The sequence below is a fragment of the Pedobacter sp. MC2016-15 genome, from assembly GCF_026239695.1.
Classification (GTDB): domain Bacteria; phylum Bacteroidota; class Bacteroidia; order Sphingobacteriales; family Sphingobacteriaceae; genus Pedobacter.
Genome location: NZ_JAPIVS010000001.1, coordinates 519,043 through 576,713, shown reverse-complemented (window position 1 = coordinate 576,713; position 57,671 = coordinate 519,043). Strand labels below are relative to the sequence as shown.

The window sequence follows — 57,671 nt, the reverse complement described above, 5'->3', positions numbered from 1 at the left end:
ACATCATCGCTACAAAATTTGGCTGGGAGATCGACGACAACAACCAGCTTACCTGGGCCATCAATGGTAAAAAGGAATATGTGAAAAAATCGGTAGAACGATCTTTGAAAAACCTGAATACTGATTACATCGATCTGTATTATATGCACCGCCTCGATAAAAATACCCCTATTGAAGAAACGGTTGAGGCCATGGCTGAGCTGGTGAAAGAGGGAAAAGTCGGCTATATCGGCCTTTCTGAAGTTTCCTCGGAAACAGTGAAAAGAGCACATGCAATACATCCCATCAGCGCCGTTCAAAGTGAATACTCCCTGTTTGAGCGTACGGTAGAGGAAAGGGGCGTATTGCAGACACTCGATGAACTGGGGATAGGTTTTGTGGCTTATTCACCACTGGGACGCGGATTTTTATCAGGAAATATCCGGACGATAGATGATCTGCCGGAAGATGATTTCCGCCGCGCCATTCCACGTTTCCAGGAAGAGCATTTCTATAAAAACATTGAGCTCGTAAAAGCAATCGAAGCCATGGCTGCAGAAAAGAACGTAAGCTCCTCACAGCTGGCCCTGGCCTGGATCATCAGTCGCGGCATATTGCCTATTCCCGGTACCAAACGCAGGAAATACCTGGAACAGAATATGGCTGCCGCTGACATTCAACTCAGCGCAGATGAGCTGGCAAAAATCGACAGCATCGTACCGCTTGGAACGGATACCGGTAAAACATATGACGAGTTTGGGATGGGATTGATCGATTAATGCTTAAATTAGAACAATGAACGCCATAAAATCTATATCTGAATTTCACCGTTTGCTCTCGCTACCTTCCCCGAAACATCCGCTGGTCAGCGTCATCAACCTTTCGGAATCTATCTTCCTCGATGACGAGGTATGGAAAGGGTTTGTAAACAGGTTTTACTGTGTTGCCCTGAAGAGAGAAGCAACGGGTAAGATCAGGTATGGTCAGCAGCACTACGATTATGATAAGGGCGTTCTGAGTTTTACCGCTCCCAATCAGGTACAATACCTGGATGTCCACAACATGGAATGTGGTTCAGGTTACCTGTTGATCTTCCACCCGGATTTCCTGCTGAAGCATCCGCTGGCATCCGGCATCGGTAATTACGGGTATTTCTCCTATGCCGTAAATGAGGCGCTGCACCTCTCTGCCGAAGAAGAGGATGACCTGATTACGATCATGAAGAAGATCGACAAAGAATGCGCTCCGATTGATAAACATACACAGGAGATCATTTTATCACAGATAGAACTGCTGCTCAACTACTCTAACCGGTTTTATGAGCGGCAGTTTATTACCCGTAAAAACAATAATTATGAGCTGCTGGCGAAGTTTGAGCAGCTGGTGGATCAGTATTTTGAGAACAACGATGCGGCACAGCATGGTCTGTTAACCGTGCAGCATATCGCCGGACTGATGAACCTTTCACCCAATTACCTGAGTGATCTGCTGCGGGTGCATACCGGGCAGAATACACAGCAGCATATCCACGAAAAACTCATTGAGAAAGCCAAGGAGAAGCTGTCCGTAACCAGCCTGACAGTGAGCGAAATCGCCTTTGCGCTCGGTTTTGAGCACGCACAGTCCTTCAGCACATTATTCAGAAAAAAAACACAGATGTCGCCCTTAAAATTCCGCCAGATTTTTCTTGAGGCTTGATAGCCTCTAATTTTTAGTGTGTATCTGACAAACGTAATGGATGTTTTGGTTATCTTGGATAACTATAACGATAAACCCGCATGTGCGCAGATCAATTAAATCATAACTGGCTGGAGAGAGAAACCCTGCATAAAGTTGCTGCTGGCGACCAGCTGGCTTTTACTGAACTGTTTGAACAGTACCAGACTTTGGTTTATGATTTCGCATTACGCTTAACACGTTCCAGATCTCATGCAGAAGAGATTGTGCAGGATATTTTTATCAAAATCTGGCTGAACAGGGCAGAGATAGAGAACATCCAGAATTTCGGTGCCTATATCAACCGCATGGCCAGGAACCACAGCTATAGCGTACTGCGCAAAATCGCCGCCCAGGCGATCAGTCATCAGGATGTTCATGATCTGGATGTCGCGGGCTCGAGCGACTCCGAGCACAGGCTCTTGTATCGTGAATCGGCCAAAATGCTGCAAACAGCAGTAAATGTGTTACCCCCGCAGAGAAAGCTGGTTTATGAAATGTGCCACGAACAGGGTCTTAAATATGAAGAGGTTGCGGAGAAACTGAACATCTCCCGGGGCACGGTACACAAACATATGAAACTCGCACTCCAATCCATCAGGGCACATTTGCAGGAGATCAATGCTTCGGTTCTGATTTTTATCTTGCTCAACAAGAGGTAGTTGTTAAATAATTGAAATTATTTTTCAATTCCGTTACCCCTGATTTCTTTTTCATGCGTCAGGCGTTTAAAGAGAAATACCTTGATGATCACAGATTCCAGAATACAACTATTGTTTACATTGTACCTGAGTGGCTCAGCTACTCCGGAGGAAACAAATGAGTTTCTGCAGATCGTGAATGATCCTCAACATCAGGATATCCTGCATCAACTGATGGATAATTATCTGGAAGAGACCACATTTACAAGAGGGCTTGATGCAGACCAGAAAACAGGTATACTCAACCAGATATTCAACAATCCTGAATCTTCCTCAGCTCAGGAATCAGTCGCAGCACCAGTTCCTGTCATCGCACTCTGGAAAAAAATGCTTGGTGTTGCCGTAGTACTGATGGTGTTATCTGCTGCTGTTTACTTCATGAGAACCCTGCAGCAGGAAGCTCCGGTACGTTATACCACGTTCAAAGGCGAAATCAAACCCGGGGGAAATAAGGCAACTTTAATCCTTGCGGATGGGCGGAAAGTATCCCTGACGGATGCAGCAGATGGAAAAGTTGCAGAAGAGGGTAATGTACGTATCAGAAAATCTGCTGAGGGACGCATCGTATACGAAGTGATCAGCCAGGAGAATGAACTTCCCCAATACCATACGATTGCGACACCTGCCGGTGGGCAATATGAGGTGCTGCTGCCGGATGGAACGCATGTCTGGCTCAATGCCGCCTCTTCGTTAAAATATCCTGTATCCTTTGTAGCCCTGAAAGAGCGCAGGGTAGAGCTTAGCGGCGAAGCCTATTTTGAAGTTTCCAAAATAAGCCGTGCCGGTGCGCTATTGCCATTCGTGGTGCAGAGTGAGGGTCAGCAGGTGGAAGTACTGGGAACACATTTTAATATCAATACCTATAAAGAAGAAAAAGCTGCCGTTACCACATTGCTGGAAGGAAGCGTACGCGTGAGTCGCCCCGGAGCCTTTGCAGCAGTGCTTGCGCCGGGTGAACAAGCGATCGTAGATGAGCGGATCAGGCTGAGCAAAGCCGATACCAGTACTGCCGTAGCCTGGAAAAACGGGACTTTCAAATTTGACGATGCGGACATCCACACGGTGATGAACCAATTTTCGAGATGGTACGATCTGGATGTAGAATACCTGGGGAAAGCACCAGGCAACAAATTTAACGGTGAAGTTTACCGCAATATGGATGCCTCAAAAGCATTTAGTTTATTGAGACTGGCCAGGATTAAATTCAGGCTGGAAACACCATTGAACCAAAAGGGAAGAAAGAAAATCGTCATTACACAACAGTAAGGACAGGATCGACCAAAGCCCGCAATTAAATAACCAAATAATAACATTAAACCCAGTATGAACATGAGAAAACATCTACGATGTTGTAGCTGAGCCTACAAGGGACTTAAACAAGGCCGGACAATGCTTGGACCCATTGCCCGGCTAAAGATTTGAGCTAACCCCTTCCGGTTATGAACCGGAAATAAAAATCTGAATTTTCTGCATTAACCCAAACCCATTCAAAAGTATGAAAATAAATGCTTTTAACCCCGGTGTGTCTCAACTAAAGACAGGCCCTAAATTGCTATTGATCTTGAAACTTACAACTTTCATTCTCATGATAGCCCTTGTGCAGGCGAGTGCCTCTGTGGTGGCACAAAGAATAAACCTCAGGCAGCGCAATCAGCCGCTTTCTGTGGTGCTGAAGATGATCAAAAGCCAGACCGGCTATGTATTTCTCAGCAATGATTTTGATCCGGCGACAGAAATTATATCAGTTAACCTTAAAAATGCAACAATCGAGGAGGCTTTGAACTCCTGTCTTGAGCGGCTGAATGTTAACTTTAATATCGTTGATAAAACGATTCTGCTTTCAAAAAACATCGGTTCTCCCATAGCGTCCGCACAAATTGTGGTGCGTGGTATCGTAAAGGATGAACAGGGCATAGCCATTCCTGGTGCGAGTATACGCGTCAAGGGAACGCAGCTGGTGGCTGCCACAGATGTCAACGGAAGTTTCAGTATTAATGTACCTTCCCAGGGCTCGGTTCTCGTGATCACTTATGTGGGCTACCAGAGCAGCGAGATCATCGTGGGCACGCAGAAGACAATCGCTGTGCAGCTCAGGCCAGACGACAATGCACTGGAAGAGGTTGCCGTGGTAGGATTTGGCCAGCAGCGTAAAGTATCGCTGGTCGGCGCACAGTCGACCATCACCGGAACGGAACTTAAACAACCTGTAGCGAGTGTCACGCAGTCCCTGGCTGGAAGACTTGCAGGGGTTGTTGGCGTACAGCGCAGCGGGGAGCCGGGAAGGACAACGGCAGATATCTTTATCCGTGGTATCGCCACTTTTGGCGGTAACTCAAGCAGTCCGCTGGTGCTGGTAGATGGGGTGGAACGATCAATTGATAACATCGACCCGGAAGATATCGAATCCTTTACAGTCTTGAAAGATGCTTCCGGTACAGCAGTATACGGTGTCAGGGGGGCAAACGGGGTTATCATCGTTAAAACCAAAGTCGGTAAGGTAGGGAAACCTCAGATCCTTTTTGATTACAATGAAGGGGTGACCACCTTTACCAAGCGCCCTGAGCTGACTGACGGAATCACCTATATGAACTTGGCCAATGAAGCCAGTGCCGGTCGGGGCCTGCCTGCAGCCTATACGCAGGACTATATCAGCAAAACTGCTTCGGGGGCAGACCCGCTGTTGTATCCGAATGTAGACTGGGTAGATGCCTTGTTCAATAAATACAGTCATACCCGGAGGGCTAACCTGAATGCCTCAGGCGGTGTCGATAATGCGCAGTATTATGTCTCTCTTGCCTATTACAACGAAACAGGATATCTCAAAACGGATGATCTTTCACAATACAATTCAGACCTGAACTTTAAACGTTACAATTTTACCAGTAACCTGAACCTCAAGTTAACAGGGACCACAAAACTGGATTTAGGAATCCAGGGTTATGTGTCAACGGGCAATTATCCCTCCATCAACACGGCCGATATCTTCCGCTCAGCCCTGGATGCTTCGCCGGTAGCCTATCCGATCATGTATCCGGGAGGATTTGTTCCCGGACAATCCTCAAATGGTGGTTTCAGGAATCCCTATGCGGATTTAACCACCAGGGGCTACAGGACGGAGTTTGAGAGTTTACTCAATACCAATCTGAGGGTAACACAGGATCTGAAGTTTATAACCGAAGGACTTACTGCCACGGCAATGCTGGCCTTTGATACCAGAAACAGCAATGATGTGAACCGCTCTAAACGTCAGAGTACCTTTTTCCCGGTGAATGTTCCGGGTACCAATTCGCCGTACAAACCTGACGGATCACTGAACCTGCAGCAGACTTTTACGAGTACGCAGAACTATCTGGGATACGATCCTTCAAGGGATGGAAACCGCCAGTTTTATAATGAAGCGGCAGTGAATTACGACCGCAGTTTTGGCAAACACCGTGTCAGCGGACTGGCATTGGGCTATTCCATCGATCAGACCTATCCTTTTGCAGGAGATTTTACCTCTTCCATTCCATTTCGCCAGATCGGCCTTGCCGCACGTACCACATACTCGTATAATGACAGGTACTTTGCGGAGCTGAATATCGGCTATAACGGGGCGGAGTTGTTTGCGCCACAGAACAGGTATGGTACTTTCCCGGCCTTCGGTATTGGCTGGGTACCGTCAAATGAGGAGTTCTTTAAGCCACTCAGCAACGTGATAAACTTCTTAAAGTTCAGGTATTCTGACGGAAAAACCGGTATCGGCAGAATTGCCAATTCCAGCCTTGTCGGCCGTCGCTTTGCCTATCTTACGCTGGTGTCTGACGGCGCCACGGGATACCAGCTGGGCAAGAACTTCAATAACCCGGGAGGTATCCAGGTGAGTGATTACGGCGTGGATATCCGCTGGGCAGAATCACGGAAGCAGGATTTGGGAATGGAGATCAAAACGCTGAACAACAACCTGAGTGTGATCGTAGACCTGTTCAAAGAGAAGCGCACGGGTATCTTTCTGCAACGTCAGTCGATCCCCGGTTATGTGGGTCTGGTGTCGCAGCCTTATGGAAACCTGGGGATAGTGGACAACCGTGGTATAGATCTGACAGTAGATTACAATGCCAAACTCGGACAGGTAGATGTGGGCTTCCACGGAACTTTTACTTATACCAGGGATAAATTGATTGAGGACGACCTGCCTCCGCAGCCCTATCCATGGATGAACCATCGCGGAAATAACATCCTCGCCAGATATGGCTATCAGGCATTGGGTCTGTTTACGAGTCAGGCCGAGATTGACGCCAGTCCGGTTCCGGGATCAAAGGCGCTGGTAAAACCGGGGGATATCAAATATGCGGATCTGAACGGGGATGGGCTCATCAACTCGTTCGACCAGACCAGAATCGGAAGGGGAGATGTACCAAATAAAGTTTACGGATTTGGTATCAATGTAGGCTACAAGGGTTTTGGACTCAGCACCTTCTTCCAGGGAATCAGTGGTGCTGATATTGCGCTCGGCGGCTCTGCCATCCAGCCTTTTAACGGTAACGGCGGACTGAGCAATGCCTATGCGATTATATCTGACCGCTGGACACCGGAGAATCCGCGTCAGGATGCTTTTTATCCGCGTCTGGCTTTTGGTCAGGATCAGAACTTCAACAATGTACAGAACAGTTCATGGTGGATCAAAAAAGTGGATTTCATCAGGTTGAAGTCGGCACAGCTGAGTTATAACCTGCCCAAAGACTTATCTAAAAAACTGCATGTAGGCAATACGGCGATCTACCTGATCGGCTCCAATCTCTTTACCTGGAGCGGATTCAAACTATGGGATCCGGAGCTGAATACCAACAACAGCAACAATACCGCCGATGGTTCCCGTTATCCGATCAACGCTACGCTTTCACTGGGACTCAATGTTAAATTTTAATCTGAAGTTATGAAAAGATATATTTATGCTGCTTTAATACTTTGCCTGAGCATGGCAACCTCCTGTAAAAAAGGCTTCCTGGATCAGATTCCTGATGACAGGCTCACGCTGGACCAAACCTTTACTACGCGTGCTACCGCAGAGAAGTTTCTCAATAATGTATACGCCAGTGTCCCCGATGAATTTGGTCAGCGCAACCCTGCAGGGGAGTCCAATGCGGGCATGTGGACCGGAGGTGCTGATGAAGGGGAGTACCTCTGGAGTTTTGTGCAAAGTAACAGCATGAACCTGGGCAGCTGGGATGCGAACTCAGGTTTTGTGAGTGGCTACTGGAACAACTTCTACCGGTCAATCCGCTCCGCCAGTTTCTTTATCGCTAATATTGATAAGGTGAACCAGGATATTACCCCGGCAATCATTACGCAGTACAAGGCTGAAGCCAGGGCGCTGCGGGCGATGTATTACTTTTACCTGGTTCGCTTATATGGACCCGTGGTGTTACTGGGGGAAACCGTGATTGAGCCTGATGCACCGGCAGAGAGCTTCCGCTTACCGCGAAATACTTTTGAGGAATGTATCAATTACATCAGCACCGAGTTGCAGAATGCGGCGGGGGATCTGCCGGTGGTACCTGTGAATGATAACAATTACGGACGTATTACGAAAGGTGTAGCCATGGCTTTCAGGGCACAGGCGCTACTGTTAAATGCCAGTCCGCTTTACAATGGTAATGCCGACCTGGCGAATCTCAGGAATAAGGATGGTGTACAGCTGGTGAGTAGTACAGCGGATATCAGTAAGTGGAAGCGGGCGAGTGATGCCTACAGGGAATACCTGACCCAATTTGCCGGAACCTACAGCCTGTATAAAGAGACGAATGCAGATCCTGCGCTGGCGGCATACCTGTCCTGCCGCAACGTGTTTCTCGTGCAGTGGAACTCAGAGGTGATCTTTGCACGCCCGGGATCATCTGTAGGTCCGCGTCAGTACGAAATGACGCCGTACCACAGTGGTTCCAATTCAGACTCCCGCGCCTCAGGTGCACTGGGGGCTACGCAGGTACAGGTAGATGCCTTTTTTATGTCTAATGGCAAAAGTATTGATGATGCCACATCAGGTTATGTAAACGCGGGTTTTACCGACTACAAACCGGTTGGTGCACCGGAAGCCAGGAGTACCTATAACCAATGGGTAAACCGTGAGCCCCGCTTTTATGTGAATATCACTTATGATAACAGCATCTGGTTAAATGTGAACAATGGCCTGATCACTACGCGTTTGTACAATAGCGGTAACTCGGGTAAAAAGACTGGGGGTGGTGATTATTGTCCGACCGGTTATGTGGTGCGCAAAGCGATGGGACTGGGTAAATGGGATGAAAATAACCGCCCTGTGATCCTGTACCGCTTGGCTAATGTATACCTGGATTATGTGGAGGCGCTCAATGAATCTACTCCCGGCGATCCGGATATCCTGAGGTACCTGAACATGATCAGGGAAAGAGCGGGTATTCCACAATATGGATCAGCGACGCTTGCTGCGCCGGGCGACCAGGCTGCTATGCGTGCAGCGATCAGAAAAGAGCGCAGGGTAGAACTGTGTTTTGAAAATGTCCGCTATTTTGATACGCGTCGCTGGAAGATTGCAGAGCAGACAGACAACGGGCCAATCCTTGGTTTAAACATCGGCGCTGAGCTGCCCGACTTTTACAAGGTGGTACCTTTTGAGACACGGGTTTTCAATAAACGACATTATTTATTTCCAATTCCCTCAAAAGATGTAAATTCAGATAATTTGATGGTGCAAAATCCGGGATGGTAAACGATAGATGCTTATGAAACTCAAGTCTGCAATTTTTTTATTCCTCTACAGTACTGCTGCTTTTGCCCAGCAGAAAGATCTGGTCAGCTATGTAAACACCCTGCAGGGGACCAACTCCAGTCATGAACTGACCAGGGGCAATACCTATCCTACAATTGCCCTGCCTTTTGGCATGCATACCTGGAGCCCGCAAACGGGAAAGAATGGGGATGGCTGGAAATATCAGTACCAGAAAGAACATATCCGTGGTTTTCAGCAGGCGCATCAGTGCAGTTCATGGACCAGGGATTATGCGGTTTTTTCCTTTATGCCGATGACAGAGCGGCTGATTGTCAATGAGAATGAGCGTGAAGCCCGCTTCAGTCATGCTGATGAGGTAGCGAAACCTAACTACTATAAGGTTCGTTTTGCAAACGCGATCAGCACGGAGATCTCTCCTTCAGAACGGGGTGCGCATCTGCGGTTCAGCTATCCTGAGGGGAAGAAGAGTTTTCTGGTCCTCGATGGATATATTGGAATGAGCGGTGTACACATTTATCCTGAGGAACGTAAGATTACCGGCTATGTACATAACGGGGAAGGATTCAAAAAAGGCTTCAGGAACTTCTTTGTTGCGGTTTTTGATCAGCCTTTTAAATCCTATGGAACCTGGGAAAACAGAAAAAATACGGTTCAGGATTTAGCAGTGACGGCTGAGGGAGAGGGCAAGGGGGCATACCTGGAGTTTGCTGCCGGCGCAAAGGTGCAGGTAAAAGTTGCTTCATCTTATATCAGTGATGAGCAGGCGATGCTCAATCTCGATACGGAGCTGGGCAGGGATAAAACGCTGGAAGATACCAAAGCGAAAGCCGCCGGGGTATGGAACAAATCGCTCGGAAAAGTGCTGGTTGAAGGTGGGTCTGAAGCAGATAAAGCGACTTTCTACTCCTGCTTTTTCAGGGCCAGCCTGTTTTCAAGGAAGTTCTATGAGTTGGGCAAAGGGGGCAAACCTTATTATTTCAGCCCTTATGATGCCAAAATCCATGATGGATATATGTTCACCGATACTGGCTTCTGGGATACCTTCCGCGCCCAGTTCCCTTTGAATACCATTGTACAGCCGCAAATGCATGGCAGATATGTGCATGCCCTGCTGGATGCCTATCAGCAATGTAGCTGGCTGCCCTCCTGGTCGTTCCCCAGCGAGGCGGGCAGTATGATCGGCAACCATGCGATTTCCTTACTCGCGGATGCCTGGGCAAAGGGTATTCATACTTTTGATCCTGAGCTTGCGCTGAAAGCTTACCTGCATGAAGCAAAAAACAAAGGTCCCTGGGGTCCTGCCAATGGCCGTGATGGCTGGAAAGAATACGATGCCCTGGGTTATGTGCCTTATCCGAAATTTCGTGAAGCTACGGCAAAAACCCTGGAGTATGCCTATGATGATTTCTGCGGCTACCAGCTGGCGCAAATGACGGGGAAGCCACTCTATGCTGATACTTTTTCGCGTCCGATGTACAACTATAAAAATGTATATGATCCTTCAACACGTTTTATGCGTGGCAGGGATGCTGCCGGCAAATGGGCGCCGGATTTTGATCCCGCCGAGTGGGGCGGCCCCTTTACTGAAGGAAATGCATGGCACTGGCAGTGGTCGGTTTTTCAGGATATCAGAGGATTAATCCGCCTGATGGGTGGCGATGCCAACTTCACTGCAAAGCTGGATTCGGTGTTTTCTGAGCCCAACAGGGTGAACGTGGGGAGTTACAGGGGGATGATCCATGAGATGACAGAAATGGTGATGGCCAATATGGGGCAGTATGCCCATGGGAACCAGCCGACCCAGCACATGGCCTACCTGTATACTTATGCAGGACAAGCCTGGAAAACGCAGTTCCATACCCGTGAGATCATGAGCAGATTGTACAATGCTACGGAGAATGGCTACCCGGGGGATGAAGATCAGGGACAAACCAGTTCCTGGTATGTGCTGAGTGCCATGGGCATTTACAGCGTTACGCCTGGCACAGACCAGTACGTACTGGGAAGCCCGGTTTTCAGGAAGGTTACCATGAACCTGGAAAACGGAAAGAAGTTTATCATTAAGGCGCCCCTGAACAGCAGCAAAAATGTGTATATCAAAAGAGCAACGCTCAATGGAAAAGCGTTTACACACCATTATATTACACATGCTGACATCATGAAAGGAGGGACGCTGAATCTGCAGATGTCAGATCAGCCGGCCCTTAAGCGCGGTTTGGCTGAAGCGGATCAACCTTTTTCACTGACGGCGGCAAAGTAGCAGGTGTGTTCCTGCTACGCATTTAATACTTTTTCTTTACCCCAGGCAGCAATTTCATCCAGTATTGGCGAAAGACTCTGACCCAGTTCTGTAAGGGAATACTCTACACGCGGAGGGATTTCCTTAAATTGCTGCCTGCTGATCAGTCCGTCAGCTTCCAGTTCCTTTAACTGCTCCGTCAGTACTTTCCTGGAAATAGCGGGCATCCTTGCAGCGATTTCACCAAAGCGCCGGGTATGGTCGGAAAGGATATAGAGGATGATGGTTTTCCACCTTCCGCCGATCAGTGCGATGGTTGCCGTCACCGGACAAGGGTTATTATCAAATTTTTTCTCCATTAGTCACGTAAAGGTTACTACTATTTTCACTGTTACGAAAAGGTAACAAGTTACTTTTTGATATTATTATTAGTTTCTTTGAGTAACAAAGATAATTATTCATATTAAAACGAACAAAGATGATTTTAGTAACAGGCGCTACAGGCCATTTCGGACAACATACGATCAATACACTTTTAGCAAAGGGCATCGCAGCAAATGAGATTGCGGCTTTGGTAAGAGATGAAAACAAAGCTGCTGATCTTAAAGATAAAGGCATACAAATCAGGGTTGGTGATTACCACAATACGAGTTCTTTAAGCGCTGCCCTGCAGGGGATAGAGAAACTTCTGCTGGTATCTTCTTCAGATCTGAATGAGAGACTGACGCAGCACCAGAACGTGATCAATGCCGCCAAAGAGAATGGCGTAAAACATATTTTGTACACGAGCATCGATATCGAAAACTTCCGGGATTCTGCGATCCCATTGGTTAGCCAGATCCACAGCGATACAGCAGATTACCTCAGGGCTTCTGGTGTTGCCTATACTTTGCTGGACAATACACTTTACGCTGATCTGGTACCGATGTTTGCAGGTCAGAATGTTCTGGAAACAGGGATCTTCTTCCCGGCAGGTGAAGGTAAAACACCCTTTGTGGCGCGCTCAGAAATGGCTGAAGCTGCGGCAGTGGTGCTCACAACCAGCGGACATGAAAACCAGGAGTATGCAATTACTGCCGATACTGCCTATTCATTCGGCGACATTGCAGGCTTTATCTCATCTATTACCGGAAAGGATGTCAACTATTACAGTCCGGCAAAAGACGAGTACATTGCTCAGCTGGTAAAGGTTGGTGTACCTGAAGGTGATGCTGCCTTTTTCGCAGGATTCGGTGAGGCAATCAAAGAAGGACAGTTTGATACCAATCGCAGTGACCTGGCGAAGATACTCGGCAGAAAACCTCTGGGACTGGAGGAGTTCCTGAAAAGCATTTACGGTGCTTAACTGAAATATTTCTTACTTTGCTGCCATGGAACCATTACTGATTTCTAAGCAAGAGGTACGTAAAATGATCCTGCATGCCGCGGGACTGGCCAGCACTGCACAGTTTGGGCTTGGAGCAGAGGCGGTATACAGGATCATTGACCACCTGGGTTTTGTACAGCTGGATACCAACTATGTGGTAGAGCGGGCGCATCACCATGTGTTTGCCGCACGGGTGCCGGACTATCAGCCGCAATGGCTGGCAGACCTGACGGAGGAGGGAAAGATCTTTGAGTATTTCAGTTCTGATGCAGGTTTTATGCCTATGACTGATTTCCGCTTTTCACTGCCGGTAAAGGAAAGCTTTGCGGCAAAAGGTAAGGAGCTGTCGCCCGCAGAGATCAGGTTAAAAAAGGAGGTGCTCGACCGTATTGAACGTGAAGGGCCGCTGATGGTGGGCGACTTTGACAATGACAGGCTGGAGGCGAGCTCGGGCTGGTGGGACTGGCGGCCGGCAAAGGTTGCGCTGGAACGCCTGTACCTGGAAGGGGAACTGATGATCAGCCGTAGCCCGAAGTTTCAGAAGCTGTATGACCTGCCGCTGAACTTAATTCCCGTGGATACTGACCATAGCGTACCCTCGCCGGAGGAGTTCGCCGGGTATATCATCCGACGTACACTTGCTGCACTGGGCATTGCCTCAGTGAAGGAGATGGTCTGGCGTGCCTGCAGGGTAAAAGGAAATCTGCTGAAAAAGCAGCTGGAGCTGATGCTCGCTAAAGGAGAACTGCGCAGGGTGAATGTGGAAGGACTGAAAACGGAGTTTTACATGATGGCAGATCAGTCAGGGGATATCCAATTGTCAGGGGAAGCCTTTATTTTATCCCCGTTTGATATCCTCAATGTTTTCCGGCACCGTCTGAAGGACTTCTTCAACTTCGACTATCAGATTGAATGTTTCGTGCCGGCACCGAAAAGAAAGTATGGTTATTTTTCTCTGCCTGTGCTGCTGGGGGATGTTTTTGTGGCCAGGATGGACGCCAAGGCTGACAGGAAAAATAAGGTTCTGACCGTGCATAATCTTCATTTTGAAGAAATTGAACTCCGGGAGGAGCAGCTGGAAAAGATCATTGAGGCTTTAAAATCTTTTGTACAATTCAATGGTTGCCGCGATATCAAATTCTCACGTTCCAATCATCAGGAATACCTTAGCTTCATTAAAGAGTCCTTTGAATAAAGCCGGAGCGCTGCTGTTGCCGGAGAAAATTATTTCCGGGATATAAGAATTGACCAATGTTATTTCTATTTTTATATCACATAAAATCTAAGATAATGAAATCAAAAGTCAATTCAATTTTCGCGCTGATCGCTATTGTTGGTCTTTCAGCATTTACAGCTGCTGTTAAACCTGTTACCTATACAGTTGATGCAGCCAAATCTACCATTACCTGGGCAGCCAAAAAGGTTACAGGTGCACATAACGGAACAGTTTCCCTGAAATCAGGTACGCTGAGTGTAGATGGCAAAAGTGTTAAAGGTGGTTCTTTCGTAATTGATATGACGACCATCAAAGATGCAGACGGAAGCGCTAAACTGGAAGGTCACCTTAAAGCTGATGATTTCTTTGGTACTGAAAAGTTCCCTACATCAACATTTGTAATCACTAAAGTTGCAGGAGTGGGTTCCAAACTGCTGGTTACAGGTAACCTGACGCTTAAAGGTATCACTAAACCATTAACCTTCCCTGCGAGTGTTACGGTAAATGCTGACGGTACTGTTTCTGCACTTGCAGGAAAGATCATCGTTGACCGTACTAAATATGATATCAAATATGGTTCAAAATCATTCTTTGATACTATCGGTGATAAAGCTATCGATGATAACTTTGAGATCGGTGTAAAATTGGTTGCTGCTCAATAATATTTTCCTTTAATGGATAGAAGAGGCCTGCTCATTAGAGTGGGCCTTTTTTTTGAAACTGTAGGAAATTCCTACCAGCAGCATCAGAAATCCTACAAAGCCCAGCGCCGCAGGCAATGAAGTATGCTCCGCGATAAAACCCAGTGTTGCCGGACCTGCCAGCTGACCTGCATAACCAAGTGTGGATATCGCCGGGATAGCCACGGTAGAAGATACGTTTTTCAGACGCCCGCCTTCACTAAAAAACACCGGGACAATATTCGCCGCTCCGATACCCAGCAGGATAAACCCCAGTAATGAAGTGATCAGCCATGGTGTCAGCACAGCGATAAAAAGACCAGCGGCAGCAATCAGGCTTCCGTACACCACGACAGTTTTACCGTCCAGACGCGCTACCAGTTTATCTCCTAGTAACCTCATCACGGCCATGGCCACAGAGAAAGCCGCATAGCCCAATCCGGCGAGCGTCACGTCCACCTCCCTGTTTTCCTTCAGGAAAACCGCACTCCAGTCGAGCATAGCCCCCTCAGACAGAAAAACGATAAAACACATGATCCCAAGATAAAGGACGCTTCGCTTTAGCCATGGTGTTCCACTGGTTTTGGTCTCCCCGGATTGTGTCTCTGTCTGGAATTGCCGGATCAGTTCCTTTTCATGTCGGGCAGTAAGCAGCGAACGGTATTGCAGCAGGACGATCAAGAGGAGCAGCGCCGATAAGCTGACCGCGCCTACAACTGCTGATAAACCGATTTTGATCAGGAAGCCAAGACCGAGGGAACCAATGAGTCCGCCGGCACTGAAAAGGCCGTGCAGGGAAGACATGATGGGCTTGCCATGTAGATTTTGGATCTGTACACCCTGTGCATTCATCGCCACATCTATAGTCCCGATAGCAGCCCCAAAGATGAAGAGTACCAGGCCCAGTGACACTACCGTGCTCATGACCAGCAGCAGGGGAAGCGTCAGCGCCACTACAATTGCGGCAATCAGAATCACAATCCTGCTGCCAAACCTGTAGATCAGAAATCCTGTGACAGGCATCATCGCGATAGCACCGCCACCGAGTAAAAGCAGGATCAGCCCCAGGCTGGCATCGTTCAGTGCCAGTCGTTCCTTGGCAAAAGGTACCATCAGTGCCCAGCTGGAGATGCCAAGGCCACAGACAAAAAATATGGCCTGTGTAGCGCGGATCGGGATAAGGGTATTAAAAGGGGTGTCGGCTCTCATATCGGTAAATGTTTTGGTTTTACAGGTGATGTTTTTCCATCATGACCTTTCTGTATTGCTCCGGACTGAGCGCATTGTGTTTTTTAAAATGGCGTGAGAAGTACGAGAAGTCCTGAAATCCCAGCTCATCGGCAATCCGTCCTACGGGGATATGGCTCTGTACCAGCATTCGCTTGGCTTCGAGAATGATCCTCTCTTTGATAAATTCACTGGCAGTCTTGCCGGCGGCTTTCTTCACTGCCTCATTGAGGTAGTGCGGGGTGATGCAGAGCGCTGCAGCATAAAATGATACCTGGTGTTCTGTGCTGAAATGCCTTTCTACCAGCGCCCTGAATTTGTCGAACACCATCACATGCGCTCCAATGGCCGTAATTTGTGTCTGCTGGTCATAATACTTGCGCTGCAGGACTTCAAAGAAAACGTAGAGCAATGAACTGATGACCATCTTTGAAAAATCAGGCCTGGCAAACTCCTGGTACAGCAACTTCAGCACGGGTTCCAATGTCTCCTTGCTCTGTTCATCCAGCACTATCCCCGGGTTTCTGTAACTGTTGTGCAGGAAAGACAGTTTGCGGATGGCTTCCTTGTTGGTAAAATTCAGGATAAAAAAATCCTCGGAGAACATGATACTATCGCCCTGCACAGATCCGTACTCTTCAAAATGATGTGTTTGTCCGGGCGACATAAAGTAAATCGTATCGCGGCCCAATGCCAGCTCCTGGTTGTCTACAAAATGTCTTGTGCTTCCTTTCCTGATCCACAGCAGTTCATAAAAGCTGTGTTTATGCGGCCACAAGAAGGGTACAGGACGGTTTAACTGCTCAAAGGGAACAATCACGAACTGATTTTCTTTTGCATAAAAAGGCGAGAAATCCTTGATACTGTATACAGGAATCATATTTGGTAGCTAAGATAAGAAAAGTACCATTGAAGATAAGATTAATACTAACTGCGGATAAAGCGGAATACGATCTTTACCTTTTACAATCATACCAAAATAAATTTGTATGTCAACTGATCTTCTAAATTTTGATACAAGGTACCCCTCTATAGGCGACCTTAAGAAAAAGGCAAAAAAACGTATTCCCAAATTTGCATTTGATTACCTCGAAGGGGGATGCAATGAAGAAGTGAACCTTTCAAAAAATGAAAGGGACTTCCATGATGTGGAGCTGATGCCGCAGTACCTGCAGAATTACGCGGGTGTGGATACCAGTGCCGAGTTGTTCGGCCATCGTTATGATGCGCCTTTTGGGATCTCACCGATAGGTCTGCAGGGGCTGATGTGGCCCAACGCTTCCGAGATTCTCGCCAAAGCGGCTGTAAGACACAATGTACCTTTCATCCTCAGCACGGTAGGTACAAGCAGTATCGAAAGAATTGCGGAGGTCACTTCCAATAACTTCTGGTTCCAGCTGTATCATCCGGCAAAAACGGCAATGCGCGATGATATCCTGCAGCGCCTCAGAGATGTGGAATGCCCGGTGCTGGTGGTGCTGGTAGATGTTCCTTCCTTTGGTTTCCGCTATCGCGAAATTAAGGCGGGTTTATCCATGCCTCCAAAAATGAATATCAGAAATGTTTTTCAGTCGGCCATCAGACCATCCTGGTCATTCCAGACGCTTGCGAATGGCATCCCTGAGTTTGCTACGCTAAAAAAGTATATGGATAAGGGACTGGACATGGGGCAGCTGGGGCAGTTTATGAATGCTTCCTTTGATAAACGTGTAGACATGAACAAAGTGGCGGCGATCCGTGACCAGTGGAAAGGAAAACTGGTATTGAAGGGGATTGTGAGCGATCAGGATACGGAGAAGGCCATAGCCCTGGGCGCCGATGGAATTATCGTTTCCAACCATGGCGGAAGACAGATCGATGCAGGTGAATCTTCGATCAGATCGCTGGGTAATCTGTCGGGAAAATATAAAGACAAAATCACGGTGATGATGGATGGCGGAATCCGCACCGGACCGGATATTGCGAGGGCTATTGCAAGTGGTGCAGAGTTTACATTTATGGGCAGACCTTTCATGTATGGTGTTTCTGCACTAGGCAAGAGGGGTGGTGATCATACTATAGGTTTGTTTAAAACACAGTTTAAACAGGCCATGGAGCAGCTTTGCTGCGAGACGATTGCCAGTCTGCCAGGCACGCTGATCAAGTAATAAACAAGAAGGGCATTGCAAATTCTGCAATGCCCTTCTTGTTTATCTCAGATTTCCGGGGATGCTGATCCATTCATCATAATGGTACTGCCCCAGGATAGGCTGCTGATCCGGAACCAGTGTCTGATCATCAACAGGCGCGCCAAAATAACCGGCACTGCTATCTGAAACCACTGTACGCTGCTCTTTTTTTGAGCTGAAATACTTTCTTACAATTTCGTCTAGACCAATCTTTTCAGGCCCTGCCACTTCAACGATATCGTTTAAAGGTGCTGCGGTAACGAGATTAACCAATGCTGCTACGACATCTGCTGATGCCAGTGGCTGGAACAGGGCAGGTGATAAATACACTTCTTCACCGGCACCTCCCGATTGTGCAATGGCCGGTACAAACTCAAAAAACTGAGTGGCACGCAGCAGAGAATAGGGGATGCCCGACTCCCGGATGAGTTGCTCCTGTGCAAGCTTGGCCAGGAAGTACGGATTTGCCCCATCTCGGTCGATACCCACGATAGACAAAGCCACCACATGCGCAATTCCTGCAGCTTTGGCTGCAGCAATAATATTGCCTTCTGAAGTCGTAAAGAACTCCATTACTGCTTTCTCCTCAAATGAAGGAGAATTTGATACATCTACCACAGCATCTGCATCTTCAAATGCGGCTGCCAATCCTTCGCCGGTGATGGAATTTACTCCTGAGCTTGGAGATGCAGCAATCACTTCATGGCCGAGCTTGCTCAGGCTTTTTACTAGCTGACTACCGATGAGGCCGGTACCGCCGATTACAACAATTTTCATAATGTTTAAGTTAATGGGTTTGATGACGCGTTTTCAATTCACGTGCCGATAGTGTAATTAACTGTAATTCAGTATGATGTTGTCTTATACCCCATGTCTGTAATGCTCTATATCGCCAATATTCGCTGCAGACCGCGATATATCATGATGTCTAACGCTTATGGATAGCTGATGCCGGTTACCTGTTCTGCATAGGCCCAGAGTTTTGCCGCCTGCACTGCATCATTTGCAGCAGCGCTCATTTCTGCCTTTACACTGTATTCATTTATACCTTTGCCGGGCTCGTAATAATCCATACCCTTTACATCAGCAGCAGTTGCAGCATATAATGCTGGTATAGCTCCCTGCCATGCGGGTTTCAGCTGTCCGTACTTGTCGATGCCGGCCTGAAATTCTTCAGGGCTCATGTATCTCGCCAGGCGGCTTTCCGTCACCCCGGGATTGGCTCCGGAAGCCAGTATATCATCACCTGCACGCTGGGCACGACGCTGCAGTTCAGCGGTAAACTGGAGATTGGCCAATTTGCTGATGCCATATTCACGGGAAGCATCGTAGGAATGTTCAGCATGCAGGTTATCAAAGTCGACACCCGCTGCCCATGAATGTGCGCCGCTGCTATGGTTCATTACCCGCGCGACAGGACTGGCTTTCAGCAATGGATACAGATATCCCGTCAGCGCAAAATGCCCCAGGAAGTTGACGCCGAACTGTAATTCAAATCCATCTTCAGTTCTACTTTCAGGAGGTGTCATCACGCCGGCATTATTGATGAGCAAATGCAGCTGGTCATGTTCCTTTTTGAACTGTTCTGCAAATTCCCGGATCTGCTGAAGACTGGCAAGATCCAGTATACCTGCGCTAAGTGTTCCAGTGCCACCAGCATGGCTCATTTCTTTGATGGCGTCATTAACCCTCAGCGGGTCTCTTCCGGCAACGGTCACGGAAGCTCCCTTCTGATATAGCGCCAAGGCAATCTCATATCCGATTCCACTGTTTGGACCGGTCACCAAAGCAGTCTTACCACTCAGATCCGGTATGTTTTCTTTTGTCCATGTCATAGTATTGATTTCTTTGTACAAAGTTCCTCAAGTCTACCGGACAATTGATACCGAAATCAATCAGAAAAGTTTAAAAATCAATCAATATTGCTTCTGAATTTTGCAGGATTGATACCTTCCTGGCGTTTAAAGAAGGTGGAGAAATGATTGGATTCATCAAAACCCAGCGCAGCCGAGATCTCATTGATTGTCCAGCGGGTTCCTTTAAGCAGATTTTTTGCTTCCAGTAATAAACGCTGATTGATCAGTTGGGAGGTAGAGCTTCCGGTAACTTTATGTAATGCTTTGTTTAAATGATTTACGTGTACGAAAAGCTTCGCTGCAAAGGCTCCCGGTGAAGTCAGCATGATCTTTTGAGCGCTGTTATCAATGGGGAACTGACCTTCCATCAATTCTAAAAACTGATACGTGAGACGTTCATTGGCATTTGATCCTATCCGTTGCTCTCCATCTATGGCGGTGCTCTTTTGTCCCTGATGGAACACTTCGGTCAGCATATTACGTAGCAGTTCATACTTCTGGCGGTAGGAGCCGCGCAATTCTTCGCTCATTTCCATAAAGAGGCGTTCCAGTTTCAGTGACAGGGTTTCATTCAACGGGATCACACTCTTATCCGCTGACTGATAGACCGAAAAATCTTCGGGTTTAGTCAGCGGACTCAGGAAGCCGGCAGTGAAAACGCAGATATGTCCCCGCTGTTGCTTGCTGATTCTTTCCCATTTATAGGGGGTATTCGGATGCGTAAAGACCAGGGCAGGACCATTGATTTCAAAGCTTTGTCCGGGATAATGGATTTTGCTGTGCCCATTAACCAGGCTCACTTTATAATAGGAGCGGCGCAGGTATTCTGCTGCCTTACCTTGTTCAACCGGGAGATCTTCCACTTTGATCATATCAAAATGCCCTATCGGGATAATGTTATCATAGATTTCTCCCTGAAGAGAGCTATACAGCTCTTCTGTCCTCATCAAACCTTTCATGATACAAAAGTACTAAAATCAAGTCGTTTTGTCCAGCGCCATCTGCGAGCGGATTAAAGGTGATTTGGGTGCAAGGAAGTAGCCTGTTAAGCTGGCAAATATAATCGGCGTGATGTTATGAAAACCTGTCATTGCCCCCAGTAAGATGATAATACTCACTGGTGTACGTGTTACACTGGCATTTAATGCCGCCATGCAGCAGACCGTGATCAGCGTTAAGTTTTGTCCGGGGAACAGCTGGTAGATAATCAGGCCCAGTACGGTACCGGCAAATAGCAGAGGGATGATAAATCCACCGCGCCATCCGGAGGTAGCAGTGACCGCTATCGCTACCAGTTTCATCAGCAGTAAAAGGCAGAGGAACTGTATGCTGAAACTGCCCCTCAGCACTTCGGTCAACTGACCGTGACCAAAATAACGGGTAAGCGGAATATAAAAGGCGATGATCCCAAGAATGAATCCCCCAATAGTGAGTTTGTAGTAGATGGGAAGTTTAATTCTTCGGAATACCCATTTGAAATTCCTGACCAGCAGGATAAACAACCAGCCTGTAGCTGCACCTGCAAGGGAGTAAGCTACGGCATAAAAAATGTCGCCGAGTTTGGCGTCCTGTGCCTCGGGGAAGTTCCAGGTAGGACCTATCTCCAGGTGGGTGATGAGTACAAAAACGAGATAACTGGCACAGCTGGCTACGAGTGCAGGCATAAAAGCCTTGTAATATCGCGTGACATGTTTGTGATCCAGGATCTCCAGCGCAAACAAACTTCCGCCCAGAGGCGCCCCAAACAGAGCAGTAAAAGCTGAGGCCATCCCGGCAATAGTGATGGAACGGATATCTTCCCCTTTGTAGCCCAGTTTGCGTGCAATATATGTACCAGTTGATCCTACCACCTGCACCAGGGGTGCCTCAGGACCTAAACTTCCGCCCACAGAGATACAGATGAGCGAGGATAAAATCATTGAGGGGTTGTTCTTTGGCTGCAGCCTGCCTCCTTTAAAATGGATGTTATCCACCATTACATCGATCTCCCCGGGATCTCCCAGTTTGTGAATGATGAGTCCGGCAGCCAGCCCCGCTACAGCCATCAGGGGGATTACGTAAATCCCTTCAACGATAGTCAGAAATTCAGTTGTGTGTTCCAGCACGATCCAGTAGCCCCCGGCAATGATCCCACCGATGATCCCAAGAATGGTCCATAAGAGGAAATTTTTATTGTAGACAAAGGGGTTAAAGTTTAAAGGGTTCTTTACAGTATGTTGTAATCTGTAAATTTGCTTGGAACGGGAATATTTCATGACGATGAAGAGGTATTGGGTATTCTTTAATGTATTGCAAAGGTAATATAATTAGCATAAATAAATTATAAAATGTTAATATTGTATTGCATGTGTAATATAAAACATGATAATTGAGGATGAGTAAAACAAATAAGTGCGACCTGAAAACCTGTTTTTTATGCCATTCTTGTCTGCCCGACTGGAAGCAGGCAATTGAAAGCAGTAGGAAAAATATAAAGATTAAGCGCGGTCAGCAGGTGTTTAAAGAGGGGGATGCGGTAGAGGGAATATATTTTGTATACAGCGGCAAAGTAAAAGTGCATAAGAAATGGGATGAGGAGAAGGAATTAATTATCCGTTTTGCCAAACGGGGTGATGTCCTTGGGCATCTGGGACTTGGTGGCTCCGGTTATTATCCGGTATCATCCACAGCGATCGAAGATGCTGTAGTCTGTTTTATCAGTATGGATTTCCTGGAAAGCACGATGAATGTCAACAATCAGTTTGTCATCCGGCTGATGCGGTTTTTTGCCGGAGAACTACAGGATTCTGAAAAAAGAATGAGCAATCTGGCACATATGAGTGTAAAAGGCAGGTTAGCGCAGGCATTATTTGCACTTAAAAAGCAATTTGGTGAAAGAAATGATGGTTTTATTGATATAGAATTGAGTCGTCAGGATCTTGCGGCCTATACAGGTGCGTCTTATGAATCTTTATTTCGTACAATCAATGATCTTTTGTCAGATGGGGTGATTGAACTCTCCGGAAAAACGATAGGAATTAAAAATGAGGCTGCTTTTCTTGAATTAGTAGCTGCTTCCTAAGCAGATTATTATATTTTTGTTCGAAAGTATACGATAAGGAATGAAGAAAGGTAGCCCCTGTGATCTGGGAACGTGTTTTATGTGCCGGCTGTCCCTCAATGAATGGCATCCGGCGATAGCAGGTCACAAGAAAAATTTTACAGCGAAAAAAGGAGAGGTGATCATCAAGGAAGGTGACCCTGTCACTGGTGTTTATTTTGTGACATCAGGAAATGTGAAGGTACACAAACAATGGGGGGACAAGGAACTGATCCTGCGTTTTGCAAACGACGGGGCCATATTTGGGCACCGCGGTATTACGACGCCGACCTTCCCGATATCTGCCACAGCGCTGGAGACTACAAATCTCTGTTATGTGGATATTGAGTTTTTTAAAACTACGATAAAAGTAAACAGTGAATTTGCCTATGGCCTCCTGCTTTTTTATGCCGATGAACTGCATGCTTCTGAGAAAAAAATGAGAAACCTTGCGCTGATGTCTGTGAAGGGCAGGCTGGCAGTGGCTATCCTGGGACTGAGGGATCAGTTTGGCCTTACTGAAGAGGGTTTTCTTAATCTGGACCTGAGCAGGCAGGATCTTGCCGCCTTTACCGGAGCAACTTACGAAACCGTGTTCAGAACTATGAATGAGCTGGTTGCAGAAGGCCTGATCATCTTGAAAGGGAAGATGATCGGCATCAGGGATGAAGCGGGACTGCTGGACTTAGGGAGTAAATAAATATGCTGGGCGTAGTTTTAGCTGGAGGACAAAGCCTGAGGATGGGCAGCGACAAAGGCCTGCTGACATACCAGGGAAGGCTGTGGGCAGAAATTGCCGCAGAAAAACTGGGACAACTCGATATTCCGGTAAAGATCTCTGTGAATGCCGGGCAATATCAGTCCTACGCTGATTTTTTTAGCACAGATCAATTAATTGCAGATCATCCATCGCTCAGTATCAAAGGTCCATTTTTGGGTCTGCTATCTGCGCATCTGGCTGCGCCGGCTGAAGATTTGCTGGTGCTGGCCTGTGATATGGTGTTGATGGATATACGGTTGCTGAGCAGTCTTTGTAAAGCCAGTGAACTGAATAGTAGCTTTGATGCCTGTATATTTAACAGGGAGGGGCAGAAGGAACCGCTTTGCGGGATTTACAGATCCGGTGCATTGCAAATACTGGCTGAAGAGCAGTTGCTCAAACACAGCATGAAGTATGTGCTGAGCAGGCTGAAGGTCCTTGAAATTCCTGTTTCAGCCGCTGATGCAGGCTTTTTTGGTAACTTTAATGCTCCCGGAGACCTCCTTTCAGATTAACTGCAGTTCTGACTGACTGATTCTTACGAAAGCTGACTTATTGCTTTCGCAAAGCGGACAGCAGTAACTATCCGGCAGCGCGGTAAAACTCGTTCCTGCAATGATCTTGTTTTCTTCGTCGCCCATGCGCTCGTCGTACACTGTCAGGCAACTTCTGCACTGGTAGAAAAATACGGTTTCTTTTTTAAGCTTTTCTTCAGGGGCTGGCACCTGCTGCTGCTGGTCAAGTTTGATTGAGTTTGAGCGGTACTTGTAAAACTTAATTACGGCACGCCTGAGTTGTTCTGGCAGAATAATGCCCGGGTTGCCGCTGCTGAATACCTCACCGGTACGTTCATTGGGATTGAAATCCTTTGCACACAGGATATCATAGACAGCAAATAACCTGAGGCCCATAAAATTGATCAGATAGCGTTTACGAATAAGGATACTGCTAAAAATTTCGCTCTTTCTTCTGGTCTTGATGCCGAAACATATGCCGGCTGTTCTGGTATCATCAATACTCAGATGTTTGACCAGCCTGTTTTTGAGCTGGAGACCCTCGATGCAATTGTCTTCTACCTGGAAATTAAGCTCATTTGCCGCGTGTCTCATGTTCAACTGGAACTCCTCAAGCAAAGCCATCCAGAGGCCTTTGTGATTTTCATCGATACCCTTGATAATGATCGTCTTCCAGGGGGTGCAGCAGATCTGGCCGACTTTCGTCAGCAGGCAGAGCTGGCACAATTTCCTGAGGAACGCAGTGCTGAATTGTTCATCACGTCTGTAGATACCCAGCCAGTATTTGTTATTGTAACGGTTTAATCCTTCATAATAAGGCATATTAAAGGAGGAAAGGGATACTTTTTTTGCTGCCGGTTTCAGGATCAGGTTCTCTCTGTTCAGGAGCTGAAAAAGCTCTTCGCCACTGGCCTCCGGGTTATCGATGAACCTGTCGGCATTTTCCTGAATAATGGACTCGATATCCCGGGTTATCCGCGCAATATGATTGGTATAACACAGTTCAGTCCACTCAAAAGTAATATTGGTTTTTGGGAACCTGATAATCAGGTGCCAGTAGTGCTCTGCATCAGCGGATGCGATCCAGTTGATATTGCCCGTTAACAGGGGCGTAAAGCTCTGGTCGCTATCGCAGATGTTCACTTTTAATGAAGGCTTGAAGTTGATCGCATCCAGCACATCTTTGTATACTCCCCCTGTAAGCCAGGTGTTCCGGATAAAGATCTCTTCGGCAGGATAGGAGCTGATGATGTTGGGATAGTGCTCTGTGTCCACCTCGTAAGCGATCCCAATCCGGTCGAGTTCATCCGTACACAACGCCAGGTTATAACTCGTGGTATCAAAAAATAACTGCTGCCGCAGTCCAAATCGTACAAACTGTATCCTTGCTTTGGAGGCAGCTACGAGAATGTCAAACAGGTTGCCCGGTGAGATGATCCCTCCATGAAAGTTGATGATGATCGTCGTGTACATAAGTCTTTACTTAAGCATAAGTTTGCATCTGCAGCAAGCCAAATTCTGCTGCTGCTTTGGGGAAATTCTCGTTTTCGTGCCCTGGTCGGCATAATTTGAGCAGCGCAAAGCGCTGGATGTCGCTCAGGTTTTGCCACTGCGGAACAGAAATGTCCAGCTGCAGTTCCGCTGATTTCTCCCTGATCATTGCCGGTACCTGATGCAGGTTTTGCCATCCCGGCTGCGGGTCAATACTGAGCAGCGTAGCCTGGTTGCCGGTATGCTTCAGGATCAGTCCGCTGAGAAACTGGTGATAAGTTTTTAGCTCTGTAGCGCTGTCTGCGGGCAACAACGCAAGCTGAACCCTTTCTGAAGGTTGAAACCTGCACCATTCTGCGAGTTTTAACTTGATGCCCGCAGCATCCATTTTAAAGCGCACCACCATAGGGATGCAGCGGATGTTGTCTTCCATAAAATCTTCTTCAAAATCGAAGTACTCAATTCCCTTGAGGCTCCTGAACTCCGACGGAGTGGCTTGTGATTGTTTCATGTTCCTTTATTAAATGATATGAATCCAGAATGGCCTTTACTTCGGGGCGGCAGCTTCCGCATCCCATTCCCGCGCCACTCAGCTGGCAGAGCTGCAGATGATCCTTACAGCCTTCCTTAATTTTATTGATCAGGTTACCTTCGCCCACGTTATTGCAGCTGCAGACCGTTCTGCCGATCAGCGGTTCTGTAGTTTTTCCGCTTCTGAGCAGCTGTAACCTTTTGTCGCTCAGTTCTACCTTGTTCTCAATCAGGTTCCGGAACTCCAGGAACTCAGATTTATCGCCTATCAGAATGGCGCCTACAAGTCTGTCGTTGTGCACGATGCACTTTTTGTAATAGCGTTTGGCCTTGTCGATAAAGATGATCTCTTCATAGGTAGGATCATCGCCGGGTATTTCTGCAAGGCCGAGTGAGCAGAGATCCAGGCTGTGCATTTTGAGGATATTCATCATCAGGCTGCCCTGGTAATATTTGGCGATATCACCACAGAGGTAACGCGCAACAATCTCTGCCTGCTGTTCTGCTGCTGCCGTGATCCCGTAGAGCTGTCCGTAAAACTCCGCGATTTCGCCAATCGCATAGATGTCTTTTTCGCTGGTACGCAGGTATTCATCCACCACAACCCCTCTTTTACAATGGATACCCGCATCCCTGATGAGTTCGGTATTGGGTACCGTACCGATTGCGATCACCAGCGATTCACAATCGATCGTTAAACCACTTTTTAATCGTATTCCAGAGACAGACTGCTCGCCGATAATACGGTCGACCTCGTCGTTATAGAAAATCTCTATGCCCTTGCTGATCAGCTCTTCGTGCAGCAGCTGACTACCCAGGTCGTCCAGCTGACGGCCCATCATTCGCGAAATCCGCTGGATGATCGTCACTTTAAATCCTGTCTCTGTCATGGATGTCGCCAGTTCTATACCCAGCAGTCCGCCACCCACAATGACGATCCTGCCGCTGGTATTTTCTGCATGTGCTTTAAAGCTGTCGGCGTCCCTGCGGCTGCGCATGGTAAAGATGCCCTTCATGGCAGGGATATCTTTTAATAGAAAAGGCCGGCTTCCTGTCGCGAGCAGCAGCACGTCATACTGATGCGTATTGCCCTCGCTGTCGGTAACAGTTTTGTGTTCCTTATCGATCTTGTCTATTCCCAGTCCACGGTGCAGTTTGATCCGGTAATCCTTTTCTTCGCTGTCGCTCATTTTGATAAGATTCTGCCAGGGCAGTGTACCTATAATATAGTCGGGCAGCAGCACCCGGTTGTAAAAGGGGAAATTTTCCTTATTGAAGATCTCTATGTCATCTTCTGTGTTCAGTTCGCGGTAGCTTTTCACAAAACCACAGGCACCCGCGCCTGCGCCGATCACGATGATCTTTTGCCGGGCTTTTTTATACAGCTGCACCTGAACGGCACTGAACTTGAAATCAGGTTCCTTGCTCAGCGGATCAACCAGGTTATTGGTCAGGTTATTTACCCTGTTGAGGTCGCTCTTCATGATTAATCCCCAGTGCATGGGCATAAATACCACCCCGGGTTTGATATCCAGCGAGATTTTTGCCTTTAAGCGAACCTTACCACGCAGACTGATGATTTCAATCAGGTCATTTTCCCTGATGCTTCTTGCTGCTGCATCGAGCGGGTGTATTTCCAGAAAAGATTCACTGATGTGCTGGTTGAGCTTATTTACTTTTCCGGTCTTGCTTCTCGTATGCCACTGGTCGCGAATTCTTCCTGTAGTCAGGATCAGCGGATGGTCCTTTGTTAAGGGTTCCGACTTGTTTTCATCGCTAAAAGAGATGATATGTGCTTTTTTGTCGGGCGTATAAAACTGATGATCAGTAAATAACCTGGACGTACCAAAACCTTTCTCCTCTTTGGGGTAGGGCCATTGCAAGCCCCGTTTTTCTTTGAGTACCTGGTGACTCAGGCCGCTGATATCGATATGAGTGCCTGCGGTCAGCGCCGCGTGTTCATCATAAATGGCTGCAGCATCCTTGAAGTCGAAACCCGTGTACCCCATTGTTCGGGCAAAGCGGCAGATGATCTCCGCATCCGGCAGGGCTTCTCCCGGAGCATCGGTAATTTTGCTGAGGTAGGAGATATAGCGACCGGCATTGGTCATGGTGCCTTCCTTTTCCGCCCAGGCGGCAGCGGGTAAAACCACATCGGCATATGCCAGCGTTTCCACTTTATTGCTGATGTCCTGAACCACCACAAACTTTGCATTTTTAAGACCTTCCTCTGCCTTGCGTACATCGGGCAGACTGATCAGCGGATTTGTACACAAGATCCAGATGGCTTTCAGTTTACCACTTTGGAGCTCATCGAACATTTCTGTAGCAGTAAGTCCTGCTTTTGCTTGAATACTGCCCAGAGGTATCTGCCAGAAGCGTTCTACCTCGTTTCTATGTGCCTCATTCGCCAGGATGCGGTGTGCGGGCAGCAGGTTACTCAGTCCGCCGACTTCCCGGCCACCCATCGCGTTGGGCTGTCCGGTTAAAGAAAAGGGTCCGCTGCCGGGCTTCCCGATCTGTCCGGTGATGAGGTTGAGGTTGATCAGGCTCAGGTTTTTATGTGTACCCACAGCACTTTGGTTGAGTCCCATCGTCCACATCGTGACAAAAGCCCTGGCATTGCCGATGTAGGAGGCTGCCAGCCGGATATCACTTTCGCGGATGCCACATATCGCTGCAGCCTCTGCGACTGTGGTTTTTGAAACTACCGACAGGTAATCCTCAAATCCCTGGGTATGCTGACGAATAAAGGCAGCATCTACTTTCCCATCCTGTATCAGGCATCTGCCAATGGCATGGTGCAGCGTGATATCAGTACCGGGATTCACCTGCAGGTGGACATCCGCGATGGCGCAGCTCTGTGTTTTACGCGGGTCGCTCACAATAATTTTCAGCGCCGGATTTTGCTGTTTTGCCGCTTCCACCCGACGCCATAATATAGGGTGGCACCATGCCGGATTCGCTCCCGCCACAAAAATACAGTCGGCCAGCTCTATGTCGTCATAGCTGACAGGCACCACATCCTCACCGAGACTCATTTTATAACCTACCACCGCACTGCTCATACAAAGCCTGCTGTTGGTATCGATATTATTGCTACCGATGAAACCTTTCATCAGCTTGTTTACGACATAATATTCCTCAGTGAGACACTGTCCGCTGGCATAAAAGGCGACGCTGTCTGGTCCGTGTTTGGCAATCAGCGCTTTAAAAACTGCGGCTGTTCTGCCGAGTGCAGTTTCCCAGCTTACGCGCTGCAGGGGCATCTGTTTATTGTACCTCATCTGCGGATACAGCAGGCGGTCGCTTTTATCGTTGGCCGTGTAATGCAGGTTCATGCCTTTGCTGCAGAGCATGCCCTTGTTGACAGGGTGGCTCTGATCGCCATCCACAGTGATTCTGTCGTGGGCGTCTTTGCTGACCACAATGCCACAGCCTACCCCGCAATAGCAGCACGTGGTTGTGCTGGTGTTAGTTGCTGAGGGCCAGTTCATCTATTCCAACTCTTTTTTGTGCCATTACTGTTCTGAAGATCAACACTGCGATGCCAATCCCGAGGATGATAAAACCCAGCAGGGTAAAGGCAGCGGTATAATCGATCAGGTCTTTTGCTACTGTGGCCCCGTTTTCCGTGATCGTTTTGGAGGCGTGAACAGCTTTCGCTTTAAACATAAAGGCGATGAGCATGGCGCCGATATTACCACCGGCACCAACAATTCCCGCAACGCTGCCTACAGCAAGCGGATTGATAAAAGGAACAAGGCTATAGGTGGCTCCATTGGCCATCTTGAGGCTGAGGCCGAAAACAAACATCATGAAGATGCACATGCCAATGCTGCCGGATTTTGCAAACCAGATGATTCCGACGCCTTCAATGAGCAGCAATATTGCCAGCAACATCGTCTTCCCATTGAAGCCGTAGCTTTTACCAATCTGATCTGCAACGATACCGCCCAGTGGACGGGCAAAGACATTGATCCATCCAAAGATCCCGGCTACCATTCCGGCTACAGCTATTGTAGCACCAAAGGAATCCGTAAAAAAGATGGGGGCAAAGTTGTCGACCGTAATTTCTACGCCGAAACATGCAGCATAGGCTACCGTTAAGATCCAGGTGCGGTAATCTTTTGCGGCGATCAGAAAAGTGTTTTGTTTAGTTTTCAGTCCTTCGTCCGGCAGGTCTTTGAAATCACCCCGCGGGGTATCGAGGGTATACTTGTAATACAATACCGCGCAGAGCAGCAACATCAGTCCCGGTACAATCATCGCAAAGCGCCAGCTGTCGGCCGCACTGCAGAATCCCAAAGCCGTAAAACCCGAGGCGATCAGTGGCATAAACAGATTTGCGGCTCCTCCGCCGGCATTGCCGAAACCTCCGGCAGTGGCGTTGGCTGTCCCTTTGATCACCGGGGCAAACATGATGGAAGTATGGAATTGTGTAATGACAAAAGAGGCGCCGATGACACCTATCGCGAGTCTGAACAGTAAAAATGAGGTGTAGGACTGGCTGGTGCCGATCAGCAACACAGGGATGGCGCATAATACCAGCAGCCAGGTGTAAACGAGCTTGGGCCCAAACTGATCCACAAGCCTGCCAATGAGCAGCCTGGCGATAATCGTTGCTGAAACTGAAGCAATCTGGATGTTGCCTACCTGGTCTTTTGTTAAATGCAGCTGCTCCCTGGCGATTTTCATAAGGGGAGCCATGCCAAACCAGGCGAAAAAGCAGAAAAAGAAGGTGAGCCAGGTGATATGGAAGGTTTTCATCTGCACGCCTTTAAGCGAGAAGATGTTCAGTTTGGTAAGAGGAGTAGAAGTAGCTGTCATGATCTTGGTTTTAAGCGTGAAACATCCCGGGGTATTTAAAATTTATAGCCCAGGCCAATTCCTGGATTCCATTTGCCGTTTTTTACCGCGGTTTTAGCGTTATAATAAAAGGGCAGCTGCAGGGCCAGATGATGGAAGGCTGCGGTGATCCCAAAACCCAGGTTAGGGGTAAAGGCGCTGTTTTTTGTGGCGCCGGGAGCAACCTTGTCTTCCTTGATCCTGAGGCTGGGCAGTAGTCCCAGTAACACCGCATAGGGTTTTCTGCTGAATTTGATGCTTGGGCCCGTGCAGTTGATAAATCCGCCATGATCAACATATCCCGCAACCAGGTAGCCGTCGAATAAGACCGCTTTGGCTTGTGTGCCGGATGGACTTGATTGTGCCCGGACGTTAAAATAGCACATTGTAAGGAGCAGGCAGCCAATGATGGCCGCAGATTTCTGTAACTGCATGCGTCAATTTTTGAGAGGTTAAAAACTTAATAATTTGGGCTTGTACCGATATATACCAATCCGTTTTCTACTTTCACGGGATAGGTCTTTATCGCACATTCATCACCTGTTAAACATTCTCCGGTAAGCAGGGAGAAGGTCTTCTTATGAAAGGGGCAGGCTACTTTAGGTTCGTCAGTAGCTGAGCCGATCATGCCGCGGCTGAGTGCCATTTGTTTTTTGTGAGGGCACTCGTTTTGTGTGGCAAACCATTCGTTTCTCCGTGTAAAATAGAAGAGCGCAATCTGTTCTTCACCGTTTTTAACGCATACGCCGCCATTCTCTACGGCGTCTTCCACCCGGCAAGCTTCTAACCATGTTGTTAATGTATCTGTCATCTTGTTTGAGTTTAGGTTGGTAATGGGTTGATTATACTTGGTTAGATATGGTCCAGTCAGCGGTTTTCTTTTGCCCGCGCATTTCTACAAATTCGATGGTAGGGTCTTTTTCTTCCGGTGCATTTACAAAATGAGAGAATCTCTTCCTGATGGCCGGATTTTCTACAGCTTCTTTCCATTCGCACTGGTAGGCGCTGATCAGGTTTTCAATCTCATATTCCCATTGTGCGGCCATGCCGAGGCTATCGTTGATGATCACATTGCGCAGGTAGTCTATGCCGCCCTCCATCTTGTTTAACCAGGTTGCTGTTCTGGTCAGCGGATCGGCAGTGCGGATATAAAACATCAGGAACCTGTCGATATAGCGGATGCAGGTTTTGCTGTCGAGATCTGTGGCAAACAGCAGGGCGTGCTGAGGTTTGCTGCCCCCGTTGCCGCAGACATAGAGGTTCCATCCTTTTTCTGTGGCGATGATCCCGAAATCCTTACTTTGTGCTTCGGCACATTCACGGATGCATCCGCTGACGGCAGATTTAAACTTATGAGGGGCGCGGATACCTCTGTAACGTTCTTCGATCCTGATGGCAAAGCTGACGCTGTCATGAAGCCCGAACCTGCACCAGGTGCTGCCGACGCAGCTTTTTACCGTCCTCAGTCCCTTGCCGTAGGCGTGTCCGCTTTCAAAGCCTGCTGCAATCAACTCTTCCCAGATAAGAGGCAGATCGTTGAGATGTGCACCAAACATATCAATACGCTGACCGCCCGTTATCTTGGTGTAGAGGTTATATTTTTTAGCGACTTCGCCGATCACAATCAGTTTGTCGGGCGTAATTTCTCCTCCCGGGATGCGTGGTACAACCGAATAGGAGCCCCCCTTTTGAATGTTGGCCAGGAAGCGGTCGTTGCTGTCCTGCGCCACATCATTACCTTTTTTAAGGATCATCTCGTTCCAGAGACTGGCGAGCAGTGAGGAAACCAGGGGTTTGCAGACTTCACATCCGTCATTTTTCCCAAATGCATCGAGTACTTCATCATAACTTTTCAGCTGATGGATGTGGATCAGGTCGAAAAGCTCCTGTCTGCTGTAGTTGAAGTGTTCACAGATGACGTTTTTGACATATTTCCCCTGAGATTTCAAGGTGTAAGTGACCAGGTCTTTGATCATGGGTACGCATCCACCACATCCCGTACCCGCTTTTGTACATTTTTTGATATCATCGAGGTTTTCGCAGCTGCCATCGGCTACTGCCGCGCAGATATCGCCTTTGCTGATTCCTTCGCAGCTGCAAATCAATGCCGCATCCGGTAAGGCGGTAATGCCTGTTCCTGAAGCTGCACCATCTTTTTCCCCGCGACTACCCAGGATGAGTTCTTCGGGATTTTCCGAGAGTACCATCTTGTTGTTGGCGGTTTGCAGCAACATGTTGTAATCTGCAGCGTCGCCAATCAGTACGCCTCCTAAGAGATACTGCCCGTCGTTGCTGATGTTGATGCGTTTATAGATGCCTTTGTGTTTATTCTCGAAGATGATCGTGCGGCAGTCTGGCTCAGAGATAAAGTTGTCTCCAAAACTTGCGACATCAATACCGATGAGTTTGAGTTTGGTGCTCATGTCAAAGCCTGTAAAGGTTTTGCTCATTGCGCACAGGTTGGATGCGAGTACTTCGGCCATCTCGTAGCCCGGTGCGATCAATCCGTAGATCATCCCATCATATAAGGCACATTCGCCAATGGCGAATACAGAAGCATCATTGGTCTGCATGTTTTGGTCGACCAGGATTCCGCCTCTCGGCCCGGTTTCAATGCCGCAGGCTTTTGCCAGTTCATCGCGTGGTTTTATCCCGGCAGAAATCACCAGCATATCTACCGGCAGCGATGTACCGTCACTAAAGGCCAGGGCACCGATTGCTCCCTCTCCCTCAATGCTACTCGTGTTTTTATTCAGGTGGATCTGCAGTCCGAGTGCTGTCAGTTTAGATTGGAGCATGTCGCTGCCGGCAGCATCAATCTGCCTTGGCATCAGGCGTGGGGCAAACTCTACGATACTCGTGTTTTCAATTCCGAGATCTATCAGCGCCTTTGCGGCTTCGAGTCCCAGCAAGCCGCCACCGATTACTGCTGCTGTGGCAGACTTTTGTGCATATGAACTGATCAGGTCGAGGTCTTCCAGCGTGCGGTACACAAAAACACCTTCTTTCTCAATACCGGGAATGCTTGGCACAAAAGCCCCTGAGCCTGTAGCGAAGACCAGCACATCGTAGGAGTATTCCATTCCATCGGCGGCATATACTACTTTAATCTCCCTGTCTATATTTATTACCGGGTTAGCCAGCAGTAAGGTAATATTTTGTTCTTCATACCATGTTTCGGTAGAGAGGGACAGGTCTTCGGCAGTTTTACCGGAAAAGTATTCGCTGAGATGAACACGATCGTAAGCCCTCCGGGGCTCTTCACCAAAAACTAAAATATCAAATGCCTGGGATTTTGCTCTGAGTTTTTCACAGAATTTGTATCCTACCATTCCATTTCCAATTACGATGACTTTTGGTTGTTTCATAAAAATAGGAGTTTTTAGTGTATGATTTTAGGTTTTTGCTTGTTGAAATTGGTGTATGAAAGATATTTTATCTGATATATCATAAATATTTGAGGTTAAATTTGATAAACACCTTAAAAATATGATTTATGATATTCAAATGTAGTATAAAAATCAATAAAACAATATTTAATATGACATTTATCATAAAATAATGGCTTTTGTAATATTATTTATCCATATTTAAACTTTGTTACATCAAATATTAAAGGATATGGAGAAATTAATTGATGATTGCAGGCTTTTTATCGTGGGGGCAGGGCCGGGCGACCCGGAATTGATCACTATGAAAGCGCATAACATACTGAAGCGGGCGGAAGTTATACTTTATGATAACCTTTGTAATAAGGAACTGCTGGAAATTGCACCGGAAAGCTGCGAGATGATCTATGTAGGCAAACAACCTTATCGGAATTGCACTCCGCAGGAAAAGATTAACGACCTGATTGTTGAATATGCGCAGAAGTACAAGGTGGTGGTGAGGTTGAAAGGTGGTGATCCCTTTATTTTTGGCAGGGGTTTCGAAGAGTTACTCTTTGCAGAGAGCCAGGGCATCAGGGCAAAATATATTCCGGGGATCAGCAGTATGCAGGGATCGGGTTTTGCGGATATCCCTTTGACACACCGCGGGATCAGCGAAAGTTTGTGGATCATTACCGGCACAAAAAAAGATGGCAGTTTATCAAAAGACCTCAAATGTGCGATGAATAGCTCTGCAACAGTGGTCATTTATATGGGGATGAAGAAACTGGCGGAAATTTCAGCAACCTATCTGGAGAGCGGAATGGGCGCTGTACCGGCTGCAATCATCCAGCATGTCTCCCTGCCGCATCAGAAACAGGTGATCTGTGAGGTGCAGGATCTGCAGAAGGCAGCATTGAAAGAAGGGCTGAGCAACCCGGCGATTATCGTCATCGGTGACGTAGTGAAAGCCAGGGAGCTGTTTTATCAGTATAATCAGGTGAAAATGGTCAGTTAAGCTGCTTTTTATATCCTTTATATAGCCAATGCAGGGCATCATATTCTGCGATGAGCGGCACTGAACCGTGGTCGTCATTCTGATAGAATTTGTAATCGTAGCTCAGGCCATTTGCTGTTCTGTTCTGCAGGGCCTCATTGAGCGACAGGATGGCCCTGATATGCCCTGTGGTACCTGAGGTATCTTTTACGGCCTGGGTGGTGGTCATGCCCGGAGGCATGGTATTGGCAACACCTACAAAAAGATATTTCCCATCAAATTTTTTATCCTTTAAAGCGACTTTTGTTTCATTCAGCAATTTGCGGCTATCCCACCACATACTTGGGTCGATAGCTACATAACGATTGAATAAATTCGGATGATGTACCATGATGTTCATCACTGTCAAACCTCCAAATGAATGCCCGATGATGGTTTTATGGTTTGATGGAGCGTACAGCGAATCGATATGGGGCATGAGCTCCTTTTCTATAAAGGCCTGAAATTTTTCCCCACCACCTGAATTTTTAAATGAAGGGTAGGTTCTGCCGTCAGGGCCGGTCAGGGCGTTGGTGGGGGTAAGATCCAGCGACCTGTTTACATTGGGAATACCAATAACAATTGCCTCCGGAAAAACCTTGTTGCCGTTAACTTCGCTGAACTGCTGGATCATTCCGGTAAGGGAGCTGAAATGGCTTTCCGCATCAAGCAGGTAGATGATCGGGTAATGTTGTTTTTTATATGGTGTTTTGCGGGCAGAAGCGGGAAGGTAGATCCAGATCTTTCTGTTTGCGTTTAAGATTTTTGAGTGTATGCTGTCAACTTTTCCAATGACAAGCTCGTTGTTTTCAATAGTTTGTGCATTAGCTGTAAAAACCGGGATCAGGAGTAAGCATAAGAACTGAAGTGTTTTCATATGGACGATAAAGCTAAGAAAGAAATTTGTTTAAAAATCCTGTGCCAACAAAATCCTTCTCATAACGTTGTAATAGAAGGATAAACTGGTTTTCGATTAAATAGTATTACTTTTGTTGATCAGATATAGATAAGAGCCCGTACCGTTACCTTTATACACACATGGAAAATATTCACAATAAATACATTGGAACAAAGCAGAAAGCCCTGGCCATCAATCTTGACCCCCAAATTTATGGATCATTTGCCGAAATTGGTGCAGGGCAGGATGTAGCAGCCAACTTTTTTAAAGCAGGTGCGGCAGCAGGCACTATCGCGAAAACGATGTCTGCCTATGATATGGCTTTCTCCGATGCAATTTATGGTGCCCAGCAGGTAAAACGTTATGTAAGTGAACAACGTTTGATCGCGATGCTGGGGCATGAGTATGACCTGGTGATCGAACGCCTGGCCTCCAAAAGAGGGGATACATCTACTTTCTTTGCCTTTTCTGATACCTTTTCCGCATTAAATTATCAAAAAACCAATAAGGGCCATGGCTGGATGGGCATCCGTTTTCAGATGGAACCCAATGGTGAGTTTCACGATGTGATTTTACACGTGAAACTGCTGGACAATGACCTTGGTTTGCAGCATGCTGCCGTAGGTACTTTAGGGGTGAACCTGGTATATGCCTGTTTCAACTATCAAAAATCACCTTCGGTATTTTTGCTTTCCCTGCTGGACGACCTGAGCAGGGACCGTATCCAGATTGATATGATCCGCTTTGAAGGGCCTGGCTTTGCGCATGTGGACAACAGGCTGATGAGTCTGCACCTGGTGAAATACGGTTTGTCGGACGCAGCGGTGTTTGGTCCCGATGGTAAAAATTTACAGCCTTCAGAAGTTTTGTACAAGAAACACATTATGATTGTCCGCGGACGCTTCCGCCCTTTGATCAATGTGCATATGGATATGATCAATACGGGACTGGAGCGTTTCAAAGATGAGCCTGATGTAGATGCCGAAAATGTGATCGTGTTAACAGAGCTTACGCTGCAGGCGCTGAAAGAACGCGGGGCAGATGATAGTGCGGAAATTAATGAGAAAGACTTTTTAGACCGCGTAGATATACTTTGCTCGGTTGGGCAAACGGTAATGATTTCCAACTTCCATGAATATTATAAACTGGTAGCTTACCTGTCCAGTATTACTACCTTAAAAATGGGGGTGGTGCTGGGCTATCCCAACCTGGAATTTATCTTTAATGAAAAACACTACCAGTACCTGCAGGGCGGTATCTTGGAAGCATTTGCGACGCTGTTCAGCAGAAAGGTAAAGCTGTTTATCTATCCGACACTGGGTGATGGTGTGGTTTATAACTCACAGCGTTTTTCTCCTCCGGCACATTTGCTGGATTTGTTTGAGTACCTGATTGTGAATGATAAGATTGAAGACATCAAAGATTACAATGTGAACAATCTGCATGTGCAAACGGACAATGTACTGGAACTGGTGAAAGAGAATGCACCTGGCTGGGAAGATTATGTGCCTGCAAAGGTGGCGGCGATCATCAGGGAACGATCGCTGTTTGGATTTCCTGAATAATATAGAAGGGCAGGTTCATTTACAACCTGCCCTGTTTTTTTTAAGGGATTAACCGATCTGCACGTAGCTTTTCAAAGAGCTCAAAAAATGCATCATTGGTTTTCTGGAAGGCAGTGAAGCCGAGTTTTCGGCTTTTTGACATATCTGTCATCACCTCAATCGGGCGACTCAAATCAAGATCTGTATGCCATGCCGATGCCAGTTTGCTCAAATCAGATTCTTTTAAATCATACTTCGCTGCAATTTCTTTCCATACCGCTGCATCATTCGCCATTTCTTTTTCCAGCGACTGGATTGATCCTTCATAACCAATAGCCTCTACACCAAAGTAATTGGCTAACTGTTCCCATAACCAGCTCCAGCGGAAAACATCGCCATTGACAATATTGAAAGCTTCATTTTTTGCTGCTTCCGTAGTCGCAGCCCAGATCATATGCTCCGACAGGATTCCTGCATCGGTCATATCCGAAATTCCGTTCCATTGGGATGCAGATCCCGGCCAGCGGAAGGGACGGCCAGTTTCTTTGCTGATCGTGGCATACACGGCCAGCGTTGTGCCCATATTCATCAGATTGCCCACAGCTTTTCCGATCACGGTATGCGGGCGGTGGATGCTCCAGGTAAACTGATCGCGCTCAGCTGCGGCATATACTTCATCTTCCTGTGCATAATAAAAGTTCTCTATTTCCAATCGCCCTTGCTCTTCCCGCAATGGAGTTACAGGCAGAAATCCTTCTTTGGCATATGCCTCAAAGGGACCGAGGTAATGTTTGAGGCCTGTTACGAGCGCGACATGCTGTACAGATTTTTTTGGCGATAATGCTTCCAGTACGTTGCGTACCATAAGGCTGTTTACACGGATATTCTCTGCTTCCGTATCATTGCGCATCCAGCTGGTGAGGAACACATGGGTTGGAGCGATATCAGCCAATGCTGTTTTCAGGTTTTCCAGATCCAGAAGATCTGCGGCTACCGGTTGTAAGTTTGGGATGTCATTTTTAGGGTTTCTGGACAGTCCATAGGTGGTCCATCCTTTGGAGATCAGCTTTTCCGCCAGGTTACTTCCTGTGATGCCGCTTGCTCCGACTACTAATGCTATGTTGCTCATATTCAAATCTTATTAATTGATAATGATACAATATTCGGAATACTGAGATCCTCAGCAAAGGATCTAGCTCACAAAATCCATGTGCGGTAGGTCACATCTAACTGATGGGCATGCGGCTTAATGTCTCGCGACTGATGCCCAGATAGGAGGCAATAAGTGCTTTGGGGAGCCGTTGTAACAAACTGGGATAGAGGGTAACAAACTGCGTGAAACGCTCTTCGGCCTTCTGGCTCATCAGGGATAAAATTCTTCGCTGCAGGGCGATATAACCGGAGTTGGATTTTTTCATGAAAAAATACTCCATCTTCTGCAGATCTGCACAGAGTTTCTCCCGGTTGTCTATACTGATCGTAAAGACCTGTGTATCTTCCAGGCAGTCGATATTCAGGATGGCATTGGTTCTGTTGAAGTAGGCCTGCGGATCAGATATCCACCAGTCTTCCATCGCGAACTGCATGATATGGGTTTTGCCCTGATCGTCGATATAAAATGACCTGAGGAGTCCCTGGGCTACAAAGTGATCATTTGGTGCGGGCTCGCCGGCCTGTACAAGGTACTGGTGTTTTTTGAGGGTTTTGAATTTGAAATGGGAGAGCGCGAAACTGAACTCTTCGTCGGTCAGCTTTACAATTTTTTCAATCTGTATCCTTAAGAATTCTTCCATAAATGCCCCTCAAATGCAAGGCAAAAATAGAATAAAATTGGAGAGTCCTCACCGGGACGCTCCAATTTTTATCATGACAGTGTTAAGTTGACTTTGCCAAGATACTCCGTTTCAGAGACCAGCTTAGCGTCGGCTGAAGTAAGGAACAGATAACTGTATAATTCGTGACCTGCAAACTCTTTGATAAAGGAATAGGAAAAACCTAAATCACTTCTCCTGCAACTAAATGTACTGAATCGGTTTATCGTTGCATCGTAAACCACAATGTAAACCTTGTCGCTCAGCTGGACATCCTTTTGAGGGTAGGGGTTCAATTCCCAGTTGAGGATTAAGGTGTTGTTTTCCGCTACCGATGCTACTGGTTTCCAGACCGACTGTAATCTCTTTACGGGATTGCTCAGCTTGAGTTTCTCCAACTGAAAAGATGGCCCTTCAGCTAAATGCAGGATACAGTTCTTCATATGATAGGACATAGCCATATCAAAAGGTGCCTTTCTGGATTTCCTGGGAACCTGGAAGCCTGTATGTATGACCTTTTTAAGGGATGTCAACAATGTTTTGACCAAACTGAAGATCGCTCTTTGTTCCAGTTGTTTCCCGCTTGCGGGTTCCTGGCTGGGCGCAGGCAGTGGCTTCATCACAGGGGTGCCGCGGTAATTATACAGCACCACAGTTCCTACCTTGCCGGAGTAATCACCCAGGACGGATCTGCTTTTATTCTTTCCCATGTTTTTACCAGTTAAATTGTCCGAGATAGATACTGTCTGAAATTCCTTTGTGATCACCCGTTCCAAAAGCGATATACACATGCGCCGTATGCCCGTTGTAAATACCTTGCAGTGGAAGATGGTCCTTGCCGGCAGTTCTCAATGCGCCTGAAAAGATATAGCGTGCTTCACTGAGTGAGGGAAAGTAAGCCAGCATGATGACATGGTCGCTGTAATGGCCTTGCTCAGGAACGTTGTTGTTCCACTGGAAATCCAGCCCGGTTTCTGCTACGCTTACCGAGATCTCTCTCGCAGAAGGCAAATCACCCTTGAACATTAAAATCCTGGAATAGTCAACATAGCGGTTCGGGTATTCTCCCTGTATGGAATTTTTGCGAACCAGCTTAACCATGGTATTCCAGGGACTGATTTTGTACTTTTTTGCCTCAGACTGATAACCGAAATTAATGACGTCGAGCAAAGGCTTCATGGCATCATTGAAAATTGTAGTGTCTGCCTTTACTGATTCCTGGGCTTCAGTTAAGGGTAAGGTGCTGGCTTTGTTTTTACGTTTTACTATCGTTGTGCCATTTGGCTGTGGACTGTAGGTAAGACCGTCCACTGTGCCTGACATTCCGAGAAGCGGACCACTTTTAATAATTCCCATAATTAAAAAAATTAAAAATTAATACATAAACCTTTATGAATATAGCGTTTAGCTTCCGGCTATAATCACCTGAATATAAATATAATAAGTTATCTGAATACCTTAGTCGGATTAAAGTAAAATCTGTAAATGTACTACTGTACTACGGCGTTGTTCCTGCGAGTAGGGCAGTGAGGATCGTCCCTAGCTCTCCAGTCCTTTTACCCAATGACACCCCAACCGTACCCCAAAGGTACAGCTGGCCTACACAGGAGTAAGGTTGCCCTACAGTTGGCGTACTTTAGGAGTACATTAGGGGTACGGAAGGGTAGAACACCTATAGAACCAGAGAAAAACCAATGGAGATGGAGGATAGGGAGAACGTAGTTCAAATGCCCCTTTTATATTTTTAAATGCACTTGGAATTATGCGCATGTAAAGGTAGTTTGCAGGATATAATGCAAATTTAAATAATTAATGAAAAATAACCAATATGTCTTGCTGATCACCTTGACACTGGGGATCCTGACGGCGATTGGTTCCATTTCAATTGACATGTACCTGCCGGCGTTTGAAGTGATGGCGCAGCATTTCCGTGTTCCAATTGTACGTATAGAGAGTACGGTAACGTTTTTCCTTTTTGGGATGGCCTTTGGTCAGTTATTCATTGGCCCCCTGTCTGATGTCTGGGGACGAAAGATGCCTCTTAGAATTGGCTTAGTAGTATATATCATCTGCAGCATCTGCTGTATGGTTACGCCATCTTTTACCGTATTTTTATGTCTGCGTTTTGTGCAGGGGCTGGCTGGGAGTGCCTGTCAGGTGATCTCCAGGGCATTGGTAAATGATATTTATCAGGGTAAAAATGCTGCACATACTTTTACCCTGCTGCAGATTATCATGGGTGTCTCGCCAATTCTGTCGCCGATGGCGGGAGGGGTATTGGGAGAGGCCTCTACCTGGAAGTACTTGTTCCTGATCATGGCGATCATTTCGGGAGCAGGCCTGGCAGGGTGTTTAACAATTCTTCCGGCAGGCAAACTTGCAGAAGAAGACAGGCGATTAAATGTGCCTTCAATCCTGCAGGGGTACAGGTATTGCATTTCACATCCGGCCTTTATCAATTATGCCCTGGTGAGATCTGTAAGCAACAGCGCTGCATTTTCTTTTGTCACTGGTTCTCCATTTGTGTTCACACAGCTATATGCCTTAAGCAAGCAGCAGTTTGGCTATGTGTTTTCAGGCTCAGCAGTAGGTTTTATCTGTGCAGGTATATTTAATGCAAGGTTGCTCAGGTATTTTGAACCGCATACAATCACTAAATATGCTATTTTCTCGCAAATCGTTTCGGGCCTGATCATTATTGGAGTGGTGTATTTTAAAGCGCCCTTTCCGTTACTGCTGGCAATGATCCTGATTTTTCTGTTTATGCTGGGCCTGATCCTGCCTAATTCTACCGCGTTGTATATTGGTGCTGTTTCTTCGCATGGTGGTTCTGCATCCGCATTGATAGGATCGATGAGTTATTTGTCGGCCTTTTTGATTACCTCGCTGCTCACCTTGCTGCATAATGATACTGCGTATCCGATGTTTCTGATGATGCTGGCTTGTGCGGTACTGGCGTTCTGCTGTTTACATTTCAGAAAAAAAGCAGCGGTGTCATATTAGATAAATGATGATATTTGCGCCATATGCAAGATTATATTTTTGAAATTCAGCTGAAGGTCCGCGATTATGAACTCGATTTGCAAGGAGTAGTGAATAACGCAGTTTATCAATCTTATCTGGAACATGCCAGGCATGAATATTTGTTGTCAACTGGATTTTCTTTCGCAGAATTAACACAACAGGGAATTATTCTGATGGTGTCCAGAATTGAAATGGATTTTAAAAATCCGCTTGTCAGCAGGGATGAATTTGTGGTGAAGATCAGAACAGAACGTCAGGGCGTGAAGATGATTTTCTTCCAGGATATATACCGTTTGGAGGATAATGTGCTTTGTCTGAAAGCTAAAGTTGATGCCATTGCAAAAGTGAACAACAAGCTGAGCAGGGGTGAGATATTTGATACGATACTACAATAAACAATCATAGCTCATGGAAGAGATTGGTTTTGGAGGAAGCTGTCATTGGTGTACTGAAGCGATTTTCTCGTCATTGAAAGGCATACTGAACGTACAACAGGGCTGGATCGCCTCAGATGGCCTGAATCAAGCATTTTCAGAAGCGGTGATTGTAGAATACGACCCTCTAATCATTTCTTTAGCCACTCTCATCGAGATACATCTGTATACACACAGTTGTACATCGAATCACAGTATGCGTTCAAAATATCGCTCAGCAGTATATACTTTTAGTCATGAACAAAGTCAGTTCTCAAAAAATATCATTCGTTCGCTGCAGTCAGAATTCTCTGATCCCATTATAACAGAAGTATTGCCTCATGAGGATTTCAGATTGAATTCGGAAGATTTCCTCAACTATTATTACGGTAACCCCGAAAAGCCGTTTTGTGAGAATATTGTCAATCCTAAACTCAGATCACTGATGGAAAAATTTAAGGATGAGGTGGATGTGAATAAGCTGTCGCACTTATCAAAAAAATAAGCCCGATCGCATATAGCGCATCGGGCTTATTTTATAATAGAAGTATATTACTTTACACGCTCAACGTAATCGCCTGTACGCGTATCAACTTTAATCTTATCACCAACATTCACAAACAAAGGCACTTTAATCTCAATACCATTTTCTGTGGTTGCATATTTCTGAGCGCCTGAAGAAGTATCTCCCTTTACAGCTGGCTCAGCATAAGTAATCTCAAGTTCAACGAAGTTTGGTGCCTGCGCCATGATCGGCTCTTCACTTTCCAGGGAAATGATCACATCCATTCCCTCTTTAAGGAATTTTGCAGATGGGCCAAATAATGCTTTAGGTACACTGAACTGCTCAAAAGAAACATTGTCCATTACCACGATATAATCACCTTCTTCGTAAAGGTACTGGTAGTCGTTAGTCTCTACACGGCAAATTTCAATCTGCTCATCAGTTCCTAAACGGGCCTCCACAATTTTTCCTGTTTTGATATTGCGAAATTTACCCAGATAGAAGGCTCCACCTTTACCTGGCGTACGGTGTATCAGCTCTGTAACTGTAACCAGTTCGCCGTTGTAACGTAAAATGTTTCCTACTTTAGCTTCGGATGTCTTTGCCATATAAATATAATTGTAAAATTTTGACTCCAAAGATAGGGGGATTTTTCAATTATAAAATGAAGCAGCCAAGATATTGGAAAAATAATATATTTGCTTGTCACGAGATCTCCATATGACTGCGACGAAAAGTGCTATTTTATTCATCCACCGCTGGCTCGGATTTATTTCGGGACTCATGGTGTTTATCATCAGCATCAGTGGCTGCATCTATTGTTTTCAGGATGAGATTCAGGATCAGACTTTGCCCTATCGTAAAGTTGAAGTACAACAGAAGCCCTTTCTTCTGCCCTCGGCATTTCGGCGTTTGGCACTGAGGGAATTCCCGGAAGGCAAGATTACCTCGCTGAGTTACATGGGGCCCGACCGCTCGCTGTTGCTGAAGATGACAGTAAATAAAAAAGTGATGGCCCTGTATTTTAATCCATATACGGGTAAATTGATCAAATCAAAAGCCTTTAAAGATTCCTTTTTTGCCTCCGTGAAGGATGTTCATCTCTATCTTTTCCTGCCCAAAGAGATTGGAAAAGTGGTGAATTATCTGTCTGTGCTCACTTTTGTAGTCATTATGATCACTGGCCTGGTCCTCTGGTGGCCCAAGCGTAAATCTGACCGCAGACGAAGTTTCACGATTAAATGGGGCGCAAAATGGAAACGGGTGAATTACGACCTCCACAATGTTCTGGGCTTCTATATTACCGCAATAGCGATTGTGGTAGCCATCACCGGTTTGTCCTTTACCTTGCCATGGCTCAGCAAAGGGATTTACAATATGGCCAATATGGGACAGCGCTTCCCGGCAGAGCAGCAAACTTATCACTCAGACACTACAGCAGTTCCTGCGCAACATCCGCTGGCAATTGATCAGGTCTATGAGACCGTAAGAGTCAAATCCCCACAGGCAGGATATGTACTTCTGTTCTATAGTGCAGACAAAACTTCTCCATTATCTGTGACAGCATACCCAAGGGCCTTACATTTTAGTTTTCAGGATACATATGCCTTTGACCAGTATTCGGGCAAACTTTTAAATTTTCTCCCTCACCGGGATAAAAGTGCCGGTATGAAGCTGAAGAATATGAACTATGATATTCATACGGGGCAGATCGCAGGGCTGCTGGGAAAAATGATCGCTTTTTTATCGAGTTTGATTTGTGCTACTTTACCTGTCACCGGACTCATTCTCTATCTTGGAAAAAAGAAGAAAGGTAAAAAGAAGCCCATTATAAAGAGGAACCTGGAGAAAACCTTATCTTTTTAATATCTTGTACACCCGCGTAGACTTATCAATTATCTTATGGAGATCAAATTAAACGGAAAACTGTGGATTGAGGCAGATGGCAAAAAAGTTATAGGCCCTGGTCGTATAGAATTGCTGGAACGTATCCAGGCATGTGGATCCATCAGGCAGGCTGCCCTGCAGATGAGCATGTCCTACCGTCAGGCCTGGCAGATGATCGATGACATGAATACCCGTCTGGAGGCTCCTGTAGTGATTTCACAGCGTGGAGGAAAAGGCGGAGGCAATGCGGTCATCACGGAACAGGGGGAGCAGGTGATTGCTGAGTTTAAAATGTTTTACAAAAAGTTTCAGCAGTTTTTGCTGAAGAACAGTCCGGCGATCAATCTGAAAAGTAGTAATTAATCAAAAATTACATACAGTAGATATTGGGCATCTTATTTTCTCAGATAATTCAAACAATATACAGATCTTCGTTATTCACTTTTGTGTATAACGAGATCCTATGAAAAAACAAGTACTTCTGATTATCTTCCCGCTAGCTTTTATTTTTTTTGACCCGGCATCGGTGCTGGCGCAGCATAGCGATACTACCAAGACCACAGTAAAAAAAACTGTAAAAGTTCAGGATACCCTGCACCGGCTTTCGGAAGTGGTCATTACCGCCTCCAGAACGGAGGAAAGCATTTTACGCTCGCCTGTAAGTATCGAACGTGCAGATACTGCCGCCTTCAAATTGTCGGCTGCACCATCGTTTTTTGATGCCCTGGAAAATATCAAAGGGGTACAAATGATCACGCCGAGTCTGGGGTTCAGGATTCTGAATACCCGCGGTTTTGCCAATACTACCAATGTCAGATTTACGCAGATGGTAGATGGCATCGACAACCAGGCACCCCATATTGGTGCGCCAATAGGGAATGCGATGGGCCCCAGTGATCTGGATATCGAACATGTAGAAATCATTCCCGGAACAGCCTCGGCTTTGTACGGACTCAACGCGATCAATGGTCTGGCTAATTTCATGACCAAAGATCCTTTTACCAGCCAAGGGGTAAGTATACAGCAGAAAGTGGGGCTTAACCATGTGAACGATCCGGGAGGGACGTCGGCGAAGTTGTTTAATGAAACCAGTGTCAGGATTGCCCACAAGATCAACGAGCGACTGGCATTTAAGGTGAACGGAACTTTTACAAGGGGTTACGACTGGATCGCCGATGACAGGACAGACCTGAACCCGAATGCAAATGCTACAGCCGGAATTGGCGGCGGCCCGGCAAGTCCGGCCTACGATCCTGTAAGTGGCTATGGCAATGAATCGTCTAACCGCAGAACAGTTGCACTGGGGGGAAGGCAGTATGTGGTTGCACGAACCGGCTATTACGAAAAGGAAGTAGCAGATTACCACCTGCAGAATGTGAAAGCGGATTTTACACTGGCGTATAAGCTGAGCCCGAAAGCGCTGCTGAGTTATACCTATCGTTTTGCTGATCTTGATAATATCTATCAGCGATCCAATCGCTTCAGGTTGCAGGACTACCTGCTGCAGCAACATGCACTGACATTTAAGAATGATATCTTCCGCGCCAGCGCTTATATTACTACGGAAAATACAGGTAAATCTTATAACCTGCGCTCAGCAGCGGAGAATCAGGATAAAGCCTTTAAATCCGACAACCAGTGGTATACAGACTTTACCAACGGTTTTAACCAGTCGCGGCTGGCAGGCAGTGCAGTACCGGATGCTTTGGCAGCCGCACGTCAGTTGGCCGATAGGGGCAGGTTGCAGCCGGGGACGCCTGGATTCGACAGTAAACTCGCAGAACTGTCAGAGATCAATAACTGGGATATCGGATCTGCATTACGTGTAAAAGACCAGATGCTGCATGTTGAAGGTCAGGCAGATATCTCAAAGCTGATCGGAACCAACTTCAAGCGCAACACAGGGTTGGACCTGCAGGCAGGTTTCGACCACCGCAGTTATTTTATCCAGCCTGACGGCAATTATTTTATCAACCCTGATCCTGCAAAAACCGGAAAAACGTTTTCTTATGGCAAAACCGGTGGATTTATTCAGGTTGGCAGGGAGTTCCTGGAAAATAAATTACGACTTACGGCTACCCTGAGGGCAGACAAGAATGATTATTTCAGTACCAAATTTAATCCCCGTTTCACGGCAGTTTATTCGCCTGTGGAAGAGCATAATATAAGGGTGTCTTTCCAAAGTGGCTACAGGTTCCCGAGCATCTTCGAAGCGTTTTCAAATGTGAACAGCGGTGGTGTGAAACGGATCGGCGGACTGAAAATCTTATCTAATGGGGTGCTGGAAAACAGTTACCTGAAAAATTCCATAGATGCTTTTCAGGCAGCTGTGACGAGGGACTTTAATGCGGGCATGACGACCAGCGCTGCGATTGAAAATAACAAAACCCGTTTGGTGAAAAACTATTACGATTATATCAAACCGGAACATATCAACTCTTTTGAGATCGGCTATAAATCGTTGTTCCTGGACCGCAACCTGAAACTTGATGCAGATTTTTATTACAACAAGTATGAGAACTTTATCGCACAGGTGGAAATGAGTGTGCCCAATACAACGGCTCCGGATTCGATCCCCCTGGCACTGAATAGCAGAGCTACACAAAGCAGATACAGGGTATGGACAAACTCACAGAGCACGGTTTATAACTACGGCGGAAGCTTCGGGCTTTCATACCGGATGCTGCAAAAGTATACTGTTGGAGGTAATGTCACTTATTCAAAGCTGGACAGAACGACCAATAATGACGGACTGGAAGATGGTTTCAATACTCCTGAGTGGATTTATAATGTGTCTTTTGGCGGGGATAGGCTTTTTGGACGCCTGGGTTTTAACGTATCCTACAAATACCAGAGCAGCTACTATTCGCAGACCTTCCTGGTAAACGGCACGGTGAAACATTATGGCAATACGGATGCACAGGTAAATTATGACCTCTTCAGGCATAAGCTCAATATTAAAGTAGGGGGCTCCAATGTGTTCAACAAGTATTACTACTCTTATCTGGGAGGACCGTCGATCGGAGGCTTTTATTATACTACTTTCACTTATACGATGTAAGCATTCTTTTACACTGCATAGCTATTAATTTAATAAATTAGTACGATCCTGCATTTATCGATCCTTGGAACTATAATTGTAGGATGATTGCCGACATACAGTGTAGAATTAGCTTAAATGAGTAAAGTATTTACAATTACCGAAGGCCTGGAAAACATGGGTGCATTGCGCACGGGAGGACAGGGCTCTGTATATAAGGGAAGGCGTTTTGGTCCGATCATCTCGGCAGTGAAACTGCTGCCTACACCAGTTCATATGGAAAACACTGAGGATAAGAACTTCAGGAGTTTCCAGAACGAGGTGGAAAAACTAAAGAAGGTAAATGAGGAGCCCAATCCCAATGTGGTGAAGATCCTCAATTCCGGCATCACCGAGAGTGGTTCCTTTCCATTTATTGAGATGGAATACATTGAAGGGCCCGATCTGGAGGAGCTGCTGAAGGAGCCTCATGACCAGATTTTCTCCATTAAAGAGGTCATCAAAGTGGCCGATCACCTCGCAAATGCACTGGCACATTGCCATAAGCTAAGCGTAAAACATGGTGATATCAAGAGTAACAACGTCAAATTTAATATCCATACCGGCAATTATGTACTGCTGGATTTTGGCTTGTCGGCGATGTCCGATGAACAGCGGAGGACGAGCATCAGGCATGCCGGGGCGATAGAATTTATGGCGCCTGAACAGAGTGAAGGGCAGATGTTGTTTGAAACGGATATCTACAGCTACGGGGTGATCCTGTACGAACTGCTGGCCGGGCAAGTACCTTTTCTATTAACGGATAACGGACAAAAATCACGTAATGAAGTGCTGGTGGGACATCTGGAACTCGCCGTACCTGATATCCTGAAGTTGCGCAAACACAATCAGCCGGAGAGCTGGAATGAGGCTAAACGACAGCACGAGATGCAGGTGCCGGGTTGGCTGCTGAACGTGATCAGTCGTTGCCTCGAAAAGCTGCCCCAGAACAGGTATGCCGACGGACTGAAACTACAGGAAGCAATTGTGCAGAGCAGCATTGCCGAAACCGGAAGCGGCAGTGCCGGATCCGGAACGAGTACAGGCGGCTATGCTGATACTTCTCTCCTGCAGATGGAAAATGAAAGGCTGCAGACACTGCTGCTGAATTACCAGGAAAATGAGGGAAAAACCAAAGAACCTGATACTGGTGTGGTGGTAATCTCCAAACCTGTTTTTTTTGTGCTGGTCATGAGCGTGGTGCTGATGACTGCTTTTCTCAGTTATTTTCTGGTATTCAGAACCCCGGAGGAACCGTTGAGAAGATCCCGTGCCGATCAGATCGTTAAACCGGATACTACAGAAAAAGCTGGTCGCAAAGGTTACGCCTGGGATAAGAAGAAGGATTCCAGCGGTACGGATACGATTGACAGGGGGTATTACGAAGGCGAAAACAGGGAGGTGCCCCAGCTAAAGCCTGTTCCGCAAACACAACCCGACACTACAGTGATGGACCTGGATACAACGGTAAATTTTTAGACAGAACCACATGGCAGAAAAACCGACATTTTGGAAGAAATCTGGTCTTCAGGACTTTTTCCTTCCTTCAGAAAAAACACAGAAGAAACAGGTGGCTAAAGCTTTAACCCCTGACGAAGTTTATAAGTATATCATTGAGAAGTTCAGGGAATCTGTCGCTGAGCTTTCCTTTGCTAATCGCATTGTTTTTTATCACGAATTTATCATCTGTTTTAACGAGGAAGATTATAAAGAGTTCCTGGCACATAAACAGGGACTGTTTGGCATTATCGTGCATGAATCTGTGAAGCAGTTTTATGAGCTGCTCAATGAATACCGGAAATCTGGAAAAACTGTAGAACCCTCCAGCTCCAAATGGGTGTTCAGACTGGTTTCTCATCCTGATTATGAACGGGGCGACAAGGGCTTTATCGGGAAGCTTTTACCGGGGAGCACGCAGAAGAATGAAAACCTGCGGGTAACTTTTATTCCGCGCCAGACGGGGGTAGCCGAGACGCTGGATGTGAATCAGGAAATTCTGAGCGGATTTACGTATTACAGTGAAGGATATTATGAAATGCCTTTTGATCTGCAAGCCGGGACAGAAGCAGATCAGGGGGGAGTTCCAAAAGGCAAGGCCGCACACAAAGGATATGCGCGGCTGGAAACGATTCTTCCGGACCAGAATTTCAGAGGTAAAAAGGTAGAATTTCTCATGAAAGACGAACAGATTGTGGTTTCCGGAAAGGATGACAGCAGGAATGAGCCACATATTTTCGTGATCCCCTCTGACTGGGTGAATACGCCGCACCTCAAGATCCTTTATGATCAGTCGGACGCAAAGTTTTATCTCGCATCTTTCGGCGAAAAAACGATAGTAAATGAATTGGAAGTGCCTCGAAGTGAGATAGCTGCACCGGAATGGATAGAGCTGCCCTTTAACTCGAGAATCCTGCTGAACGGCATTATTGGCATAAATATTTTTAAACCTTAAGCGATGAACTATTTATTTGGCATTACAGATACCGGTAAAATACGGGATAATAATGAGGATGTTTTCATTGCTGCTGAGGTGATGAACGGCCAGTTTATGATTGCGGGCGTGATTGATGGTGTTGGCGGTTATGAAGGGGGAGAATTTGCTGCAGCATTAACAAAAGAAGTAGTTCTGTCCGAGTTAAATGCGATCGGTGCTGATATACTTACACAACTTGAAATAGCCTTCAACCTCGCCAATGAGGAGATCTTTGCCAGGAAACTGCAAGACAGCAAGCTATCGGCAATGGCCTGTGTGGCTACGGTAGCGGTGATCGACCGGCTGAATAACCAGTTGCATTACATTCACGTGGGTGATACGCGGTTATACCTGTTCAGGGATAATACGCTGATAAAACTATCAAGTGATCAGTCGCCCGTAGGATTTCTTGAAGATTCCGGAAGGATTACAGAGGAGGCGGCAATGCAGCATCCCCAGCGTAATGTCATCAATCAGGCATTGGGCCTGAGCAATCAGGAAGAAATGTCTGAAAATTACTTTGAAACGGGCTCTTCGCCCTTTTTGCCGGGAGACCTGGTTCTAGTATGCAGCGATGGGCTTACAGATATGATCAACCGCGAGGTCATCAGCAAAGTGCTGGCTGGCACGGGTTCGCTCAAAGTAAGGGCTGAAAAACTCATTGCAGCAGCAAATGCTGCGGGAGGAAATGATAATATCACTGTGGTGCTGGCTAAAAATGATAAAGCACCGGTAGCACACCCTGTTTCACGACCAGCAGCAGATTTATTTTCGCAGAGTAACACCGAAAAACCTGTCGTAAAAACGATTCCGGAACCAGTTATTCCTGTAGCGGCTGCGGAGAATTTCAGCGGATTTACTGAACCGGCAAAAAGCCCGGCCAAGACTGTGGAACCTCAAACGAATAAACCGCTGATCATGATTTTGTCGGTACTCTGCGCGGTACTGCTGATCAGCACAGCCTGGTTATTTATTACAAACCCTCCGGTAAAATTGAAATCCTCCGGTACCCTGACTACCGTTCCGGCGATAGCCGTAAATCCTCAGGAGAAGATGCTCAGTGATACACTGGCGAAACTCAAAGGGGATACGCTGGTACTTTCAGCAGATTTATTTAAAACTCCTATACGGCTAAGCAGGGCACTTACCATCAATAAAGACTCCCTTGTGATCAAAACTAAAGGAGACATCACCTTTCAACCTGATTCTGCCTATGCAGGTCCGGCGCTGATCTTATCCGCCTCCTGCAAATATATTGTCATCGACCAGCTGGTATTTGATCATTTTGAGACCGGTATCGTTTCACATAAAAATGTGCTGGATCTGAAAAACGTAAAGTTTAACAATTGTAAAGTCCCGCTGCAGGTATTATTTGAATTCCCAGACCACTCTTTTGTCAATGGAAGGGTTTCTAAACGTGCTTTCCAGGCAGATTCAGTGGCTAAGAAATAATGATGGATCAAAAGAAAAACACAGGCAGAATACAGGAGCGTATCAGTATCCTTTTGGTTGGTATGCTTTTGCTATTTGGATTCTTCAAGCTGGGCGGGGTATTGCAGGACAGAATGAAGGATGTGGATAAGGGCCTGGCCGACGGAACGGTGGTGAACCTCAACGCTGAAGATCCTGCAAATGCGATCAAAGCGATGTTATCAAAAGGCTATTACTTTGATGATCCGGCAGACATTGAAATGGTCCGGTCGGTAATTGCGAGTAAGCAACAGGAAGATAAGTTTAGCAATATCGGGGATCTGAATAAGAAAAAATACTATATCTCTGCCGATCGGGCAGCACAGTTTGGTGGTGCCTCCTTCAAGAAGCGGGTAGCCGTATCCAGGGCTCTGCTGGGTTTTACCGGAGAGGACGAAAAACGTTTTGAGCAGGAAATTGTGGCTCCGCCTGCGATCCCATCGGTAAAGGATATGGCCATGGGCGAGGGTGTAATTGACGGTAAGATCAGTAATACAGAAGGCCTGGTAGGAGCTGTGCTACTGAGGCTTAGTACCGTTATTCCTGCTGACAGTATTGATGCCAGACCATTTACCGCTTACGCGCGCACGGATCAGGATGGGAAATATGAATTTAAGGGACTGCCGGAGGGCGAAGCCTATGAGGTGATCCCGCTGAAGCCTGGAGCCGAGTTTGGTCAGGTGAAAGGCGTGGAGGCATTAAGTGGGCATAAGACCCTGAATTTCACTGAGGCAAGTCACAGGATCAGGTTGCTCTCTTCAAGAGATTTCAATATCCTCAAAAACGAGGGAGCATTGATTGTGCGTACGCCTGCGGAATTCACACGCTATTTCTGGTGTATTGCAGGAGCTTTGCTGTTTGGTTTTGTACTGGTGCATGTGGTGCTGTCTGTGCGTTTTCCTGCGGCCGACCAGCTGATTCTTCCACTGCTGATGCTGATGACGGGTATTTCCTTTCTGACATTGCTGAGTTTACAGGACCCTGTGCGCGACCGCTTTCTGGTGGCCGATTTTATCATTTATCTTTATCTGGGCATAGCGGCAGTTTTTGTTCTGCTTGCTTTTCAGCTGAGAAAGTTTAATGCCGACTCCGGATTTTACCGCTTATTCGTGTTTGGCAACCGGCGTGATGCCGCCAATGGCTGGCCATGGATTATCCTGGCCATCGGCCTGCTGCTGCTGACACTACTATTTGGGGCAGGGCCGGAAGGCAGCGGGGTAAAAGTAAACTTGCTGGGAATACAGCCCAGTGAGCTGGTGAAATATACCGTAGTATTATTTCTGGCGGGCTTTTTCGCCATGAATGAGCAGTTTATCGCCGCGTACTCCAGCTGGAAAAAACGCTGGTCATTTTTTTCGTTTGCCTTACTGGCGATATTGGTTACGCTGTTGCTTTTCTTAATGCTCGGTGATCTCGGTCCGGCGATCGTGATCTGTTTTACGTTTATCATCCTGTTTTCCTTCTCCCGCGGAGATTTTATGGAGATGTCAGCTTTCGTGATTTTGTACATTCTTGTATCCTGGCTGCTGGAGAATGTTTGGCTGGATGCCCTGATCACTTTTGCTGTACTGGCCTTGTATCATCTGATCAGAAAAAAACCGGTCAGTGAATCTGCTATCATGGCTTTGCTGGTGATGACGGCGTTCCTGACGATAGATAAAATTCCTTACCTCGACAAAGTTGTACCCGGACCAGTGGAAAGACTGAGCGACCGCAAAGCGATCTGGCAGGATGCCTGGGACAACGAGGTATATGGGGGCGATCAGGTTGCCAACGGATTATGGGCCATCTCAAGTGGTGGCCTCACTGGCCAGGGCCCGGGGAAAGGTTTTGCGAAAACTATTCCCGAGGCGCATACGGATATGATTCTCCCTGCCATTGGGGAGGACTTCGGCTGGATCGGTATCGCCTGTGTCTTTGGACTGTTCCTGATTTACCTGCACCGAGCCATCGTGATCGGGCGGCAGACGGGCACGCCTTTTCTGTTTTATTGCTGTGCCGGTATCGGGGTCTGTACTTTTGTCCAGTTTCTGCTGATCGCAGGAGGTTCTGTGGGAGCACTACCTTTGTCGGGAGTATCTCTTCCTTTCGAAAGTTATGGAGGATCCTCGCTGGTCATCAATTTTGTTGCAGCAGGTTTTCTGCTCTCGGCTTCATCGGTAAAAGGAACTGAAGGGCAGATGAGGTATATCACGAGACAACAGGATAAAAACCTGGTTCCGGCGCTGCTGGCATCCTGTGTGGGCGTAATGCTGCTGCTGATCAATGTTTCGAGATACAGCTTTGACAACAAACCCTGGGTAGTGAAACCTGCGTTGGTGGCCGACAGAACTGGCAGCAGGATGTTTAGTTATAATCCACGGATAGGAATACTGATGAAAAAACTGGAAGCGGGAAATATCTACGACCGCTCGGGTTTACTGCTGGCAACAAGTGATGCAAAGCTGGTGAAAAAGCAGCAGCAGCAACTGCGTGAAGCCAGGGGATTAACGTACGACCTGGACTCAGCACGGCATAGGAGGGTATCCCGGTATTATCCCTTTGAAGAACAATTGTTTTTCTGGACCGGCGATGCCAATACAGGTGTCTTTAGTGGAGGTATCAATGGGTATTTTGCGGAGTATGAGCACGCTGCGGAACTCAGGGGTTTCAGGACGCCGCTCAGGAATTACCATCTGACCGCATCGCGTTATCGTGAAGACCGCTTTTTGCCGCGGGGACCAAAAGAAATGACGGTGGTAAAAAGGGATTTCTCTGCTTTGTCGCACATCCTGATTTCGGGACTGGACACCGCTAAAATCGCATCATTTAAAAAGCGCAACAGGGATGTGAAACTCAGTGTGGACGCTGATCTGCAGTCCCATTTGCAATCGGCCCTGGCAAAAAATCCCGCAGTGCAGCGAAACAGGGTTTCTGTGGTGGTGATGTCTTCGGCGACGGGAGATGTGATGGCTTCGGCAGTTTACCCATTGCCACCGGTAAAAAGCTGGGAACAGCTGACCATGAGCAGGACAGACCAGAATAAACTCGCAGGCTGGAGTACCACCTCAGATCTGGGTTTTACGCTGGCTACCCAGCCGGGATCCACAGCCAAATTGCTGACGGCGATGGCGGCCTTTAATAAACTGGGCAAGGCCGCGGCGCAGCAGAGCTACCTGGTAAAGGCCAATGAAAGAATCCGTAGCGGAGGCCCGGAGCCCGATGAGACAGGCAATATCGATATGGAAAGAGCCATTGTGAAGTCAAACAATGTTTACTTTATCAAGCTTGCCAATCAGCAGCATCTGGCAGAGCCGATGGGTGATCTTTACCTGAAAACGGGGATGTTCCTCCATGGCGTTGGGGGCTACTACTACGGTAGAAAAACTTTGGATGCAGAGCAGGAGAAGCGCTGGTTCGACATGTGGCGGAGAACAGAATTCAAAAGTGCCTACAATCCGCAAAATATTTATAAAAACCGGGCTACGGGTATATCGGGGATGTCCTGGGGACAGGGAGAACTTATAGCGACCCCGGCGGCAGTGGCACGTCTGGCTTCGGCCATAGCCAATCAGGGGAAACTGGTGCCCAACAGGTATGTTCTGAAGCTCAACGACTCAACGGTGAACAGCCAGGAGGGAATTGCCCTGGCGAAAGATCCTGCCTATGCAGCTTTACTGAAGCAGTATATGATTGAACAGAGTGCGGGGAAAACCGGTGTATTTGGCCTGGCCGTAGCCGGTAAAACAGGAACCCCGGAAAGAATGCTGAAAGGCAAAAAAGTGAACGATGGATGGTATGTGTTTTTTGCGCCGAATCCGGAAGCGGGGGCTGGCTACACGGTTACCTGTATCAGAATTGAGGCCACAAAGGGTTCTTCAGAAGCAGTACGCCTGGCCGCAGAGGTGGTCATTCCATTGCTGGTTCAAAAAGGATATGTTAAAAGTATTAATTGATAAAACTTAAAAGATATGTTTGATTTTTTCAAGAAGAGCGGCAAGCTGGATGCCAAAGGAATAAGGGAGGCTGTTCTGCAATTTATCAAGGAAGAATTGCAGCAACTGGATGGCGGGGAGGGTAGCTCTCTTCAGACTATCTCTGTTTACCTGGCACCTGATGAGGATGAAAGATTTCTGTACGAGGCCGCCTTATACAATGGTGACCTGGAGAGATTACGTGAGGATGTGCAGCGTATCGCTGATAACTTTGCTTTAGACCTGCCGCTGAGCTGGCAACTGACCCTGAATTTTGAGCAGGAGCTACCAGCAGGGACACTGCGTACAAATGAACTTAAAGCTGCACTGAAACTAATCATGTCTGCAGCTCCGGAAGCTGCTGCTTCCCTGATACCCCATGCTTACAATGCATCATTGACAGTCTTGAAAGGCAAGGCCGAAAGGGATGTTTATCCGCTGAAAGCTGCAGAAACAAAAAGGTTGAACATTGGTCGTGAGGTTCAGATTCAGGCAAATGACGGCTCATTTCGGATCAACCATATTGCCTTTCCTGAAGACCCTGCTTTTGAAAGCAACAAGTATATCAGCAGGCAGCATGCACATATCGAATGGGATAGTTCCTCAGCCTCATTCAGGCTGTTCGCAGATGAAGGTGGTGTGCCTCCGGGCAATAAAACGAAGATCAGAAACGGGCAGGACGAATCGGTGTATAAGTTGAATTCTACGCAGGTTGGTTATCCATTGAAGGATGACGACCAGATCATTTTGGGTGATGCGGCCATACTGCAGTTTACTTTAGATATTAATTGATTATCTTACCATCCAACATTTCGATAATGAAACCTTTGTTATTACCCATCATATCAATATGCCTGCTGACTTCCTCCTGTACAAATGCACAGCGTTCTTCGGCCAAAGAAGAAACGACTTATGTGCAGGGAAAGAACACACAGGCAAAAACTGTTCAGGGCAAGCCTGTACCAAAACGGATTTTTCCCGCAAATCCGAGCCTTTTCCGCAATCACCTCGGTGTAAATGCGTTTGAATGGGATTTTTCTGATGACGATCACTCTGTGTTATCGGGTCCGCGAAAGCAGGTTTTGCGATC

General features: G+C 46.9%; 48 protein-coding genes (2 of these 48 only partly in view). 28 read left to right on the top strand and 20 right to left on the bottom strand.

Translation table 11 applies throughout. The features are described from left to right. From OQY15_RS02620 to OQY15_RS02590, 7 genes are all read left to right on the top strand, one after another. Positions 1-758 carry the 3' portion of an aldo/keto reductase gene (locus tag OQY15_RS02620; protein WP_265787376.1) on the top strand. The gene continues 247 nt to the left of window position 1, outside the view, so the window shows 758 of its 1,005 coding nt (coding positions 248-1,005); the start codon falls outside the window, past its left edge; its stop codon occupies positions 756-758. A gap of 16 nt (positions 759-774) precedes the next feature. Continuing rightward, positions 775-1,677, top strand: a complete 903-nt coding sequence (locus OQY15_RS02615) for a response regulator transcription factor (RefSeq protein ID WP_265787373.1) — start codon at positions 775-777, stop codon at positions 1,675-1,677. A gap of 80 nt (positions 1,678-1,757) precedes the next feature. Further along, positions 1,758-2,357 carry an RNA polymerase sigma-70 factor gene (locus tag OQY15_RS02610; protein ID WP_265787371.1) on the top strand — a complete coding sequence of 200 codons (600 nt, stop codon included), beginning with the start codon at positions 1,758-1,760 and terminating at the stop codon, positions 2,355-2,357. 84 nt (positions 2,358-2,441) lie between these two features. Continuing rightward, positions 2,442-3,662 carry a FecR family protein gene (locus OQY15_RS02605; protein WP_265788351.1) on the top strand — a complete coding sequence of 407 codons (1,221 nt, stop codon included), beginning with the start codon at positions 2,442-2,444 and terminating at the stop codon, positions 3,660-3,662. A gap of 319 nt (positions 3,663-3,981) precedes the next feature. Next, positions 3,982-7,302 (top strand): TonB-dependent receptor, encoded by a 3,321-nt coding sequence (locus tag OQY15_RS02600; RefSeq protein ID WP_265787369.1) that lies wholly within the window; start codon positions 3,982-3,984, stop codon positions 7,300-7,302. Positions 7,303-7,311: 9 nt separating this feature from the next. Continuing rightward, the gene (locus tag OQY15_RS02595) at positions 7,312-9,123 is read left to right on the top strand and encodes a RagB/SusD family nutrient uptake outer membrane protein (protein WP_265787367.1); all 1,812 of its coding nucleotides are present in this window, start codon (positions 7,312-7,314) and stop codon (positions 9,121-9,123) included. 13 nt (positions 9,124-9,136) lie between these two features. Then, positions 9,137-11,404, top strand: coding sequence for a GH92 family glycosyl hydrolase (locus OQY15_RS02590; RefSeq protein WP_265787365.1), 2,268 nt, complete (start codon positions 9,137-9,139; stop codon positions 11,402-11,404). Between the two features lie 14 nt (positions 11,405-11,418). On the opposite strand, the gene OQY15_RS02585 is transcribed toward OQY15_RS02590, so the two are convergent. Then, a complete protein-coding gene (locus OQY15_RS02585; protein WP_265787363.1) occupies positions 11,419-11,742 on the bottom strand; it encodes a helix-turn-helix domain-containing protein in 324 nt (107 codons plus the stop codon). 119 nt (positions 11,743-11,861) lie between these two features. Between OQY15_RS02585 and OQY15_RS02580 the strand changes: the two genes are divergently transcribed. The 3 genes from OQY15_RS02580 to OQY15_RS02570 all read left to right on the top strand — a co-directional run bounded on the left by OQY15_RS02580 (position 11,862) and on the right by OQY15_RS02570 (position 14,627). Continuing rightward, a complete protein-coding gene (locus OQY15_RS02580; RefSeq protein ID WP_265787361.1) occupies positions 11,862-12,728 on the top strand; it encodes an SDR family oxidoreductase in 867 nt (288 codons plus the stop codon). Between the two features lie 25 nt (positions 12,729-12,753). Continuing rightward, positions 12,754-13,944 (top strand): crosslink repair DNA glycosylase YcaQ family protein, encoded by a 1,191-nt coding sequence (locus OQY15_RS02575; RefSeq protein WP_265787358.1) that lies wholly within the window; start codon positions 12,754-12,756, stop codon positions 13,942-13,944. A gap of 95 nt (positions 13,945-14,039) precedes the next feature. After that, positions 14,040-14,627: a YceI family protein gene (locus OQY15_RS02570; protein WP_265787356.1), complete on the top strand. Its 588-nt coding sequence runs from the start codon at positions 14,040-14,042 to the stop codon at positions 14,625-14,627. Positions 14,628-14,636: 9 nt separating this feature from the next. On the opposite strand, the gene OQY15_RS02565 is transcribed toward OQY15_RS02570, so the two are convergent. Together OQY15_RS02565 and OQY15_RS02560 are read right to left on the bottom strand one after the other, a co-directional pair. After that, the gene (locus OQY15_RS02565) at positions 14,637-15,854 is read right to left on the bottom strand and encodes an MFS transporter (RefSeq protein ID WP_265787354.1); all 1,218 of its coding nucleotides are present in this window, start codon (positions 15,852-15,854) and stop codon (positions 14,637-14,639) included. A gap of 19 nt (positions 15,855-15,873) precedes the next feature. Beyond that, a complete protein-coding gene (locus tag OQY15_RS02560; protein ID WP_265787348.1) occupies positions 15,874-16,752 on the bottom strand; it encodes a helix-turn-helix transcriptional regulator in 879 nt (292 codons plus the stop codon). Positions 16,753-16,861: 109 nt separating this feature from the next. Between OQY15_RS02560 and OQY15_RS02555 the strand changes: the two genes are divergently transcribed. Next, positions 16,862-18,019, top strand: a complete 1,158-nt coding sequence (locus tag OQY15_RS02555; protein ID WP_265787341.1) for an alpha-hydroxy acid oxidase — start codon at positions 16,862-16,864, stop codon at positions 18,017-18,019. Between the two features lie 42 nt (positions 18,020-18,061). Here the strand turns inward: OQY15_RS02555 and OQY15_RS02550 are convergent, their stop codons facing one another. The 4 genes from OQY15_RS02550 to OQY15_RS02535 all read right to left on the bottom strand — a co-directional run bounded on the left by OQY15_RS02550 (position 18,062) and on the right by OQY15_RS02535 (position 22,151). Next, complete coding sequence (locus OQY15_RS02550) at positions 18,062-18,817, bottom strand: SDR family oxidoreductase (RefSeq protein ID WP_265787340.1); 756 nt, start codon at positions 18,815-18,817, stop codon at positions 18,062-18,064. 158 nt (positions 18,818-18,975) lie between these two features. Next, positions 18,976-19,875 carry an oxidoreductase gene (locus OQY15_RS02545; RefSeq protein WP_265787338.1) on the bottom strand — a complete coding sequence of 300 codons (900 nt, stop codon included), beginning with the start codon at positions 19,873-19,875 and terminating at the stop codon, positions 18,976-18,978. 77 nt (positions 19,876-19,952) lie between these two features. Beyond that, positions 19,953-20,855 carry an AraC family transcriptional regulator gene (locus tag OQY15_RS02540; protein ID WP_265787336.1) on the bottom strand — a complete coding sequence of 301 codons (903 nt, stop codon included), beginning with the start codon at positions 20,853-20,855 and terminating at the stop codon, positions 19,953-19,955. An 18-nt stretch (positions 20,856-20,873) separates the two neighbouring features. Continuing rightward, positions 20,874-22,151: a chloride channel protein gene (locus OQY15_RS02535; protein ID WP_265787334.1), complete on the bottom strand. Its 1,278-nt coding sequence runs from the start codon at positions 22,149-22,151 to the stop codon at positions 20,874-20,876. Between the two features lie 119 nt (positions 22,152-22,270). On the opposite strand from OQY15_RS02535, the gene OQY15_RS02530 reads away from it, so the two are divergent. From OQY15_RS02530 to OQY15_RS02520, 3 genes are read left to right on the top strand one after another with little or no spacing between them, the layout of a single operon-like run. Further along, complete coding sequence (locus OQY15_RS02530; RefSeq protein ID WP_265787332.1) at positions 22,271-22,957, top strand: Crp/Fnr family transcriptional regulator; 687 nt, start codon at positions 22,271-22,273, stop codon at positions 22,955-22,957. Between the two features lie 40 nt (positions 22,958-22,997). Further along, the gene (locus tag OQY15_RS02525) at positions 22,998-23,675 is read left to right on the top strand and encodes a Crp/Fnr family transcriptional regulator (RefSeq protein ID WP_265787330.1); all 678 of its coding nucleotides are present in this window, start codon (positions 22,998-23,000) and stop codon (positions 23,673-23,675) included. 2 nt (positions 23,676-23,677) lie between these two features. Next, complete coding sequence (locus tag OQY15_RS02520) at positions 23,678-24,250, top strand: molybdenum cofactor guanylyltransferase (RefSeq protein ID WP_265787328.1); 573 nt, start codon at positions 23,678-23,680, stop codon at positions 24,248-24,250. Here the strand turns inward: OQY15_RS02520 and OQY15_RS02515 are convergent. The 7 genes from OQY15_RS02515 to nirB are packed head-to-tail and all read right to left on the bottom strand — an operon-like array spanning position 24,242 to position 34,488. Then, positions 24,242-25,723: a rubredoxin gene (locus tag OQY15_RS02515; protein ID WP_265787326.1), complete on the bottom strand. Its 1,482-nt coding sequence runs from the start codon at positions 25,721-25,723 to the stop codon at positions 24,242-24,244. The two genes, OQY15_RS02520 and OQY15_RS02515, sit on opposite strands and share 9 nt — an antisense overlap. A 10-nt stretch (positions 25,724-25,733) precedes the next feature. Then, a complete protein-coding gene (locus OQY15_RS02510) occupies positions 25,734-26,252 on the bottom strand; it encodes a nitrate reductase associated protein (RefSeq protein WP_265787324.1) in 519 nt (172 codons plus the stop codon). Next, a complete protein-coding gene (locus OQY15_RS02505) occupies positions 26,200-29,769 on the bottom strand; it encodes a nitrate reductase (protein WP_265787321.1) in 3,570 nt (1,189 codons plus the stop codon). The genes OQY15_RS02510 and OQY15_RS02505 overlap by 53 nt, the downstream gene beginning before the upstream one ends. After that, positions 29,747-31,102, bottom strand: a complete 1,356-nt coding sequence (locus OQY15_RS02500) for an MFS transporter (protein WP_265787319.1) — start codon at positions 31,100-31,102, stop codon at positions 29,747-29,749. Before OQY15_RS02500 ends, OQY15_RS02505 begins: the two co-directional genes overlap by 23 nt. A 35-nt stretch (positions 31,103-31,137) precedes the next feature. Beyond that, positions 31,138-31,554, bottom strand: coding sequence for a hypothetical protein (locus OQY15_RS02495; protein WP_265787291.1), 417 nt, complete (start codon positions 31,552-31,554; stop codon positions 31,138-31,140). Positions 31,555-31,580: 26 nt separating this feature from the next. Continuing rightward, positions 31,581-31,931, bottom strand: a complete 351-nt coding sequence (gene nirD / locus OQY15_RS02490) for a nitrite reductase small subunit NirD (RefSeq protein WP_265787285.1) — start codon at positions 31,929-31,931, stop codon at positions 31,581-31,583. A gap of 31 nt (positions 31,932-31,962) precedes the next feature. Beyond that, positions 31,963-34,488: a nitrite reductase large subunit NirB gene (nirB, locus tag OQY15_RS02485; protein WP_265787283.1), complete on the bottom strand. Its 2,526-nt coding sequence runs from the start codon at positions 34,486-34,488 to the stop codon at positions 31,963-31,965. Between the two features lie 253 nt (positions 34,489-34,741). Here nirB and cobA point away from each other — a divergent pair, with 253 nt between their 5' ends. After that, positions 34,742-35,506, top strand: a complete 765-nt coding sequence (cobA, locus tag OQY15_RS02480; RefSeq protein ID WP_265787281.1) for a uroporphyrinogen-III C-methyltransferase — start codon at positions 34,742-34,744, stop codon at positions 35,504-35,506. Here cobA and OQY15_RS02475 read toward each other — a convergent pair. Beyond that, positions 35,499-36,401 carry an alpha/beta hydrolase-fold protein gene (locus OQY15_RS02475; protein WP_265787279.1) on the bottom strand — a complete coding sequence of 301 codons (903 nt, stop codon included), beginning with the start codon at positions 36,399-36,401 and terminating at the stop codon, positions 35,499-35,501. The genes cobA and OQY15_RS02475 overlap by 8 nt on opposite strands. Positions 36,402-36,562: 161 nt before the next feature. Here OQY15_RS02475 and OQY15_RS02470 point away from each other — a divergent pair, with 161 nt between their 5' ends. Next, positions 36,563-37,987 carry a TonB-dependent receptor gene (locus OQY15_RS02470; RefSeq protein WP_265787276.1) on the top strand — a complete coding sequence of 475 codons (1,425 nt, stop codon included), beginning with the start codon at positions 36,563-36,565 and terminating at the stop codon, positions 37,985-37,987. A gap of 40 nt (positions 37,988-38,027) precedes the next feature. On the opposite strand, the gene OQY15_RS02465 is transcribed toward OQY15_RS02470, so the two are convergent. The 4 genes from OQY15_RS02465 to OQY15_RS02450 all read right to left on the bottom strand — a co-directional run bounded on the left by OQY15_RS02465 (position 38,028) and on the right by OQY15_RS02450 (position 41,133). Continuing rightward, a complete protein-coding gene (locus OQY15_RS02465; RefSeq protein WP_265787274.1) occupies positions 38,028-39,095 on the bottom strand; it encodes an SDR family oxidoreductase in 1,068 nt (355 codons plus the stop codon). 97 nt (positions 39,096-39,192) lie between these two features. Then, positions 39,193-39,759, bottom strand: a complete 567-nt coding sequence (locus OQY15_RS02460) for a Crp/Fnr family transcriptional regulator (RefSeq protein WP_265787272.1) — start codon at positions 39,757-39,759, stop codon at positions 39,193-39,195. Between the two features lie 71 nt (positions 39,760-39,830). Continuing rightward, positions 39,831-40,487: a DUF6266 family protein gene (locus tag OQY15_RS02455; RefSeq protein WP_265787270.1), complete on the bottom strand. Its 657-nt coding sequence runs from the start codon at positions 40,485-40,487 to the stop codon at positions 39,831-39,833. Between the two features lie 4 nt (positions 40,488-40,491). Continuing rightward, positions 40,492-41,133 (bottom strand): DUF6266 family protein, encoded by a 642-nt coding sequence (locus OQY15_RS02450; RefSeq protein WP_265787268.1) that lies wholly within the window; start codon positions 41,131-41,133, stop codon positions 40,492-40,494. Between the two features lie 456 nt (positions 41,134-41,589). Between OQY15_RS02450 and OQY15_RS02445 the strand changes: the two genes are divergently transcribed. From OQY15_RS02445 to OQY15_RS02435, 3 genes are read left to right on the top strand one after another with little or no spacing between them, the layout of a single operon-like run. Continuing rightward, a complete protein-coding gene (locus OQY15_RS02445) occupies positions 41,590-42,780 on the top strand; it encodes a multidrug effflux MFS transporter (RefSeq protein WP_265787266.1) in 1,191 nt (396 codons plus the stop codon). A 23-nt stretch (positions 42,781-42,803) separates the two neighbouring features. Next, complete coding sequence (locus OQY15_RS02440; protein ID WP_265787264.1) at positions 42,804-43,196, top strand: acyl-CoA thioesterase; 393 nt, start codon at positions 42,804-42,806, stop codon at positions 43,194-43,196. Positions 43,197-43,209: 13 nt separating this feature from the next. After that, positions 43,210-43,719: a peptide-methionine (S)-S-oxide reductase gene (locus tag OQY15_RS02435; RefSeq protein ID WP_265787262.1), complete on the top strand. Its 510-nt coding sequence runs from the start codon at positions 43,210-43,212 to the stop codon at positions 43,717-43,719. Between the two features lie 47 nt (positions 43,720-43,766). Here OQY15_RS02435 and efp read toward each other — a convergent pair whose 3' ends face one another. Beyond that, positions 43,767-44,327, bottom strand: coding sequence for an elongation factor P (efp, locus tag OQY15_RS02430; protein ID WP_265787260.1), 561 nt, complete (start codon positions 44,325-44,327; stop codon positions 43,767-43,769). A 112-nt stretch (positions 44,328-44,439) separates the two neighbouring features. On the opposite strand from efp, the gene OQY15_RS02425 reads away from it, so the two are divergent. From OQY15_RS02425 to OQY15_RS02385, 9 genes are all read left to right on the top strand, one after another. Next, a complete protein-coding gene (locus OQY15_RS02425; protein WP_265787258.1) occupies positions 44,440-45,585 on the top strand; it encodes a PepSY-associated TM helix domain-containing protein in 1,146 nt (381 codons plus the stop codon). Between the two features lie 36 nt (positions 45,586-45,621). Continuing rightward, positions 45,622-45,969: a winged helix-turn-helix domain-containing protein gene (locus tag OQY15_RS02420; RefSeq protein ID WP_265787256.1), complete on the top strand. Its 348-nt coding sequence runs from the start codon at positions 45,622-45,624 to the stop codon at positions 45,967-45,969. Between the two features lie 100 nt (positions 45,970-46,069). Beyond that, positions 46,070-48,667 carry a TonB-dependent receptor gene (locus OQY15_RS02415; protein ID WP_265787254.1) on the top strand — a complete coding sequence of 866 codons (2,598 nt, stop codon included), beginning with the start codon at positions 46,070-46,072 and terminating at the stop codon, positions 48,665-48,667. Between the two features lie 117 nt (positions 48,668-48,784). Continuing rightward, entirely contained in the window at positions 48,785-50,164 is a 1,380-nt protein-coding gene (locus OQY15_RS02410) for a serine/threonine-protein kinase (RefSeq protein WP_265787252.1), read from the top strand. 10 nt (positions 50,165-50,174) lie between these two features. Then, positions 50,175-51,137 (top strand): hypothetical protein, encoded by a 963-nt coding sequence (locus tag OQY15_RS02405; RefSeq protein ID WP_265787250.1) that lies wholly within the window; start codon positions 50,175-50,177, stop codon positions 51,135-51,137. Positions 51,138-51,140: 3 nt separating this feature from the next. After that, complete coding sequence (locus OQY15_RS02400; protein ID WP_265787248.1) at positions 51,141-52,610, top strand: PP2C family serine/threonine-protein phosphatase; 1,470 nt, start codon at positions 51,141-51,143, stop codon at positions 52,608-52,610. Continuing rightward, the gene (locus tag OQY15_RS02395; RefSeq protein ID WP_265787246.1) at positions 52,610-56,563 is read left to right on the top strand and encodes an FtsW/RodA/SpoVE family cell cycle protein; all 3,954 of its coding nucleotides are present in this window, start codon (positions 52,610-52,612) and stop codon (positions 56,561-56,563) included. The genes OQY15_RS02400 and OQY15_RS02395 overlap by 1 nt, the downstream gene beginning before the upstream one ends. A 15-nt stretch (positions 56,564-56,578) precedes the next feature. After that, positions 56,579-57,373, top strand: a complete 795-nt coding sequence (locus OQY15_RS02390) for an FHA domain-containing protein (RefSeq protein ID WP_265787244.1) — start codon at positions 56,579-56,581, stop codon at positions 57,371-57,373. A gap of 26 nt (positions 57,374-57,399) precedes the next feature. Beyond that, positions 57,400-57,671, top strand: the beginning of a protein-coding gene (locus OQY15_RS02385; RefSeq protein WP_265787242.1) for a hypothetical protein. It continues 1,354 nt past the right edge of the window; only the first 272 of its 1,626 coding nucleotides appear in the window; it begins with the start codon at positions 57,400-57,402; the stop codon falls past the right edge of the window.

What these genes read in the sequence shown, in the direction of transcription:
- OQY15_RS02540 (WP_265787336.1), bottom strand. Translation starts at nt 20,855, where the DNA reads ATGAAAGGTTTGATGAGGACAGAAGAGCTGTATAGCTCTCTTCAGGGA.
- OQY15_RS02435 (WP_265787262.1), top strand. Translation starts at nt 43,210, where the DNA reads ATGGAAGAGATTGGTTTTGGAGGAAGCTGTCATTGGTGTACTGAAGCG.
- nirD (WP_265787285.1), bottom strand. Translation starts at nt 31,931, where the DNA reads ATGACAGATACATTAACAACATGGTTAGAAGCTTGCCGGGTGGAAGAC.
- OQY15_RS02395 (WP_265787246.1), top strand. Translation starts at nt 52,610, where the DNA reads ATGATGGATCAAAAGAAAAACACAGGCAGAATACAGGAGCGTATCAGT.
- OQY15_RS02500 (WP_265787319.1), bottom strand. Translation starts at nt 31,102, where the DNA reads ATGACAGCTACTTCTACTCCTCTTACCAAACTGAACATCTTCTCGCTT.
- OQY15_RS02415 (WP_265787254.1), top strand. Translation starts at nt 46,070, where the DNA reads ATGAAAAAACAAGTACTTCTGATTATCTTCCCGCTAGCTTTTATTTTT.
- OQY15_RS02615 (WP_265787373.1), top strand. Translation starts at nt 775, where the DNA reads ATGAACGCCATAAAATCTATATCTGAATTTCACCGTTTGCTCTCGCTA.
- OQY15_RS02535 (WP_265787334.1), bottom strand. Translation starts at nt 22,151, where the DNA reads ATGAAATATTCCCGTTCCAAGCAAATTTACAGATTACAACATACTGTA.
- OQY15_RS02450 (WP_265787268.1), bottom strand. Translation starts at nt 41,133, where the DNA reads ATGGGAATTATTAAAAGTGGTCCGCTTCTCGGAATGTCAGGCACAGTG.
- OQY15_RS02520 (WP_265787328.1), top strand. Translation starts at nt 23,678, where the DNA reads ATGCTGGGCGTAGTTTTAGCTGGAGGACAAAGCCTGAGGATGGGCAGC.
- OQY15_RS02510 (WP_265787324.1), bottom strand. Translation starts at nt 26,252, where the DNA reads ATGAAACAATCACAAGCCACTCCGTCGGAGTTCAGGAGCCTCAAGGGA.
- OQY15_RS02495 (WP_265787291.1), bottom strand. Translation starts at nt 31,554, where the DNA reads ATGCAGTTACAGAAATCTGCGGCCATCATTGGCTGCCTGCTCCTTACA.
- cobA (WP_265787281.1), top strand. Translation starts at nt 34,742, where the DNA reads ATGGAGAAATTAATTGATGATTGCAGGCTTTTTATCGTGGGGGCAGGG.
- OQY15_RS02425 (WP_265787258.1), top strand. Translation starts at nt 44,440, where the DNA reads ATGACTGCGACGAAAAGTGCTATTTTATTCATCCACCGCTGGCTCGGA.
- OQY15_RS02475 (WP_265787279.1), bottom strand. Translation starts at nt 36,401, where the DNA reads ATGAAAACACTTCAGTTCTTATGCTTACTCCTGATCCCGGTTTTTACA.
- OQY15_RS02560 (WP_265787348.1), bottom strand. Translation starts at nt 16,752, where the DNA reads ATGATTCCTGTATACAGTATCAAGGATTTCTCGCCTTTTTATGCAAAA.
- OQY15_RS02570 (WP_265787356.1), top strand. Translation starts at nt 14,040, where the DNA reads ATGAAATCAAAAGTCAATTCAATTTTCGCGCTGATCGCTATTGTTGGT.
- OQY15_RS02525 (WP_265787330.1), top strand. Translation starts at nt 22,998, where the DNA reads ATGAAGAAAGGTAGCCCCTGTGATCTGGGAACGTGTTTTATGTGCCGG.
- OQY15_RS02580 (WP_265787361.1), top strand. Translation starts at nt 11,862, where the DNA reads ATGATTTTAGTAACAGGCGCTACAGGCCATTTCGGACAACATACGATC.
- OQY15_RS02505 (WP_265787321.1), bottom strand. Translation starts at nt 29,769, where the DNA reads ATGAACTGGCCCTCAGCAACTAACACCAGCACAACCACGTGCTGCTAT.
- OQY15_RS02420 (WP_265787256.1), top strand. Translation starts at nt 45,622, where the DNA reads ATGGAGATCAAATTAAACGGAAAACTGTGGATTGAGGCAGATGGCAAA.
- OQY15_RS02545 (WP_265787338.1), bottom strand. Translation starts at nt 19,875, where the DNA reads ATGACATGGACAAAAGAAAACATACCGGATCTGAGTGGTAAGACTGCT.
- OQY15_RS02530 (WP_265787332.1), top strand. Translation starts at nt 22,271, where the DNA reads ATGAGTAAAACAAATAAGTGCGACCTGAAAACCTGTTTTTTATGCCAT.
- OQY15_RS02465 (WP_265787274.1), bottom strand. Translation starts at nt 39,095, where the DNA reads ATGAGCAACATAGCATTAGTAGTCGGAGCAAGCGGCATCACAGGAAGT.
- OQY15_RS02590 (WP_265787365.1), top strand. Translation starts at nt 9,137, where the DNA reads ATGAAACTCAAGTCTGCAATTTTTTTATTCCTCTACAGTACTGCTGCT.
- OQY15_RS02585 (WP_265787363.1), bottom strand. Translation starts at nt 11,742, where the DNA reads ATGGAGAAAAAATTTGATAATAACCCTTGTCCGGTGACGGCAACCATC.
- OQY15_RS02390 (WP_265787244.1), top strand. Translation starts at nt 56,579, where the DNA reads ATGTTTGATTTTTTCAAGAAGAGCGGCAAGCTGGATGCCAAAGGAATA.
- OQY15_RS02610 (WP_265787371.1), top strand. Translation starts at nt 1,758, where the DNA reads ATGTGCGCAGATCAATTAAATCATAACTGGCTGGAGAGAGAAACCCTG.
- OQY15_RS02445 (WP_265787266.1), top strand. Translation starts at nt 41,590, where the DNA reads ATGAAAAATAACCAATATGTCTTGCTGATCACCTTGACACTGGGGATC.
- OQY15_RS02600 (WP_265787369.1), top strand. Translation starts at nt 3,982, where the DNA reads ATGATAGCCCTTGTGCAGGCGAGTGCCTCTGTGGTGGCACAAAGAATA.
- OQY15_RS02550 (WP_265787340.1), bottom strand. Translation starts at nt 18,817, where the DNA reads ATGAAAATTGTTGTAATCGGCGGTACCGGCCTCATCGGTAGTCAGCTA.
- OQY15_RS02605 (WP_265788351.1), top strand. Translation starts at nt 2,442, where the DNA reads ATGATCACAGATTCCAGAATACAACTATTGTTTACATTGTACCTGAGT.
- OQY15_RS02455 (WP_265787270.1), bottom strand. Translation starts at nt 40,487, where the DNA reads ATGGGAAAGAATAAAAGCAGATCCGTCCTGGGTGATTACTCCGGCAAG.
- OQY15_RS02410 (WP_265787252.1), top strand. Translation starts at nt 48,785, where the DNA reads ATGAGTAAAGTATTTACAATTACCGAAGGCCTGGAAAACATGGGTGCA.
- OQY15_RS02575 (WP_265787358.1), top strand. Translation starts at nt 12,754, where the DNA reads ATGGAACCATTACTGATTTCTAAGCAAGAGGTACGTAAAATGATCCTG.
- OQY15_RS02565 (WP_265787354.1), bottom strand. Translation starts at nt 15,854, where the DNA reads ATGAGAGCCGACACCCCTTTTAATACCCTTATCCCGATCCGCGCTACA.
- OQY15_RS02440 (WP_265787264.1), top strand. Translation starts at nt 42,804, where the DNA reads ATGCAAGATTATATTTTTGAAATTCAGCTGAAGGTCCGCGATTATGAA.
- OQY15_RS02400 (WP_265787248.1), top strand. Translation starts at nt 51,141, where the DNA reads ATGAACTATTTATTTGGCATTACAGATACCGGTAAAATACGGGATAAT.
- OQY15_RS02555 (WP_265787341.1), top strand. Translation starts at nt 16,862, where the DNA reads ATGTCAACTGATCTTCTAAATTTTGATACAAGGTACCCCTCTATAGGC.
- OQY15_RS02515 (WP_265787326.1), bottom strand. Translation starts at nt 25,723, where the DNA reads ATGTACACGACGATCATCATCAACTTTCATGGAGGGATCATCTCACCG.
- OQY15_RS02595 (WP_265787367.1), top strand. Translation starts at nt 7,312, where the DNA reads ATGAAAAGATATATTTATGCTGCTTTAATACTTTGCCTGAGCATGGCA.
- OQY15_RS02470 (WP_265787276.1), top strand. Translation starts at nt 36,563, where the DNA reads ATGGAAAATATTCACAATAAATACATTGGAACAAAGCAGAAAGCCCTG.
- OQY15_RS02405 (WP_265787250.1), top strand. Translation starts at nt 50,175, where the DNA reads ATGGCAGAAAAACCGACATTTTGGAAGAAATCTGGTCTTCAGGACTTT.
- nirB (WP_265787283.1), bottom strand. Translation starts at nt 34,488, where the DNA reads ATGAAACAACCAAAAGTCATCGTAATTGGAAATGGAATGGTAGGATAC.
- efp (WP_265787260.1), bottom strand. Translation starts at nt 44,327, where the DNA reads ATGGCAAAGACATCCGAAGCTAAAGTAGGAAACATTTTACGTTACAAC.
- OQY15_RS02460 (WP_265787272.1), bottom strand. Translation starts at nt 39,759, where the DNA reads ATGGAAGAATTCTTAAGGATACAGATTGAAAAAATTGTAAAGCTGACC.